This is a genomic window from Actinomyces gaoshouyii (genome assembly GCF_002072175.1).
Classification (GTDB): domain Bacteria; phylum Actinomycetota; class Actinomycetes; order Actinomycetales; family Actinomycetaceae; genus Actinomyces; species Actinomyces gaoshouyii.
Map to the genome: position 1 here is coordinate 170,584 of NZ_MVIV01000001.1, position 57,385 is coordinate 227,968.

Below are 57,385 nucleotides of genomic sequence, written 5' to 3' on the forward strand. Positions count from 1 at the left end.
GGTAGAAGTAGAGGGGGAAGTTGTCCGGCGGGAAGATCTCGCAGAAGGTGACCGGCGTGTTCATGCCCGGCTTGGGCACGACGTAGTCGTCGTAGACGCCCAGGGCGCGCATCTCCTGGCAGACGAAGCGGCCGAAGGGGTCGTCACCCACGCCGGTGATGACGGCGGAGCGATGACGGTAGCGGGCGGCGGCGACGGCGACATTCGTGGGACTGCCGCCGAGGAACTTGCCGAAGGACTCAACGTCCTCCAGGCCGACACCGATCTGGAGGGGGTAGATGTCGACGCCGCAGCGGCCGATGGTCAGGACATCCAGGGGCGGGGTGGTCGAAACGGTCATGGGCTTCCCTTCCACTTCGTCGGGGCGGGGCGGGCGCCCGCTCGGCACCCTCGGCCCAAGCCTGCCCCCGCTCCCCACCGCTGTCAACATTTGTCCGAACAAATGCGGAACATGACATAGGAGCGCATGGTCGGATAGTCTCCCGCCACACCCTGCGCCATCAGCACGGGACTCGCCGCCAGTCACCGCGCGGGCGGAACCCCGCCGAGCGCACGAGCCGAAGACCCAGAGAACGTCGATCATGCCCGATCCGAGCCCCACGCCGTCGCGCACCCCCTCCACCCAGGACAGGGCGCCGCGCGTCGTCGACATCCAACTGGACCGCAAGAGCCCCGTTCCGCTCTACTTCCAGATCTCCGAACCGATCGCGGAGGCGATCCTGAACGGCGAGCTGCCCGTGGGCACGCGCCTGGAGGACGAGCTGTCGATGGCCAAAAGGCTCGCGGTCTCCCGCCCGACGGCCCGTCAGGCGCTCCAGCGGCTCGTGGACCGGGGACTGCTCACCCGCAGGCGGGGCGTGGGAACCCTGGTCTCCCCCACGCGGGTCCGCCGCCCGATGGAGCTCACGAGCCTCCACTCCGACCTCGAGTCCGCGGGCCACAAGGTATCCACCGAAGTCCTGGACCACGACGAGCACCCTGCGGACGCCGCCGAGGCGACGAGCCTGGAGGTGGCCGAGGGGACCCCGATCGTGCGCCTGTCGCGCCTGCGCACGGCCGACGGCGAGCCGATCGCGGTGCTCACCAATCTCATCCCGGCCGATATCTGCCCCTCCCGGGAGGCCCTGTCCGCCGGAGGCCTGTACGACCTCCTGCGCGCCGAGCAGATCATCCCGACGACGGCGCACCAGACCATCGGCGCCCGCCCCGCCACGGCCCCCGAGGCGAGGATGCTCGGGGAGAAGCGCGGCGCCGCCCTGCTCACCGCCACGCGCACCACCTATGACACCTCGGGCCGGGTCATCGAGTACGGCACCCACGTCTACCGCGCCTCCCGCTACTCCTTCACCACCACCCTCTTCTCCACCTGATCCCACCTCCCCATCACCCCTCCCACATGCGAGACCGGTCGAAAATAGGAGTGAGACCGGTCCGCGGACCGGTCTCACTCCTATTTTCGACCGGTCTCGATGAAGAGATTTGTCTGGACAATCGGTTGACAGGGGCGACGGCGTCGGCTTGAATAGGACCCGCAGCCAGGCAACGCCGCCAGGCGACTGCGGTTGAACACTGCGGGAACCCGACCAGGAGAGCAGCAGATGACCATCGAACACACACCCGGCCCACTTCTCGAGGCCGCTCAGAACTTCCCCACGGCGCTGTGGAACGACTCAGCGGATCCCGACGAGCTCCGCCAGTCCATCTCCTTCGGAGGCGTGGGCGCCACCTGCAACCCGACCATCGCCTTCACGTGCATCAACCAGCGCAGGGACGTGTGGCTCCCCCGGATCGCCGAGCTCGCCGAGATGATGCCCGAGGCCTCCGAGTCGGAGATCGGCTGGCAAGTCGTGCGCGAGCTGAGCCTCGAGGCCGCCAAGCTCCTCGAGCCCGCCTTCGAGGAGCACAAGGGCCGCAACGGCCGCCTCTCCATGCAGACCGACCCCCGTCTGGCCCGCTCCGCCAAGGCCCTGGCCGACCAGGCCGAGGAGTTCTCCAAGCTGACCAAGAACATCATCGTCAAGATCCCCGCCACCTCGGTGGGCATCGAGGCGATCGAGGACGCTACCTACCGCGGCGTGTCGGTCAATGTCACCGTCTCCTTCTCGGTCCCCCAGGCCGTGGCCACCGGCGAGGCCATCGAGCGCGGTCTCAAGCGCCGAGAGGCCGAGGGCCTGGACACCTCCACCATGGGCCCGGTCGTCACCCTCATGGTCGGGCGCCTCGACGACTGGATCAAGACGGTCGCCAAGAAGGAAGGCCTCTTCCTCGACCCCGGCCACCTGGAGTGGGCCGGCATCGCCGCCTTCAAGCGCGCCTACGCCGAGTTCCAGGCCCGTGGCCTGCGCGCCCGGATGCTCGCCGCGGCCTTCCGCAACGTCATGCACTGGTCCGAGCTCGTCGGCGGCGACGTCGTCATCTCCCCGCCCTTCAAGTGGCAGGAGATCATCAACAAGTCGGACTACAAGCCCGCCAACCGCCTGGATGTCCCCGTCGACGAAGCGATCATGAAGACGCTGCTCGGCATCCCCGAGTTCGTGCGGGCCTACGAGCCCGACGGCATGACCCCGGCGGAGTTCGACACCTTCGGCGCCACGGTCAACACGCTGCGCGGGTTCCTCCAGGCCGATGCCGACCTGGACGCCCTGGTCCGCGACGTCATCATGCCCAAGCCGTGAGCGCGAGTCGGCCGGGGAGGCGGTGAGAGCCCTTCTCCGGCCGACCCCGCCCCACCCCTGACACACAGCAGAAAGAACAACAATGCTCAGAATCGCCGTCATCGGCGCCGGCCGCATCGGCCACGTCCACGCCAAGACCATCGCCGCCCACCCGCAGGCCGAGCTCGCCCTCGTCTGCGATCCCATGGGCGCAGCCGCCGAGGACCTCGCCGCCCTCTACGGGGCCCGCTCGTGCAAGGAGGCCGATGAGGTCTTCGCCGACCCGGACGTCGACGCCGTCGTCGTCGGCTCCCCCACCCCCCTGCACATCCCCCACCTCCTCGCAGCCGCCAAGGCCGGCAAGGCGGTCCTGTGCGAGAAGCCGATCGCCCTGGACATGAAGGACGTCGAGGCCGCCCGCGCCGAGCTCGACGCCGTGACGACCCCCGTCATGTTCGGCTTCAACCGCCGTTTCGACCCCTCCTTCGCGGCGGCGCGCGCCACCGTGGCCGACGGCCGCATCGGCGCGCTGGAGCAGCTGACCATCATCAGCCGCGACCCCGCCGCCCCGCCGGTGGAGTACATCAAGGTCTCCGGCGGCATCTTCCGCGACATGACGATCCACGACTTCGACATGGCCCGCTTCTTCCTGGGCGACATCGTCGAGGTCCACGCCGTCGGCCAGAACCTCGACGAGGACATCAAGGCCACCGGTGACTTCGACGCCGCCGTCGTCACCCTCAAGGCCGCCTCGGGGGCCGTTGCGACCATCATCAACAACCGCCACTGCGCCTCCGGCTACGACCAGCGCCTGGAGGCCTCGGGCCGCGACGGCGCCCTGTTCGCCGAGAACATCCGCGCCACCACCGTGCGCCTGTCCAACGCGGAGGTGACCGACGCCCAGGAGCCGTACCTCGACTTCTTCCTGGAGCGCTACGCCGACGCCTACCGCCTGGAGCTCTCCGCCTTCATCGAGGCCGTCGAGGCGGGCACCGCCCCGCCCACGAGCATCGACGACGCCATCAAGGCCCTGCGACTGGCCGAGGCCGCCACGACCTCCGCCCAGTCCGGCCAGCCCGTGCGCCTGGACTGAGCCACCGCGGCCCCGCTCATGCGGGGCGTCCCGGCGGGCGCCGTCGCCTCCCATGTCCTCAGGGGGTGGCGGCGCCCGCCGCTCGTCGTCACCAGGACGCGCCCGCCGGGGCCGGGCTCAGCGCGGGGCCGGGCTCAGCGCGGGGCCCGGGCGGCATGCGCGGCCGGAGCGGCCTGACTGGTCCCCCGCATGACGAGCCGGGGCATCACTGAGTACAGCAGCCCGCCCTCGGGGCGCTCCTGGACGACGACGTCGGGCATCGTCGGGGGCGCCACCGCGGGGGCTCCCGCGCCGCGAACCCCCGTTCCCCCGCCGGACTCGCGCGCCTCCATGCGCGCGACCAGGGCCCGCACGGCGACCTCGGCCAGGAGCAGCGCGTCCTGCTCGATGGTGGTCACGGAGAAGGCCGTCAGCCCGGTGGCGGGAATGCCGTCATAGCCGGTGACCGCGATATCCTCCGGCACGCGCACCCCGCACCGGCGCAGCTCCATGAGGGCGCCGATCGCCTGGTGGTCGTTGAAGCACAGGATCGCGTCGGGCAGGGCGCGGGCGTCGAGGATGACGCGCACGGCGCGCGTGCCGGACTCCTCGTCGGAGCCGCCGTCGAGCACGCGCGCCCGGTCGCCCAGGCCGTGCTCGGTCATGGCCGCGAGGAATGCGGCGCGGCGCATGGGGGCCGAGCTCGCCCCTCCGCCATCGATATGGGTGATCCGACGGCGCCCGGTGAGCACGAGATGATCGACGAGCGCGGTGATGCCCACATCGTCGCGCGAGCGCACGAGGTCGGCGTTCGGCAGTCCCGACTCCCGGCACACCATGACCACCGGCACGCGCGCGGCGGCGTCGGCGACGATGTCGTGCCCCACCCAGGGGTCGACGAGGATGAGCCCCTCGCAGCGCTCGGTGAGCAGGGAGCGCAGCCCCTCGGCCTCATCGCGGTGCGGGGTCGAGGCCGCCAGCACGAGGGAGCGCCCGTGCTGGGAGCAACTGCGGTAGAGGCCATCGATGATGCCGCCCTGGAAGGCCTGGTTGATGTCGAAGCTGGCGCCGATGAGACCGGTGCGCCGCTGCCGCAGGAGGCGTGCCCGGGGGTCGGCGTTGTAGCCGAGCTCAGCGGCCACGGCCAGGATCTCCTCGCGGGTCGCGGGCGCGACGCCGGCCGCGCCGTTGAGCGCCGCGGAGACGGTGGAGATCGAGCGCCCGCAGCGCGCCGCCACCGTGGAGATCGTGACGCGTCCGTCACGGCCTGTGGTCATTGGGGCTCCGTCCTGCTCGAGGATCGCCGGTCGGCTCGCCCCTGTCGGGGCCGCCCGATCGTATCCTGGCCTCGTGAGGACGCCCGGGCCCCGTCCCGGGCCGATCGATCGTCCGCCCAGGTGCGGCCCCGGGCCGGGGCGGCGCGGACCGCGGGGAGGAGGATATGGCGATGCCCGACGGCGCGCCGCGGGAGCACGCGACCCAGTCCGACGTAGCGCGGGCGGCCGGCGTGTCCCGGGGGCTCGTCTCCCTGGCTCTCAAGGGCGGCGGGCGGATGTCCGAGCGCACCCGTGAGCGGATCCTCCAGGCGGCCCGGGACCTCGACTACCAGCCCAACGGCGCGGCGGCACAACTGGCCGCGCGCCGCTCCAGCCGCCTCGTCATCGTGCTCCCCTACCTGGACAACCCCTTCTTCGACATCCTGGTGCGCCATGTCCGCGGGGAGGCCTCCGGGGTGGGCCACAGCCTGGTGGTGCTCGTCTCCGATCTCGAAGCGCGCCTGGAGGAGAGCACGATCGCCGACGCCCTGCGGATGCGTCCCGCCGGTCTCATCCTTCCGGGCACGCGCATGGGGCCCGAGGCCCTGGAGCGCCTGGGGAGTCGTTTGCCGGTGTGCCTGTTGGACCGCGCCCTACCCGGGCACGTCGTGGCGACGGCCCATATGGACGAGACGAGCGCGGCCAACCAGGTCATGGAGCACCTCTCGGGGCTCGGCACCCGGCATATCGCCTACCTGATTCCGGCACGGATCCTGCATGAGCGGCTCGTCGACGATCGCGGTCTCGCCTGCCGCGCGGCCGCTCAGGAGCACGGGATGTCCTTCGCCTCGGCCGCCTGCGAGGACGGCGCGCTGCCAGCCCTGGACTCGGCTCTCGCCGGCGCGCCGGGCCCCGCAGCGATCGTGGCCTACAACGACCTGCTGGCCATCGACGTCGCCGCGGCCCTGTACCAGCGGGGCGCGCGCCTTCCACTGGTCAGCTACGACAACACGCCCTTGGCCTCGCGCCCGGAGTTCTCCCTGACGAGCGTCGACCAGGACCCCGCAGCACTGGCGAGGGCGGCCGTGGGGATGCTCACCGGCATGGGCCCGCCCCCCGGCGTCGCCACGATCGCCCCGAGTCTCGTCATCCGGGCGTCGACGGCGCCGGCAGTACCGGCCTGACCAGCCCTCTCTCTCGCCCGTGCGCCCCGGCCCTCCTCTCGCACGGGCCCGCGACAGGGCCGCGTTCGTCGCCGCTGGCGCGAGTCCCCGTCATGCCTGTCCGCGACTGGGCTGGGAACGGCTCCGAACCGGTCTCGCTCCTATTTTCGACCGGTCTCGGTGGGAGGGGCGGGGACTCCTTGCGGAGCCGCCACACTTCCTGCTATTGTCCGGACAACGCTGCGATGACGCGCGTTACCAGCATCGCTCCGCCATTTCGTGACAGAGACGTCGGAAAGAAGAAGGAAGTCAGATGAGTTCGAAGAAACCCCTGGGGATCGGTGTGATATCCCTGGGCTGGATGGGGCGCCTCCACGCCCGCTCCTACCGGTCCCTGCCCGAGCGCTTCCCCGAGCTCGGCATCGCCCCCCGGCTCGTGGCCGCCGCCGACCCGATCGAGGAGGCCCGCGCGAACGCCGTCGAGGACCTCGGATTCGAGCGCGCCTACGCCGACTACCGCGAGCTGCTGGCCGATCCGGAGGTCGAGGCCGTATCCATCTGCTCCCCCAACTTCCTGCACCACGAGATGGCCATGGCCGCCATCGAGGCGGGCAAGCCCTTCTGGATCGAGAAGCCCATGGGGGTCAGCGCCCGGCAGTCCAAGGAGATCGCCCAGGCGGCCGAGGCCGCGGGACTCGTGAGCGCCGTCGGCTTCAACTACCGCCACACTCCGGCCATCGAGTACATGCGCCACCTGGTGCGGTCGGGCGAGCTGGGCCGCATCACCAATGTGCGCGTGTGGTTCATCGCCGACTACAACGCCTCGCCGCTGGGCCCGCTCACCTGGCGCGCCTCGCGCGAGAAGGCGGGCGCCGGCGTCGTCCCCGATCTCATGAGCCACGGGGCGGACCTCGCCCAGTACGTCGTCGGTCGGATCGCCTCGGTCTCGGCGGCCACCGGTATCTTCATCACTGAGCGCCCCATCCCCACGAAGATGGGCATCGGCCACTCCGGCTTCGAGATCGGCGACGAGGTCGGCCCTGTGGAGAACGAGGACTACGTCGCCATGCTCGTGCGCTTCGACGACGGCACGATCGGCACGATGGAGTCCTCCCGCGTGTCCGTGGGACCTCGCGCCGAGTACGTCGTCGAGGTCTACGGCACGCAGGGATCGGCCCGATGGAACTTCGAGCGCCTCAACGAGCTCGAGGTCTGCGTGGGCATCGACGGCGGCCCCGCCCACGGCTACACCCGGGCCATGGCGAACCCCGCGTGGGGCCAGTGGCACCGCTACCAGCCGGCCATCGGCACCTCCATGGGCTTCGACGACATGAAGTCCATCGAGGCCGCCCAGTTCATCGAATCCATCGCCACGGGAGCCCAGATCGCCCCCTCGGCGGCGGACGCCTGGTGCGCGGCGGAGGTGGACGAGGCCATCGTGGCTTCCGCCGCCGACGGCCAGTGGCACGAGGTGGCGCGCATCGACGGCGCAACGACCTTCGACCGCTGAGCCTCGGCCCCCAGTCCCCCGGCGGTCCTCCGCCGACGGCTCCCCGGCATCGTCGCCGGGCCGGGGACCACCCGGGCGATCCCGCCCATCTCGCAATTCCCTGGCACCCTCGCCAACCACCCAAGGAAACCACCCATGAGTCAAACCAGTACCGGCCTCTCCCTGAGGGGCATCACCAAGGACCAGATGCGCCAGGCCGTGGCCGAGACCCCGCCGTCGGGCAAGCACCGCGGCATCGGCGCCGTCGCCGCCGTCGCCACGCTGGGCTCGCTCCTCTTCGGCTACGACACCGGCGTCATCTCCGGGGCGCTGCCCTACATGTACATGCCCCATGACGCCGCCGGACTCCAGCTCACCAGCGGCCAGGAGGGCGCGATCGGCGGCACGCTGCTCATCGGCGCGGCCCTCGGCGCGCTCTTCGGCGGGCGCCTGTCCGACCGCTATGGGCGCCGCCACAACATCACGATCCTGGCCATCGTCTTCCTCCTGGGCGCGATCGGCACTGCCACCGCGCCCAACATCTGGCTGATGTACGTCGCCCGCTTCGTGCTGGGCCTGGCCGTGGGAGGCGCCTCCGCCACCGTCCCGGTCTACCTGGCCGAGACCGCGCCCAAGCGCATCCGCGGCTCCATCGTCGCCATCGACCAGCTCATGATCGTCACCGGCCAGCTGCTCGCCTTCGCCATGAACGCCGCCATCAGCGCGGCCAGGGGCGGCCCGAGGATCACCATCGAGGCGGACCCCTCGGGCTCGGGGCTGGTCAGCCTCGGCGAGCAGTCCTTCGACAACCTCGCCCGCCTCCAAGCCTCCCAAGGCGGGACGCTGTCATCGGCCGAGTACCACGAGTTCCTCAACCAGCTCGTCATCTCCCACGGCAACGGCGAGACCTGGCGCTACATGCTCGTCCTGTGCTCCCTCCCGGCCGTCGCGCTGTGGATCGGCATCCGCCTCATGCCCGAGTCCTCCCGCTGGTACGTAGCCAAGGAGCGCCTCTACGACGCCATCGGCGCCCTCAAGCGGGTGCGCGACGAGGCCAAGGACGGCCCCCTGGAGGACGAGCTCATGGAGATCGCCGAGGCCCGCCAGAGCGAGCTGGAGCTTCAGTCCAAGCGCCTGGGGCTGGGCCACGTGTGGAGCACCCCCTGGCTGCGCAAGCTCATGCTCGTCGGCATCTTCCTGGCGATCGTCAACCAGACCACGGGCGTCAACACGGTCATGTACTACGCGCCCAAGGTCCTGGAGTACGCCGGCATGTCCTCCTCCTCGGCGATCATCGCCCAGGTGGCCAACGGCGTCATGAGCGTCATCGGCTCGGCGATCGGCATCTGGCTCATCATGCGCTTCCGCCGCCGCCAGATCCTCATCGCCGATGTCACCGGCGTCGGCATCTGCCTGCTGGGCATCGCCGCCACCTTCGCCCTGTTCATCGCCCCGCACATGGACAACGGCACGCGCCCGCCGTCCTGGGCGGCCTTCCTCATCCTGGGCCTGATGTCCGTGTTCATGCTCATCGTCCAGTCCTCCAACGGGACCGTCGTGTGGACGATGCTCGGCGAGATCTTCCCCGCGAACGTCCGCGGCATCATGAACGGTACCGCCGTGTTCTGCATGTGGATCGCCAACGCGATCATCACCTGGACCTTCCCGCACATGATGGAGACCCTGGGCGGAGGGATCACCTACACGATCTACGGCGTGCTCAACCTCGTCATCGCCCTCATCCTGCTCAAGATGATGCCGGAGACCTCCGGCAAGTCCCTGGAGCAGATCGAGCACGAGATGGAGAAGCGCTACTCCTGACGGCCCCGCGGCCGCTAGAAGACCCCACAATTGTCCTGACATTGCGGCACACCTGCCGCAGCGGGCTCGCGAGGCCCTCCTCGCGAGCCCGCCCGGCCGCCACCGACGGCGCCCGGAAGCACCCCCGCGAAAAGGAGCAACGATGTCCTTCACCCTCGACCCCACCACCGCCATCACCGACCCCCATGGCATCACCTGGGGCATGCACCCCATCACCTGGCGCAATGACGACATCCCCGAGGTCGGCGCCTTCAACACCCTGGAGGACATGCTCCTCGACCTGGCCGACACCGGCTACCGGGGCACCGAGTGCGCTGGCTTCTTCCCGCCCAAGGAGGAGGTCAAGGCCGCCTCCGAGGCCCGGGGGATCAAGATCGTCGCCCAGTGGTTCTCCTCCTTCATCGTGCGCGACGGCATCGAGACCGTCATCCCGGACTTCGAGGCCACCTGCTCCCACCTGGAGTACCTGGGCGCCACCCGCGTGGTGGTCTCCGAGCAGACCGGCTCGGTGCAGGGCAAGCGCGATGTCTGCATCTTCACCAATAAGCCCACCTTGACCGACGAGGAGTGGGACCTCCTGGCCGATGGCCTCAACCGCTTGGGCGACATCGCGCACGCCCACGGCCTGGAACTCGTCTACCACCACCACCTGGGCACCGTCGTCCAGACCAAGGCCGAGACGATCCGCCTCATGGAGGCGACCGACCCGGCCAAGGTCTCGCTCCTGTTCGACACCGGGCACGCCTATGTGGGCGACGGCGATGTCATGGGTCTCCTCCAGGCCTGCATCGACCGCATCAAGCACGTCCACTTCAAGGACGTGCGCCCGGAGAGGATGGCGGAGTCGAGGGCCGCCAACCGCTCCTTCCTCGACTCCTTCCTGGCCGGGATGTTCACGGTACCCGGGGACGGCACGATCGACTTCACCGAGCCCTACCGCTTCCTCGTGGACCACGGCTACGACGGTTGGATCCTCGTGGAGGCCGAGCAGGACCCGGCCATCGCCAACCCGTTGGAGTACGCCCGCAAAGCGCGCGCCTACATCGAGAGCGCACTGTTGAAGGCGTGATCCCGCCCCGAGGCGCCCGCCCCCTGACGGCCGCATCCGCGCCACTCGCGCCGGCCGCGGCCGAGGATGGCGCCCCCATCCGGTGTCCGGACGGGGGCGCCATCCTCCTCATCGGCTGCGCGGGCGGCGCCTCCGCCACCGTGCCGGTCTACCTGGCCGAGACCGCGCCGAGATCCATCCGCGGCACCCTCGTGGGCATCGACCAGCTCATGATCGTCACCGGCCAGTTCCTCGCCTTCGCCATCAACGCCGCCATCGCCAGGATCACCGGGGGCCCCGAGGCCACCATCACCTCCGTGGAGCCCGGCACCACCGTCAGGATCGACGGTGTCGAGCAGGCCGTCGAGGTCGGCAAGTCCTACAGCTGGGACGTCCTCAAGGGCGTCCAGGACGCCATCGCCGTCGACGGCGGCACCGGCAGCACCTGGCGCTACATGCTCGTCATCTGCTCCATCCCCGCCGTCGCACTGTGGCTGGGCATGCGCATGATGCCCGAGTCCTCCCGCTGGCACGCCTCCCAAGCCCGTTACATCCAGGCCATCGCGGAGCTCAAGCGCGTGCGCAAGCCCGATGACGACATCGCCGGGGAGATCGACGAGATGATCATGCTCAACCGCCGCGAGGCCGGCACCGAGCACTGGAGCCTGTCGCGCTGCTTCCAGATCCGATGGACGCGCAAGCCCCTCGTCATCGGCGTGCTCGTGGGCGTGTTCAACCAGACCACGGGCGTGAACACGATGATGTACTACGCCCCGAAGATCCTGCAGAGCGCCGGCTTCGGCACGGAGTCCGCCATTACGCTCACGGTGCTCACCGGCATCGCCTCGGTGCTCGGCTCCTCGCTCGGCCTGTGGCTCCTGCTGCGCTTCTCGCGGCGCGGTGTCCTCCTGGGCGGCACCATCGGCCTGACCGTCATGCTGTGGGTCATGACCGCCGTCTTCCTGTTCGGCATCAACCCCCACCGCGACGACGCCGGCAACATCGTGGACACCATGCCCACGATGATCCCCTACCTCGTGGTGACGGTCATCATCTTCTACATGCTCTTCATGCAGGGCGGCAATGCCCCCGGCACCTGGGTCATCATGTCCGAGCTCTTCCCGGCGCGCATGCGCGGGGCGGCGATGGGCTTCGCGGTGCTGTGCCTGTGGGTGGTCAACGCGATCATCACCTTCCTCTTCCCCATCATGATGGACAAACTCGGGCCGGTCATCACCTACCTGGCCTTCTCACTCATCAACGTCATCGCGGTCATCTACATGTACCGCAACGTCCCGGAGACGAAGCACTCCTCCCTGGAGGAGTTGGAGGAGGAGTTCCAGCGGCGCTACGCGTGAGCCGGGCCGCCCCACCGCGGGCGAGCGCCCCACGGCCCCGGCTAGACTGCGCTCGCACGCAGCCGCCAGTCAGGAGCCGTATGAGCCAGCGCCCCGCCACGCAGAGCGATATCGCGCTCGCCGCGGGCGTCTCCCGCTCGCTGGTCTCCCTGGCTCTCGCCGGATCACCGAGGGTGGCCCGCCAGACGCGCGAGCGCATCGAGGAGGTCGCCCGGGACCTGGGCTACCGCGTCAACGTGGCGGCCTCCTCGCTGGCGCGGCAGAGCTCGTCGATCATCGGGCTGGTGCTGCCCAACCTGCGCAACGCCTTCTTCGAGCGCATGGCCAAGTGCCTCAACGAGGCCGCCTCCCAGCGCGGCATGACGCTGTTCGTCACCGTGGGCTCGGAGGACCCGGTGGCGCTCCACCGGGCGATCGACTCCCTCCTGGGCGTGCGAGTGGCGGGGATCGCGATGGTCTCGCCATGGCTGACCGGCCAGGACGTGGTTGCCGTGGGCGAGGAGGTCGCCACCTGCGTCATCGGGCGCAGGAGCCCCGGCGGCAGGATCGACGCCGTGCACATCGATGAGCGGGCGGCGGCCGGCCTCGTCGCGGACCACCTGCGCGAGCGGGGGGCGTCGTCGCTCGTCTACGTGCGCCCCCGGACGGGCGACGAGACCTCCCGCCATGAGCGGGAGATCGCCCTGACCGACGCCGCGAGGGATGCGGGCCTGCCGCTGACCGCCTACGGCTGCGCCGACGGGGCGGGACCCGCCGTACGGGCCGCCGTGAGCACGCATCCCGAACCACTGGGCCTGGTCATGCACAACGACGTCCTGGCGATCGACGCCGTCGCCGCCCTGCGCACCGCGCGGCGCAGTCAGGGCGCCCCCGTGCTCATCGCCTCCTACGACAACACCTACCTGGCCCAGCGAGAGGAGTTCTCGCTGACGAGCGTCAACCAGCCCGAGCCCGTCATGGCGGCACGGGCCATCGAGCTCATCTGCCAGCGGGCGGGACTGGGGACCCAGGACCCCCTGGCCGCCGACGAGCCGGCGCGCAGCGTGGTCCTGGCCCCCACTCTCGCCATCCGCTCCTCATCGGCGCGATAGCGGCGCGACGGGCGAGCCGACCGGCGGAGCCGCGCTCATGTCCGGTCGGGAAGCGCGGGTCTCCAGCCACGCCCTTGACAGGGGAACGCTCCGATGACAACATTGCCAGCACCGATTCACGCGCGTGAATTACGGGGTCTGCCCCCATCGAGCATCCACCACAGCATCCGTCAAAGAGGACAGGAAGGCACACTCATGAGCGCATCATCCGCCCCGCTCTCCGTCGCCGTCATCGGCGCGGGCATGGCCGGCACCACCCACGCCAACGCATGGCGTCAGGTCGGCACCGTCTACGACCTCGGCCTGCCCAAGGTCCGCCTGGCCGCCATCGCCGACGCCTACGAGCCCTTCGCCGTCGACGCCGCCGAGCGCTACGGCTACGAGAGGGCCGTCACCGACTGGCGGGCCATCGCCGACGACCCCAATATCGACATCGTATCCATCGTGGTGGGCAATGCCCTGCACCGGGAGATCGCCGAGGCCCTCATCAGGGCCGGCAAGCACGTCCTGTGCGAGAAGCCGCTCGCGGACACCCTCGACAACGCCAGGGCGATGGCCGAGGCCGAGAGGAGCGCCGGCGTCGTCACCGCGACAGGCTTCACCTACCGGCGCAACGCCGCCGTCGCCGAGCTCGCCAAGCTCGTGGACAGCGGGCACCTCGGCGAGATCAACCACTTCGACGCCCGTTACTGGTGCGACTACGGCGCCGACCCCGCCACCCCCATGGCCTGGCGCTACAAGGGCCCCATGGGCTCGGGCGCCCTGGGCGACGTCGGGAGCCACCTCATCGACACCGCCGAGACCATCTGCGGACCGCTGGTCAGCGTCTCCGGCGCGGCCATGATGACCTCGATCAAGCAGCGCCCCGTCGCCAGCGGCCACGTCACCCGCGGCACAGCCCTGGACACCGCCGACGCAGCCCACGAGGACGTGGAGAACGACGACGTCGCCACCTTCACGGCGCGCTTCGCGAGCGGCGCGGTGGGCACTTTCTCCTGCTCGCGCGTGGCATGGGGACTGCCCAACTCCCTCATGGTGGACGTCCTGGGCTCCAAGGGCCGTGCCTCCTGGGACCTCGCCCGCTGCGGTGAGATCAAGATCGACGACGTCAACTCCCCCACCGGCCTGGGCGGGGCGCGACGGGTGCTGGTCAACCCGGACTTCCCCTACTTCGCCCGCGGGTCCTCGATGGCCTTCGGCGGGGTGGGCCTGACCCAGATCGAGCAGTTCACCTACCAGGCCTATGCCTTCCTCCAGCAGGTCGCCGGCGCCACCGGCGAGGGCGCCCTGCCGCCCTGCGCGACCTTCGCAGACGGCTACCGCGAGATGCGCATCGCCGACGCCGTCGCCCGCTCCGCCGCCAACGGCGGCTCCGAGGTGGACGTCTCAGCCTTCTGAGCCCCGCCCGGCCCCCGCCCACTCACCTCTTGATCGAAGGAGACCACCCACCATGGCACTCACCTACGGCGCCTACACCGCCTGCCTGTCCGACCGCCCCCTGACCGCCGCCCTCGACGTCCTCAAGGAGGCGGGGCTCACCGGTGCGGAGGTCAACGTCGGGGGCTTCATCCCCTCGCCCCACTGCCCCGTGGACGCCCTGCTCGCCTCGAAGACCGCCCGGGAGGACTACCTCGGGCTCTTCTCCGAGCGCGGCATGAGGCTCTCGGGCCTCAACACCTCCGGCAACCCCACCTCACCGCTGCCCAATGAGGGTCTCAAGCACGCCGAGGACATCCGCAACGCCATCCGCCTGGCCGGGGCTCTGGGCGTGGGGGAGATCGTCACGATGTCCGGCACGCCGGGCACCGACCCCACCGCCAAGTACCCCACCTGGGTGGTCAACCCCTGGAACGGCATCGACATGGAGATCCTGGACTACCAGTGGAGCGTCGTCGTGCCCTTCTTCAAGGAGATCGACGCCCTCGCCCGGGACAACGACGTGCAGGTCTGCCTGGAGCTCCACCCGCGCAACCTCGTGTTCAACGTGCCCTCCTTCGAGAGGCTGATCGAGGAGACCGGGGCCACCAACATCAAGGTGAACATGGACCCCTCGCACCTCTTCTGGCAGCAGATGGATCCCATCGCGGCCACCAAGCGCCTGGGTGGGCTCATCGGGCACGTCCACGCCAAGGACACCAAGATCTTCCCCGGAGCCGCCTATCGCGGCGTGCTCGACACCGACTTCGGCCACGTCGCCGCCGATGCCGAGGGCAAGGTCCCGGTGGCCTACGGCTACTGGTGCAACGCCTGGCCCGAGGACCCGGCCTGGCGCTTCGTCGCCCTCGGCCTGGGGCACGACACCGACTACTGGGCCGACTTCCTGCACGCCATCGAGCAGGTCGCCCCGGAGATGAACGTCAACATCGAGCACGAGGACGCCGAGTACGGCAACGTGGAGGGCCTCAAGCTCTCCGCCTCGAACCTCCTGGCGGCCGCCGCCAAGCTCTGACGGCACTGCGACCAGGGCGTAGTGTCCTACTCGTTCCCCTGATCAACCCCTTCTCACCCGACGGCGGGCCGGCTATGCACGACGCACTTCTCATCCCCCAAGCACTCGTAGCCGCGCCCGCCGTCGGCCCCCTCCCCGACGCCGTCACCATGGGGCCGACATCGGCGTGGGCCCTGCTCATCGTCAGCGCCCTGCTCGTGGGCCTGTCCAAGACCGCCCTGCCCGGCGTCACCGCGATCGCCGTGGCCATATTCGCCCAGGTGCTCCCCGCCAAGGAGTCCACCGGCGTCATGCTCCTGCTGCTCCTGACCGGGGACCTGCCCGCCATCTGGGCCTACCGCCGCGACACCGACGCCACCATGCTCAAGCGGCTCGTGCCGGCCGTCGCCTGCGGCGTGCTGATCGGCGCGCTCTTCCTGCGCGTGGCCTCCGACGATCTCATGCGCCGCGTCATCGGCTGGCTGATGATCGTCCTCATCGTCATCACCCTCGCGCAGCGCGCTCGCGGTCGGTACCGAACCGGCGCCAGGTCCCGGGCCACGAGCGCGGGAGCATCATCGAGGGGCGGCACGGGCTCGGCCTCCAGGGCCGGCTCCTCGCCCACCGCCCGCATGGTCTACGGGGCGCTCGCGGGCTTCTCCACGATGGTCGCCAACGCGGGCGGGCCCGTGACGAGTCTGTACTTCCTGGCCTGCCGCTACCCGGTCAAAGCCTTCCTGGGCACGACCGCCTGGTTCTTCTTCCTGGTCAACCTCACCAAGCTCCCCTTCAGCATCGCCCTGGGGATCATCCATGTGGACGCCCTGGCGCTCGTAGCGGTCCTCATCCCGGCGGTGCTGGTGGGAGCCCTGGCCGGCAGGCTCCTGGCCGACCGCATGCCGCAGCGCGTCTTCGACCCCGTCGTCATGGTCCTCACCGTCGTGGCGGCCCTGCCCCTCGTCGCCTGATCCCCCACCCCAGCCCCATGAGCGGCCTGTGGGTGTTCCCACAGCCCGGAGGCGCGCGTTTAAGGGACTTTGGTCGTCCTCGGGCGCGGAGAGGGGCACAATCGGTCATGAGCGCCGGCCGCCGCCCGGCGCCGCCGCTCGACGTCGAGATGAGAGAAGGACCAGCACCGTGGCGCGCAGCATCTACATCGCATCCCCCAACGCAGGAACCGGCAAGTCGACCGTGGCCCTCGGCCTGGTCAACGTACTCGCCAAGGTCGTCGCCAAAGTCGGCGTCTTCCGCCCCTTCGTGGATTCTCGCGCCGAGCACACCTTCCTCGACCTCCTCCTGACCCACTCCGGCTCCTCGCTGCCCGCCGAGCAGTGCATCGGCGTCACCTGGGACGAGTTCCACGCCGACCCCGAGGAGGCGCTGCCCCGGATCGTCGACGCCTACCGCGCCGTTGCCCGCGAGCACGACGTCGTCATCATCGACGGCTCCGATTTCACCGACGTCGCGGGCAACCCGGAGCTGTCCTTCAACGCGCGCGTCGCCGCCAATATCGGCGCCCCCATGCTCCTGGTCGTCTCCGGCGCCGGGGCTCCCGAGGAGGTACGGGCCAGCGTCGAGGTCTCCATGGCGGAGATCTCCGACAACCTCGGGCGCACCGCCGCCGTCCTGGCCAACCGCTGCCCCGAGGCCTCCCGCCGGGCGATCGCCGAGACTCTGGGCGGCATCGAGGGCGTCACCGCCTCCACCCTCCCCGAGGTGCCGCTCCTGTCCGCCCCGTCGGTCGGGGAGATCCTGAGCGCGGTGGACGGCACCCTCATCTCCGGGGATCCCGCCCTGCTGGAGCGCGAGGCGGAGTCCGTCCTCATCGGCGCTATGGACGTCTCCCACCTCCTGGACCATCTCAAGGAAGGCCAGCTCGTCATCGTACCGGCCGACCGCTCGGCCGTGCTCATCTCCCTGGCGGCCGCCCAGGCCTCCTCCACCTTCCCCACCCTGTCGGGCCTCGTGCTCAACGGCGGTTTCAACGTCGCCCCGCACGCCCTGAGCATCGTCAAGGGCCTCGGGCTGACCCTGCCGATCATCACCTCGCCCTTGGACACCTACGCCGCCGCCTCAGCAGCCGGCTCGGTCAAGGGCTACCTGGCCACCGCCTCGAAGCACAAGCTGGACGTCGCCATCACCGCCTTCGAGCAGGAGGCGGACATCGCCTCCCTCATGGCGGCCCTCGAGGTCGAGCCCTCCGATGTCGTCACCCCCATCATGTTCCAGGCCGAGCTGGTGGAGCACGCCAAGGCCCGCACCACGACGATCGTCCTGCCCGAACCCGACGACGACCGCGTCCTGGAGGCCGCCGACGCCATCCTGCGCCGGGGCATCGCCGCCATCGTCCTGCTCGGTGATGAGACCGCGGTCCGCTCGCGCGCCGCCGAGCTCGGCCTGGACATCTCCGCGGCGCGCGTCGTCTCGCCCTCGGACCCCGAGCTGCTGGAGAAGTACGCCGCCGAGTTCGCCCGCCTGCGCGCCAAGAAGGGCGTCACCCTGGAGGAGGCCCGGGAGAAGGTGCAGGACGTCTCCTACTTCGGCACCATGATGGTCCACATGGGGGACGCCGACGGCATGGTCTCCGGCGCCGCCCACACCACCGCCCACACGATCGTCCCCTCCTTCCAGATCATCAAGACCAAGCCGGGAACCTCCATCGTCTCCTCGGTCTTCCTCATGCTCCTGGAGGACCGCGTCCTCGTCTACGGCGACTGCGCCGTCAACCCCGAGCCCACCGCCGAGCAGCTCGCCGATATCGCCATCTCCAGCGCGCAGACCGCCCGCCAGTTCGGCGTCGAGCCGCGCGTGGCGATGCTGTCCTTCTCCACCGGGACCTCCGGCCAGGGCGCGGACGTGGACAAGGTCCGCGAGGCCACCGAGCTGGTGCGCGCCAAGGCGCCCGAACTCGCCGTCGAGGGCCCCATCCAGTACGACGCCGCCATCGACCCGACAGTCGCGGCGAAGAAGGCCCCTGACTCGGCGGTGGCAGGCAAGGCCACGGTCTTCATCTTCCCGGACCTGTCCAGCGGAAACATCGGCTACAAGGCTGTGCAGCGCTCATCGGGCGCCGTCGCCGTCGGCCCGATCCTCCAGGGCCTCAACAAGCCCGTCAACGACCTGTCCCGCGGGGCGCTGGTCGAGGACATCGTCAACACCGTGGCCATCACCGCGGTCCAGGCCCAGGGCTGACCGGTCCGTCGCGGCTTCCCCTCCTCCCCTCCCCCACGAAAGGCAGATATGACCACCCGAACCGTCCTCGTCATCAACTCCGGTTCCTCCTCCATCAAGTACCAGCTCGTCGACCCGGACTCCGGGGCCTCCCTGGCCTCCGGCCTCGTCGAGCGCATCGGCGAGCCCGAGGGCGCCATCAAGCACAAGCACGGCGAGGACGTCACCGAACTGACCGGGCCCGTGGCCGATCACGGCGCCGGCCTGACCGAGGTGCTGCGCCTCTTCGATGAGAAGGGTCCCACGCTCACCGAGGCGAACATCGTGGCCGTGGGCCACCGCGTCGTCCAGGGCGGCAAGCACTTCTCCGGTCCGGCGCTCATCGACGACGACGTCGTGGCCACCATCGAGAGGCTCGTGCCGCTCGGCCCCCTGCACAACCCCGCCCACCTCAAGGGCATCGAGGTGGGCCGCAAGCTCCTCTCCGATGTTCCGCACGTCGCCGTCTTCGACACCGCGTTCTTCCAGGACCTGCCCGAGGAGGCCGCCCGCTACGCCCTCAACCGGGAGGTGGCCGACGCCTACGAGATCCGCCGCTACGGCGCCCACGGCACCTCCCACCAGTACGTCTCCGGCGTCGTCGCCGACATGCTGGGCCGCAACGACCTCAAGCAGGTGGTCCTCCACCTGGGCAACGGCGCCTCCGCCTCCGCCGTCGTCGGCGCTCACGCGGTCGAGACCTCCATGGGTCTGACGCCGCTGGAGGGCCTCGTCATGGGCGGGCGCACCGGCGACATCGACCCCGCCGCCGTCTTCCACCTGACCCGTGTGGCCGGCAAGAGCGTGGACGAAATCGACCACCTCTTCAACCGCGAGTCCGGCATGAAGGGCCTGGCCGGGGACAATGACATGCGCGCCGTCTGGGCCCGCATCAACGCCGGGGAGTCCCAGGCACGCGAGGCCATGGACATCTACCTGCACCGCCTGGTCAAGTACGTCGGCGCCTACACTGCCGTCATGGGCGGCCTCGAGGCCCTCACCTTCACCGCGGGCATCGGCGAGAATGACGCCAACCTCCGCGCCGAGCTCTGCGAGCGCCTCGCCTACATGGGAATGCGGATCGACGGCGAGGCGAATGCTCTCCACTCGGCTGAGGCGCGTATCATCTCGACTCCGGAATCCACTGTCACCGTACTTGTGGTTCCCACCAACGAGGAGCTCGCCATCGCGCGCCAAGCGATGACTCTGGTTCAAGGCTGATCTGAGGCCTCCCTGGCGCCGGCAACAGCGCTCCTCGAACGGGCCCGGCCGCAGCACCCCGCTGCGGCCGGGCCTGCTGGTACCTACCCGGGCGCCCGGTCCACATGAGACCGCGCAGGCTCCCCCGCGCGAGCGCCCTCGGGCGCCGGGGGCCGCTGCTCCGGGCGGAGCGGTCGGGGCCTCAGAAGAGGGTGCCTCGCTCGGCGCGCAAGCGGGCGCGTCGGGCGGCAGTGGCACCGGGCACCGCAGCGGGTTTTTCGGCGGACGTCCCGGTGGGAGCCGCAGAGGCGCCGGGCGCTCCGACCGGCCGCGCGGGCGAGCCGGCGCCGGGCCAGCCCGGCCCGCTGGGAACCGCACCGCCCCGCTGGTAGGCGGTGGCGGCGGCGCGGGCACGGGCATCGGCGGCCTCATTCATGGGATGGCCCACGTGCCCCCTCACCCATTCGAAGCGCACCTGCCGACCTGCCAGGGCCTCGTCCAGGGCGCGCATGAGGTCCTCGTTGAGGACCGGCTTGCCGTCGGCCTTGCGCCAACCGCGCCTCTTCCAGCCGTGGCGCCACTTGGTCAGGGAGTTGATCACGTACTGGGAGTCCGCCTGGATGAGGATGTCCTCGCCCTCCAATCCGGCGGCGGCGGTCGCCCGCAAGAGCTCGAGGACGGCGGTGAGCTCGCCTCGGTTGTTCGTGGACTCGGGCCAGCCGCCGGCCGCCCAGCAGTCGTCGCTCACGTACCATGCCCAGCCGGCGGGTCCGGGATTGCCGAGGGCCGATCCGTCCGCGGCGGCGATGATCGTCATGGCGCACACCCTACCGGGCGATGGCGGTTCCCCGGCGGCGCCCCCGAACCTGCGGGGCGCCCCTCCGCTTCGGGAGGGGCGCCCCGCAGGCGCAAGATGCGAGAGCGCCTCAGGCGTCGAGGTCGGTCTCGAGGAGGGCCTTGAGCTCGGCCAGGGCGGCGTCAGCGCCGTCGGCATCCGAGGCCAGGGTGACGACATCGCCGAAACCGGCGCCAAGGGTCATGACGCCGAGGATGGAGGAGGCGTCGACCGGCGCACCGCCCTCCTTGGCGATGGTGACGGGGACGCCCTTCTCGGCGACGGCCTTGACGAAGGTGGCGGCGGGACGGGCGTGAAGACCGACCTTGGAGGCGATGGTGGCGGTGACCTGAGCCATAGTGGTGCTCCTTAGGATGAGGGACAGGCGCGCGGGCGCAGCGTCCTGATGGTGTGCAGCGATCCCGCTGAACGTGTCACAGCCTATCCGTTTTGCTCCTCCGCGGCATGTCTCTCGTGGGATCAGTCACGGATGGCATGTAGGGGGCGACGACGATCTGGGCGCGCTGAAGCTCCTTGACGTCGCCATAGCCGGTGGTGGCCAGGGTGCGCCGCAGGGCGCCCATGATGTTGAGCGTGCCATCGGCGCGGTCCGAGGGGCCGTTGAGGATCTCCTCGAGGGTTCCCACGGTGCCCACATGCGTGCGGTAGCCGCGCGGGAGCCGGTCGTGGTAGGCCTCCGGGCCCCAGTGGTAGCCTCCGCCCGGCGCCTCGGCCGCCCGGGCGAGCGCCGCGCCGAGCATGACGGCATCGGCCCCGCAGGCGATGGCCTTGACGACGTCGCCGGAGTTGCCGACCCCGCCGTCGGCGATGACGTGGACGTAGCGGCCCCCGGACTCGTCCATGTAGTCGCGTCTGGCGGCGGCGACGTCGGCGACTGCGGTGGCCATGGGCATGTGGAGGCCGAGGACCTGGCGGATGGAGGAGGATGCCCCACCTCCCTGGCCCACGAGGACCCCGGCGGCCCCGGTGCGCATGAGGTGGAGGGCCGCCGTGTAGGTGGTCACCCCGCCGACGACGACGGGCACGTCGAGCTCGTAGATGAAGCGCTTGAGGTTGAGCGGCTCCTTGGCGCCGGAGACGTGCTCGGCCGAGACGGTGGAGCCGCGGATGATGAGCAGGTCCACGCCGGCCTCGATGACGGCGCGCCAGTGCTCGAGGGTGCGGTTGGGGCTGAGCCTGCCCGCGACGACGGCGCCGGAGGCTCGCAGCTCCGAGACGCGCTCGGCGATGAGGGCGTGGTCCACGCGCCGCGAGTACACGTCCTGAAGGACGCGCGTGGCCTCCTCGGGAGCGGCGGAGCAGATGCGCGCATAGGCATCGGCCGGGTCCTCGTAACGGGTCCACAGGCCCTCCAGGTCAAGGGTGCCGATGCCTCCCAGGCCGCCGACGGCGATCGCCGTCCGCGGCGCCATCGCGGAGTCCATGGGGGCGGCCATGACGGGCAGGTCGACGTGGTAGGCGTCCAGTTGCCAGCCGACGCGCACATCACGGACGTCCCGGGTGCGCCGGGAGGGGACGAGGGCGATGTCCTCGAAGGAGTAGGCCTGGTGCGCGCGCTTGGAACGCCCGATCTCGATCTCACCGCTCATGGGGTGATGGTAGCGGTGAGCGGTGAGACGGCAGCGGCGGGCGCTGCGAACGAGGTTCGGGCGACCTTTCCTGGCGCGCGCCCTCCCGCAGGTCGAACCACCTATCCGGCACGCATCCCTCCCCCAGTGTGGACCGCCTCGTCACTCCAATGAGGTGGTCCACACGTCAGAAGGTGGTCCGTATTGCGGGAAAGCGGTCCATACCGCGGGAAGCTGATCCGTACCCGGCGCCAGCGGCGCCACCAGCACGGCCGCACGCGCCGCTGGTTACTCCCGCCGCCTCGTGTGCGCCCCGCACCCGATCTACCGCAGGTGCATTAGGAGCCGCCCCCGCACATACCGGATGGCCGGCCTGCCGCCCGACGAGGCCTCCGTGCGCCGCCCCAGCCGCCCCCCCCTACGCATGCCGGGCAGCCGTTCGTGTCCGAAGGCGGTGGCACACTCGGGGCATGAGCCACAGCACTCCTCACCCTCACTCCGCCAGCTCCCCCACCGGGACCGGCAGCCCCTCCCGCACCTGGGCCGACGGACCGCTGCTCGGCTTCGACACGGAGACGACCGGGGTGAGCCCCACCCAGGACCGTCTCGTGACGGCGGCACTCGTCTGGCGCGGCCCGCGGCTGCCGGACGACACCCGCGCTCAGAAGGTGCGCACCTGGCTGGCGGACCCCGGCGTCGAGATCCCCGCCACGGCGGCGGCCGTGCACGGGATCACCACGCAGCGCGCCCGCGCGCAGGGGCGGCCTGCGGCCGAGGTGCTGGAAGAGGTCGCCGGAGCCCTCGCCACGGCGATGGCCCAGGGAACGCCGGTGGTCGCTTTCAATGCCCCCTTCGACCTCACGCTCATGGAGGCCGAGCTGGCCCGTCACGGCCTGTCCACCCTGCGCCAGCGCCTCGGCGGCCAGATCGCCCCGGTGCTGGACCTGCTCGTCCTCGACCGTGCCGTCGACCGCTACCGCAAGGGCAAGCGCCGCCTGGGGGACGTGTGCGCGGTCTACGGCGTGCAGGTGGACGAGGCGCTGCACACGGCGGAGGTGGACGTTGCTGCCACGCTCGACGTCCTCGAGGCGATGGCCCGCGTGCACCCGCGGGTGGCCGGCACGGACCTGGCGGCCCTGCAGGGCCTGCAGGCCGAGGCCCACCGCGCCTGGGCCGAGTCCCTCAACCAGTGGCTCACCCGCCGGGGCCGCACCCCCGACGCCGACCCCTCCTGGCCCCTGGCCAGCACGAGCTGACGGGTCGACCAGGCCCAGCGGCCCGGCCGACCCGTCGCTCCCGACGCCCAGGCAGCTCAGGACGCCTTGGCCAGGGCCTCTTTCCAGGCCATTGCCTTGCCGGTGTGGAGCAGGCCGCGGTCGTAGACGCGCGCGCCCAGGATGATGGCGGCGACCGTGGTGGTGATGAGGAGCACCACGGACACCATCGGCTCCCACCAGGCCACGGAGTCGTCCAGGTACATCCGCACGGGCAGCGCGATGGGCGAGCTGAGAGGGATGTAGCTGAGCACCGTCATGAAGGTCGCGTTCGAGGCGCCGAGGAGAACCCCGAAGTAGGGCAGCATGACCAGCCACATCATTGGCTGCAGGACACTCTGAAGGTCCTCGTTGCGCGACACCAGGGCCGCGCCCGCGGCGAACAGGGAGGCGATCATGACGAAACCGACAATGAACAGCGGGATGAACCACAGCACCGGCCCCACGAGGTCGCCCGCGGGCAGGACCTCGTCATTGATGGCCAAGCCCAGCAGCAGGGCCCCCGCAATGAGGAGGATCTGCACCAGCGCCGCCAAAGAATTGCCCAGGATCTTGCCGGTGAGCAGGGCCCTGGAACTGATGGAGGCCAGCAGGATCTCGACGATGCGCGTCTCCTTCTCCTCCACCACCGACTGCGCGATGGTCATACCGAAGCCCAGGGCGGCGCTCATCCACACCAGGGCGAGGCCCAGCGGCAGCAGGTAGCGGATCGCCGGGTTCGGGGCGTCGGGATCGAGCAGCTCCACCGCCGGGGAGGCCGACAGCCCCTGGATCAGCTTGTTCGGCGGCTCGCTGAGCGCGAGGATCCTCAAGCCCACGGGGTTGTCCGCCTCGGACACGACGGCGGCGTCGGCGCCCTTGTCCAGGACTGCCTGGCGGGCCGCCTCAGCATCGTCCACCGCCAGGACCTCCACATCCGGCAGGCCCTGCAGAACGGCCGTCTCGCTGGGTGGCGCCGCCACGGTGGTCGGCCCGCCGGCGATGAGGTCGCCGATCCGCGGGCCCAGGACCACCATCAGGAGCATGAGCAGCACGGTGATGACGGTGGAGATGATGAAAGCCTTGGACAGGAACCTGGCCGTGATCTCGCGACGCGCGACGACGGCGACGGTGGTCCGGAAACTGGGTCGGGTGCTCACTTGGTCATCTCCTTGTACGTCTCGTGCAGAGAGCGGGTCACGCGGCGGAAGACCGTGACGGTGCCGCGCTGGAGCGCGTCTGCCAGGACCCGGTTGGCGGCGGCGACGTCGGCGGAGCGGAAGCGGACGTAACCGCCGTCGTACTCGACCACCTCAGTGCCGGTGTCTGCCACCCACCCGGTGTCCGAACCGCTCTCCATCTCCCACTCGTTCGTGGTGGCGGCCTCCAGCAGCTCGGTGCGGGTGCCCGCGGCCCGGATCTCGCCGTCGCTGATGATGACGAGCCGGTCGCACAGGCGCTCGACGACGTCGAGCTGATGGGAGGAGAAGAGCACGGGGGCGCCGGCGGCGGCGTACTCGCGCAGCACCTGGACGCAGGCCTCCATGGACTCGGGGTCGAGCCCGGAGAAGGGCTCATCGAGGATGAGGGCCGAGGGCCGGTGTACGAGGGCAGCCGCGATCTGCACGCGCTGCTGGTTGCCCAGGGACAGGGACTCCAGGGTGTCGGTCGGCTCGCCCTTGAGCTGGAGGCGCTCGAGCAGCTCCAGGGCGTGGCTGCGGGCATCCGCGGCCTCCAGCCCGTGCAGGCGCGCGAGGTAGACGAGCTGGTCGATGACCTTCATCTTGGGGTACAGGCCCCGCTCCTCGGGCATGTAGCCGATGGCGGCGCGCTGATCCGCGGTGATGGGCGCCCCGTCGACGAGCACCTGCCCGCTCTGGGCCGCCAGCACACCCAGGATGATGCGCATGGAGGTGGTCTTGCCCGCGCCATTGCCGCCGACGAAGCCGGTCATCACCCGGGGGTGGACATCGAAGGACACGTCTTTGAGGACATGCTTCTCACCGTAATACCGGTGAATGTGACGTACGCTGATCATGGCATCAGGCTAGGTGGGGGCCTGCTCCGCCACCTCCCGCAGCAAGGTGAAAGATCTCCTCCCCCGTGCGGGGGATCAGGCCGCGATGCCGTGCTTGAAGGCCCAGATGACGGCGGCCACCCGGTCGCGCAGGCCGAGCTTGGCCAGGATGTTGGACACGTGCGTCTTGACGGTCTCGGTGCTCACGTACAGCTCGGCCGCGATCTCCGCGTTGGTCATCCCTCGGGCCAGGCACCGCAGCGTGTCAACCTCCCGCTGCGTCAGCTCCGACGGCGTCTGCGCGCCCCGGCCCGCACCCGCGCCCTGGGTGCCGGCGTAGCGGGTGAGAACCCGGCGGGTGACCTCGGGCATGAGCAGGGCGTCACCGCGCCCCAGCACCTGCACGGCCTCGATGAGCTTCTCCGCCTCGGCCGTCTTGAGCAGGAAGCCGCTGGCCCCGGCGTCCAGGGTCTCGAAGAGGAAGTCGTCACGGTCGAAGGTGGTGAGGATGAGCACGGCGGCCCGGCAGCCGCGTGCGACGAGCTCGCGGGTGGCGGCAATGCCGTCCATCACCGGCATTTGCACGTCCATGCAGATGACGTCAGGCTCCAGCCGCATCGCCCGCTCCAGAGCCTCGGCCCCGTTGGCCGCCTCCCCCACGACCTCCAGGCCCGGCTCGCTGTCCAGGATGGTGCGGAAGCCGGCCCGGATGAGCATCTGGTCGTCCACGAGCAGCACCCGGGTCACAGGGCCGCTCCCACCGGGCTCTGGGTTTCTCCCACCGGGATCCGGGCGCGCACGCGGAATCCGCCGCGGGGCTTGGCGCCCGCCTCCAGGGTGCCGCCGACGGCGATGACCCGCTCACGCATGCCCACCAGGCCTGTGCCGGTGCCGGGCACGGGGGTGGGACCGCCGCAACCGTCGTCGGACACCTCCAGCTCCACGAGGTCGGGATGCACCCGCAGGCGCACCGCCACACTGGCCCCGGGGCCCGCGTGCTTGGCCGCGTTGGTCAGACCCTCCTGCGCCACCCGGTACAGGACCAGCCCGATGACGGGGTTGACCTGCACCTCGCCGCCGATCTGCTCGAAGGTGGTGCGGGTGCCGGCCTGGCGGGACTGCTCCACCAGGTCCGGGATGTCGTCCACGGTGGGTGCTGCGTCCTCATGGTCGTCGCTGCGCAGGGTGAGCACCAGGGTGCGCAGCTCGGCCACGGCCTGGCGGGCGGCGGACTCGATCTGCTTGAGAGAGCCGACCGCCTGGTGGGGCGCGTGCGCCTGGGGGCTGCGTTCCAGCAGGCGTCTGGCCGCTGCGGCCTGGACGGACATGGTGGTGACATGGTGGGCGACGACGTCGTGCAGCTCGCGAGCGATGCGCAGCCGCTCCTGCCCGACGGCGGCGTCCACGAGCTCGGCGCGCAGCTCGCGGATGTCCGCATAGGCGTTCTCGAGCTCGGCGAGCGCCACGGCCCGCGCCCACTCACGGTTGCCGAAGTACCAGGCACCGGTGAAGAAGGCGACGTTGATGAATAGCTGGTACACCACGACCGCCAGGAGCGAGCGGACGGTGAAGGCCTCCGTCGAGCCCACGGCCTCGAAGTACAGCCAGACGCCAGCGGCTGCCAACCACACCCCCATGCCCACGCAGATGATCACGCGCACGCGCGTGGCCCACTGACGCTGCGCGGACCAGGCGCCGATGGAGAAGAAGGACATGAACAGCAGCACCTGAGAGGTGTTGTGTTCGAATCCTGTGAGGTAGCTGAGCACCCCGTAGGTCAGTGCGTGGATCAGCCCGACGCACAGCGGCCACCGCCGACGCCAGATGAGCGGCACCGCCAGCAGCACGCTGCCCATCACCTGCAGGTGCATCTCCTGCTTGAAGAAGCCGGTCCCGCCCGTGAGGGACAGCCAGGACATCAGGGCCCCGAGCAGCGCCAGCCCGGCGGCGGAGATCGCGTCGGTGCGCAGGTAGCTGGCGGGCAGTGGCCGGACGAGGGCAGCAGGGCACTGCCGCCCGTCCAGGGCGTCGGCATCACCCGGGGCCCCGGCATCGCCCGTCGGCAGCGTGGTCATCCGCGGCCCGAGTAGTTCGGGGCCTCGGCGGTCATCATGACGTCGTGCGGGTGGGACTCCTTGAGGCCCGCCGCCGTGATCCTCACGAACTGGCCGTTGGCCTTGAGCTCACCGATCGTGCGGGCGCCCACGTAGAACATCGACTGGTGGAGGCCCCCCACCAGCTGGTAGACGACGTCCGCCAGCGAGCCGGAGTAGGGCACCTGGCCCTCGATGCCCTCGGGGACGATCTTGGAGTCCGAGGAGACGTCGGCCTGGAAGTAGCGGTCCTTGGAGTAGGAGCGGCGCCCGCGCGAGCTCATGGCGCCGAGCGAACCCATGCCCCGGTAGCGCTTCCACTGCTTGCCGTTGACGAAGACGAGGTCCCCCGGGGACTCGGTGCATCCGGCGAGCAGCGAGCCGAGCATGACCGTGTCCGCACCGGCCACGAGCGCCTTGGCGATGTCGCCCGAGTACTGCAGGCCGCCGTCGGCGATGAGCGGGATGCCCGCGGGGCCGCAGGCGCGCGCGGCCTCGTAGACGGCGGTCACCTGCGGGACGCCGACGCCCGCCACCACGCGGGTGGTGCAGATCGAGCCCGGGCCCACGCCGACCTTGACAGCGTCGACCCCGGCATCGATGAGTGCCTGGGCGCCCTCGCGTGTGGCCACATTGCCGCCGATGACCTCAACGTGGGAGAAGGCCGGGTCGGACTTGAGGCGCGAGATCATCTCCAGGGCCAGGCGCGCCCCGCCGTTGGCGGTGTCGACGACGAGCACATCCACGCCGGCCTCGGCCAGAGCGGTGGCCCGCTCCCACGTGTCGCCCCAGTAGCCGACGGCGGCTCCGACGACGAGGCGGCCCTCGGTGTCCTTCGTGGCGTTGGGGTACTGCTCGGTCTTGACGAAGTCCTTGACGGTGATGAGGCCGGTGAGGCGCCCGGCGTCGTCGATCAGGGGGAGCTTCTCGATGCGGTGCTCGGCGAGCAGGGCCTTGGCGTCCTCGCGGCAGATCCCCGTGCGTCCAGTGACGAGGCGCTCGCGCGGGGTCATGCAGTCGCGCACGCGCAGCTCGGCCCATGCCTCGGTGGGCACGAAGCGCAGGTCGCGGTTGGTGATGATGCCCAGGAGGTTGCCGGCGTCGTCGACGACGGGCAGGCCCGAGACCTTGTAGTGGCCGCACAGCTCGTCGAGCTGTGCGATGGTGGCGTCGGGGGCGATCGTCACGGGGTCGGAGACCATGCCGGACTCCGAGCGCTTGACCCGGCGCACCTGGTCGGCCTGCTCCTCGATGGACAGGTTGCGGTGGAGGATGCCCATGCCGCCCTGCCGGGCCATGGCGATGGCCATCTCCGACTCGGTGACGGTGTCCATGGCGGCGCTGAGCAGCGGCGTTGACAGGGTGATCCCGCGGGTCAGGCGGGAGGTCGTATCGACCTCCGAGGGGATGACGTCGGTCAGCCTGGGCAGGAGGAGGACGTCGTCGTAGGTCAGTCCGGTGGGGGCGTAGATATCGGGGCTGGTGATCGAGTCGCTCACGGTCGCATCGTAGGTCGGCGGCGGGGCCGGGCGCATCCCAGGTCCGCCTGCCGCGATGAGGGCCGCTCACCGGGCGGCCGGGGCCGGTCCCAGGCGCCGCAAGTCGGGCCCGGTGCCCGAGGCGCGCGGATCCCCCGGCGGCCGAGACGGCCCCTCCGGGGGATCCGAGGTGCGGGCCGAGCCCGCGGGAGTCACTTCGTGACGATCGCGAGGACGTCGCGGGCGGAGAGAATGAGGTACTCCTCGCCGTCGTACTTGACCTCGGTGCCGCCGTACTTGGAGTAGATGACGATGTCGCCCTCGGCGACATCGACCGGGACGCGGTTGCCCTTGTCGTCGACGCGGCCGGGGCCCACGGCCATGACCTTGCCCTCCTGCGGCTTCTCCTGGGCGGTGCCCGGCAGGACGATGCCGGAGGCGGTGACCTGCTCGGCCTCGACCGTCTGGACGACGATCCGGTCCTCGAGCGGCTTGATGGAGATCGACATTGCGGACCTCCCCTTCTCGCTAGTGGGTGGATGACATTGTCTGCCGCGCTCGATGCGCGCTGTACCGCCGTCGCGGGGGCCGGCAAGCGCTCCCGAGTGCGAGCCGCGGGGCCGGTGGGCCCCGTGCCGAGAACGAATCTACGTCCGCGATTAGCACTCAGTCAACGCGAGTGCCAAGCGTTCGCGGGGCTTTCGCCGATGGCGTGGCCGGGCCCGCCGGCCCCGGCGCTCCTGACAGGCCTGGCGGGCCCATCGGGGCCGGCCGATCGGGATGGCGACGGGGAGCACGGGGCGCATGCCATGATCGGGGGGATGACTGACTCCCAGCGCGACGTCGCCACGACTGAGCCCACCCAGCCCGATCCCGCCTCCCCCTCCGACCCCGCGGCGCTGGCCCTCATGCCCCTGCTCACCCCGGAGGGCTGGGCACTGCTCGGCTCGCTGCCCCCATACGACGAGGCCGAAGCGCTCCGTCTCGCCGAGTCCCTGCGCGAGGAGGGCCACTCCCCCGGACTCGTGGCGGCGGCGCTGTCCCAGCAGCGCCTCCGGGCTCGGGCGGAGGCCAAGTTCGGCCCCTTCGCCGCCACCATGCTCTTCACCCCCGACGGGCTGGAGCAGGCCACGCGCCTGGCCGTCGCCGCCAGACACGCCGCCCGCTACGCGGCGGCCGGGGCGGGCAGAGTCGCGGACCTCGGATGCGGCATCGGCGGGGACGCCATGGCCCTGGCGGGACTGGGACTCGATGTGCTCGCCGTCGAGCGCGACGAGGCGACGGCGGCGCTCGCCACGGTCAACCTCATGCCCTTCGACCGGGCGCGGGTGCGCTGCGCCGACGCCCTGGGGATCGACCTCGGGGCCGAGGGCGTCGACGCCGTCTTCGCCGATCCCGCCCGGCGCGCCGGCGGGCGCCGCATCAAGGACCCCGAGCAGTGGTCTCCCGCGCTGTCCGAATTGCTGGCCATGCGCCGGGCGGTGCCCGCCCTCGGGCTCAAGGTGGCGCCGGGCCTCGACCACTGCGCGATCCCCGAGGACGCCCACGCGCAGTGGGTGAGTGTGGATGGCGCCGTCGTCGAGGCCGGCCTGTGGTTCGGGCCGCTCGCGCCGGAGGGCCCGGGGCGCTCGGCCCTGTGCCTGCGCACCGAAGGGCCTGGAGGGACCGATGAGGAGGCCGGGGCGGCCGGCGCGGTGAGCGCGGCGGTGCTGGCCGACGAGAGCGGCGCGGCGCCGTCGTCGGAGCCGGAGCAGGCCGAGCCCATCGGGGGCATCGACGACCTGGGAGAGCTCATCATCGAGCCCGATGGCGCCGTCATCCGGGCGGGGCTGGTGGCGCGGGTGGCGCGCGACTCGGGAGCCCGGCCCGTGGGCTCGCGCATCGCCTACCTGACGGCCAACGAGGCGCCGGGCGCGGAGTTGAGGCCCTTCGTGCGCGCATGGCGAATCGTCGAGATCCTGCCGCTGCATGTGAAGTCCCTCAGGGCGCGGGTGCGCGAGCGGGGGATCACCCGTCTGGAGATCCACAAGCGCGGCGTGGATGTGTCTCCCGATCAGCTCAGGGCGGCGCTGCACCTGCGCGGGGGCAAGGCGGGGGACGGCGAGACCTGGCTGCTCACTCGCATCGGGCCCCGGATCGGCAAGGGCCCCAAAGGCGCAGTCCTTGTCGTCACCCCACTCCAATAACCGCCAATTATCGCCGAGACCGGTCGAAAATAGGAGCGAGACCGGTCGGCCGACCGGTCTCGCTCCTATTTTCGACCGGTCTCGCTCATAGGGGGAGGTGATTGGTGGGGAGGGTCAGCGGCTGCGAGCGACGATAGTGTCGAGGGGCATGCCGGAGTCGGGCGCGAAGTCCAGGGGCGAGGGCTCGACTCCGGCGCGCATCGCGGCCGCCCCCAGGGCGGCGATCTGGGCGCCGTTGTCCGTGCAGTAGCGCAGCGGCGGGATACGCAGGGCGATGCCCGCCGCCTCGCAGCGCTCGGCCGCGAGTTCCCGCAGCCGCGAGTTCGCGGAGAAGCCTCCGCCGATGACGAGGGTCCGGCAACCGGTGTCGAGGCAGGCGGCCACGGCCTTGGCGGTCAGTGAGTCGTTGATGGCCTCGGAGAAGGCGGCGCAGATGTCATCCACCGGCACCTCCCGCCCGCCACCCTCCAGGGACTCCACGTAGCGGGCCACGGCCGTCTTGAGGCCGGAGAAGGAGAAGTCGTAGCGGTGGCGCTCGCGGTCCTTCGCGGCGGCCAGCCCCCTGGGGAAGCGGATCGCCTCGCGGTCGCCGGCCCGGGAGCGGCGATCCACATGCGGCCCGCCGGGGTAGGGCAGCCCGAGGAGGCGGCCGACCTTGTCGAAGGCCTCTCCCGCGGCGTCGTCGAGGGTGCCGCCGAGCTCGACGACATCGGTGGCGATATCGCGGATGCTCAGGATGCTCGAGTGCCCGCCGGAGACGATGAGCCCGATGAAGCGGTCGGGCAGGGGCCCGTCGACGAGCTCGTCGACGGCGAGGTGGCCGATGACGTGGTTGACGCCGTAGACGGGCTTGCCCAGGGACGCTGCCAGGGCCTTGGCCGCGGAGATGCCCACGGTGAGCGAGCCGATGAGGCCGGGGCCCGCGCACACGGCGATGGCGTCGATCTCCTCCAGGCCCACTCCGGCCCGCTCCAGGGCGGCGTCGAGGGTGGGGACGAAGGCCTCCAGGTGGGCGCGGGAGGCGATCTCTGGGATGATCCCGCCGAAGCGGGCGTACTCATCCATGGATGTGGCGGTGACATCGCCGAGCAGCTCGCGGCCGCGGACGAGGGCCACGCCGGTCTCATCGCAGGTGGACTCGATGCCGAGGATCAAGGGGGCGCTCACGGCGCTCAGCCTAGCCCCTGCCCGGCGGGCGCCCGCACCGCGCCATCGCCCCGCGCGGGCACTGCCGGGCCGTCGTCATGGCGATGCGGGGCGCGGTTCTCGAAAGCGCCGCCGAGTCTCCTCGAACGGGCGCTGCGAGAACCGCGCCCCGCTGGTCAGCGCGGGCTCCAGTGCGCCTCCGGGCGTCAGCGAGCCCGCGGGCCTCAGCGCTGCCTAGTGAGCCTTCTGCCCCTTCCACAGCGCGTGGCCGAGGTCGCGGTTGAGCCGTGAGATGACCTCGATCGGCACGGACTTGGGGCACACGGCGGCGCACTCGCCGATGTTCGTGCAGCCGCCGAAGCCCTCGGCGTCGTGCTGGTTGAGCATGGAGACCACGCGGGCGAGGCGCTCGGGCTGACCCTGCGGGAGCAGGCCCAAGTGGGAGATCTTCGCGCCGGTGAACAGCATGGCGGAGGCATTCGGGCAGGCGGCGACGCAGGCGCCGCAGCCGATGCAGGCCGCGGCCTCGAAGGCGGCGTCGGCCTTCTCCTTCTGGACCGGCACGGAGTGGGCCTCGGGGGCGCCTCCGGTGTTGACCGAGATGTAGCCGCCGGCCTGGACGATGCGGTCGAGGGCGGAGCGATCCACCATGAGGTCCTTGAGGATCGGGAAGCCCGTCGAGCGCCAGGGCTCGATGGTGATCGTGGAGCCGTCCTTGAAGGAGGGGTCCTCGGCGAGGTGGCGCATGTGCAGCTGGCAGGTGGTGGAGCGGATGGGCCCGTGGGCCTGCCCGTTGATGACGACGCCGCACTGGCCGCAGATGCCCTCACGGCAGTCGGAGTCGAAGGCGACGGGGTCCTTGCCCTCGGCGAAAAGCTGCTCGTTGAGCAGGTCGAGGACCTCGAGGAAGCTCATGTGCTCCTCGACGCCGGTCATCGAGTACTCCTCGAAGTGGCCCTTGGCGCTCGCGTTCTTCTGGCGCCAGATCTTCAGCTTGATGTTCACTTGTAACTCCGCTGCTTGAGCTCGATGTCCTTGTAGATGAGGTCCTCCTTGTGGAGGATCGGGGGCTGGTTCTCGCCGCCCCACTCCCATGCGGCGACGTAGAGGAACTCGTCGTCATGGCGCAGCGCCTCGCCCTCGGGGGTCTGGGACTCGGCCCGGAAGTGCCCGCCGCAGGACTCCCGGCGGTGGAGGGCATCGATGCACATGAGCTCGGCGAGCTCGAAGAAGTCGAGCAGGCGCCCTGCCTTCTCCAGGGCCTGGTTGACCTCCATGGCCTCGCCGGTGACGCGGCCGTCCCTCCAGAACTCCTCCTTGAGGGCGCGGATCTGCTTGATGGCCTCGCGCAGTCCGGCGTCGCGGCGCTCCATGCCGCAGTACTCCCACATGATGCGGCCCAGGGCCATGTGGAAGTCGTCCACGCTGCGGGTGCCGCGCAGGGCCATGAGGCGGTTGATGCGGTCCTCGACGGCGGCCTTGGCCTCGGCGATCTCGGGGGCGCTCGGGTCGACCTTGCCCAGGCGAAGCATGTCGGCCAGGTAGTCGTTCATGGTGTCGGGCAGGACGAAGTAGCCATCGGCCAGGCCCTGCATGAGGGCCGAGGCGCCCAGGCGGTTGGCCCCGTGGTCGGAGAAGTTGGCCTCCCCGCCGACGTAGAGGCCCGGGATGTTGGACTCCAGGTCGTAGTCGACCCACAGCCCGCCCATCGTGTAGTGGACGGCGGGGTAGATGCGCATCGGGACCTCATAGGGGTCGTCGCCGGTGATGCGCTGGTACATCTCGAACAGGTTGCCGTAGCGGGCGGAGACGGCGTCCTTACCCAGGCGGCCGATGGCCTCGGAGAAGTCGAGGTAGACGCCCCGGCGCATCATGCGCTCGGTGCCGTCAGCGGCCTTCTCCTTGATGGCGGGGCCGACGCCGCGGCCCTCGTCGCACATGTTCTTGGCCTGGCGCGAGGCGATGTCGCGGGGCACGAGGTTGCCGAAGGCCGGGTAGATGCGCTCGAGGTAGTAGTCGCGGTCCTCCTCGGGGATCTGGCGCGGGTCCTTGTCGCAGTCCTCGGCGCGCTTGGGCACCCAGATGCGCCCGTCGTTGCGCAGTGATTCGCTCATGAGGGTGAGCTTGGACTGGAAGTCGCCGGACTGCGGGATGCAGGTCGGGTGGATCTGCGTGTAGCAGGGGTTGGCGAAGTAGGCGCCCTTGCGGTGCGCGCGCCAGATGGCGGTGGCGTTGCAGCCCATGGCGTTGGTGGACAGGAAGAAGACGTTCCCGTACCCGCCGGTGGCCAGTACGACGGCGTCGGCCAGGTGAGTGGAGATCTCGCCGGTGACCATGTCGCGGGCGACGATGCCGCGGGCCCGGCCGTCCACGATGATGAGCTCGACCATCTCGTGGCGGCGGAACTCCTTGACCGTCCCGGCGTGCACCTGGCGCTCCAGGGCCTGGTAGGCGCCGATGAGGAGCTGCTGGCCGGTCTGGCCGCGGGCGTAGAAGGTGCGGGAGACCTGGACGCCGCCGAAGGAGCGGTTGTCGAGCAGGCCGCCGTACTCGCGGGCGAAGGGGACGCCCTGGGCGACACACTGGTCGATGATGTTGGCGCTGACCTCGGCGAGCCGGTAGACGTTGTCCTCGCGGGCGCGGTAGTCGCCGCCCTTGACGGTGTCGTAGAAGAGCCGGTAGACGGAGTCACCGTCGTTGCGGTAGTTCTTCGCGGCGTTGATGCCGCCCTGGGCCGCGATGGAGTGCGCACGGCGGGCGGAGTCCTGGTAGAAGAAGACCTGGACGTTGTAGCCCTGCTCGCCGAGCGAGGCCGCCGCCGCGCCACCGGCCAGGCCGGAGCCGACGACGATGATGTCGAGCTTGCGGCGGTTGGCGGGGTTGACGAGCTTGGCGTTGAACTTGCGCTGCTCCCAGCGCTGCGCGATCGGGACGTCGTGCGGGGCCTTGGTGTCGGCGATCTTGTCGCCCTCGTAGTAGAGGCCGTCGACGAGCGGCGCCGTCGGGGTAGGGGTCGATGCGGTGGTGTTGGTCATGTTCTTTCACTTACCCATCCAGTTGATGCCCGCGTTCGCGGCCTCGACGGCGTACGTCGCGGCGTCCATGGGCTCAGGGGTGAGGCCCAGGAGGATCGCCGTGGGCACGCACATGAAGGCGAAGAAGAGTCCGAAGGCGACGATGAACGCGATGAGGCGGACGAAGGGGATGACGCTGCCGCGGATCGCCCCGAGGGTCTGCAGGGCGGACCACACGCCGTGCCACACGTGCAGGCACAGGGCGACCAGCGCCACCGCGTAGATCAGCCAGACCCACCACAGCTGGAAGCCGTAGTACATGTTCATGTAGGCGCGGCCGTGCTCGTAGCGTCCACCGGGCGTCAGGTGAAGGGTGGTGAACTGCAGGATGTGCCAGATGATGAACAGCAGGAGGATGACGCCGCCCCAGCGCATGGTGCGCATGGCGTAGCGGGAGGCGAAGTACTCCGCGTTGGACTTCTTCACCGCGTAGGGGTCGTTGCCTCGGGCCTTGACGTTGCGGTGCCACAGGTGGAAGGCGCTTCCAACGTGAGCCAGGAGGCAGAGGGCCAGAACAGCACGGAAGATCCACAGGAACCCGCCGAAGGGGAGGATCGGGACGAGCAGCTCGCGCAGGAAGTACGCGTAGTGATCGTAGGCGATCTCACCCTCGAAGTAGTGGGTGTTGCCGTAGGCGTGGAACAGGACGAAGAGCAGGAACACGATGCCCGAGATCGCCATCATGCGCTTCATGAAGACGGTCGTCGTCAACGCGCTCCGCTTCTTGGAGGGAACAGTCGCTTTGGTCACGTGATGAGCCTACGGATCCACCGGGGCGGATGTTCGGGACCCTTGGACCCAGAACGTCAGATCATCCGCCCGACCGCGTGTTTCCAGGCGAAACTCAGGACGATTCGTCGCCATGGGGCCCCGATCGCCCCGGCGGAGGGGACCCGATCAACGCCGGAGGCGCTCAGCATTTCGTCACGCCCGCATAAAGGAAATAGTGATGGAAATCCTATCTGACGGCGGCCCTGGGCGACGCAGGAGGACGATTCGAGCCGGTCAGACCGCTTCCGAGCCCACGGGGCCGATGCCCGCGGTGCGGTCAGCGCCGCCGGTGGTCTGATGACCGGGCCCGCTGAGCGCCAGGCGCATGACGACGGCGTCCTCGGTGGGGGCGGAGTAGTAGCGGCGGCGCCGACCGACCGGCGTGAAGCCCCGCGAGAGGTAGAGCGCCTGGGCGGCGTCGTTGGAGGCGCGGACCTCGAGCAGGACGGCGCCGCAACCGGCGCCCCGCGCCCGGTCGATCAGGTGGGCGAGCATGGCCCGGGCCAGGCCGAGGCGCCGGGCGCGCGCCGCCGTGGCGATGGTGAGCAGGTCGGCGTCACCCCGGCCGTCCCCGATCCAGAGCCCCGCGTAACCCAGGATCGCGCCCGAGCCGTCGGCGCCGTCGGCGCTTTCCGCGCTATCAGCCCGATCAGCGGCGTCCTCGACGACGATGTAGTGGCGGTCGGCCCCCTGGCCCTGACTGGCGGCGAGCTCGGCGCTCAGCAGCGCCGGGCTCCAGGCCTCGCCCCCGAAGAGCTCGGCCTCGAGGGCGGCGACGGCGTCGAGGTCGCCGGCGCGCATCTCGCGCAGGCGCGCGCCGGTGGGCGTGAGGCGCTCCACGGATCCGGAGAGCATCTGGGCGCGCGGGCTCAGCCCGCGAGGGCGCGCTTGCGGCCGGTCGGCACCTGGGCGTCCGCCAGGCGCAGGTAGAGGGGCTCCGTGGCGAGCTCCTCCCCCCGGGCGAGGCGGGCCAGCGCGATGCGGGCCTGCGCCCGGGCGCTGCCGGAGGCCGGGGCGAGCACGGGGCGGCCGTCGGCGATCTCGGGGTAGAGGACGCAACCCGAGCCGGCGGGAACGGCGGCGGGGCCGAGCTCGGCCAGGCGCTCGGCGGCGGCCAGCGGGGTGGTGACCGCGGGAGCCGTGAGGGGCTCGACGTCGTCGGCGCCCCGGGCGCGGTAGGCCGCGCAATAGACCTCCTTGCGGCGCGCGTCCGTGGCCACGAGGACGGTCGCGGCATCGGCCGCCTCGCACCCGTTCTCGGCGGCGATCTCGTCGAGGGCCTGGCGGGCGACGGCGTCGAGGCTCGGGACTCCGCGCGCGGGGATGGAGCGGGCGCGGGCAAGGGCGCGGGCGGTGACGAGGCCGGCGCGCAGGCCGGTGAAGGGCGCGGGGCCGGTGGCGACGACGACGGCGTCGAGCGGGGCGCCGTCATCGGGGGCCGCGAGGGCGGCGGCGAGCATCGGCCCGAGCGACTCGGCGTGACGCCGGGAGTCCTCCTGCGCCTGGGCCGACAGGATCCTCAGGGCGCGCGGGGCGCCGTCGGCGGGGGCGCCGGGATCGGCGTCGCACAGGAGGAGCTGGGTTCCGAGGGATGAGTCGATGGAGAGGATGCGCACAGGGCGAGCCTATCCCCGCGCCCGTCAGGGCTGCTCGGGCGTCCTGGCCATCTCGGGCGTCTTGGTGGTCTCCGGGGCGCCGTCGTGCTGCTTGGCGGGGGCCCGGTCCGGGCGGACGGGTTCGGCCGCCCTCCACGGCCTGCTCCTGGCAGGGGGCCTCGCGGGGGAGAGGATCCGTCGCTCCCGGCGCACGGTGATGATGATGAGGAGCAGGCCGATGACCACGGCGGCGGCCACCTGCGCCTGCTGGTCCGGACTGAGCGAGGAGTCCTCGGCCTTGCCGATGACCGGGGCGGGGGACGTCGTATGGGAGCGCTGGAGGATGGCCGCGGAGTAGTCGCGCAGGGAGATGGGGCCGGCGAGCACCGCCTGGGCGCCGTGGGAGGCCGCCCGGACCCGACCGCCCGAGACCAGGTACCAGTCGGTGGAGTGCCCGAGGACGATGATCGCGCCCTGGGCGTCCGAGGGGAGCGCCTGGGAGGCGGCGTCGGCGATGGTCCGGGCAGAGGCGGCCTCCACGAGCGCGGCGGCGAGAAGACCGTCCTCGATGGCGGTCCCCTGGGCCGTGGAGGCGGTGACGATGACGGCGATGGCGCCGACGGGGTCGCCGTCGACCAGGACGGGCGCGGCCCAGAGGGCGGCGGCCGGCAGCGGGGCCTCCGGCGCGCTGCCGTCGAGGAAGCCGGTGGACCAGCGGTGGGCCTGGACGGGCTCGCCCAGTGCCGCCCGGCCGTCGGCCGCAGCGAAGCTGGAGGCCAGGGATGGCCCTTGAGCCCGGAGCCAGGCGCGCGCAATGCCATCGTCCCCGGGGGCGGGGTCTGCGGCGGCGTGCGGGTCCAGGACCGTTGAGAGGGACGAGGAGGAGGTGGGGGCCACGGGTGCCGTCGGGCGCACGGGCGGTGCGGGTGATGCGGCGGCCCTGGGGACGATGAGGAGGCGCGAGGCGGCGAGCGGCGCGAGGGCGATGAGCACCGGGAGCGCTGAGAGCGCCAGGAGGCGGAGGACCCCGCGCATCAGCCGACCAGCGCGCCGAGGTCCACGTCGGCCCAGCGCCGCCCGCGAGCCTGAATCGTGATGGCGCGGCACCCGTCGTCGACGCCGTCGAGGTCGAGGACCGGATGGGCTGCGGGATCGACGGGACTGGCGGCGGGATGAGCGGGCGCGCCATGGCCATCATCGGCCGCGCCCCCCGGAGCGGGGAGGCCTCCATGGGGGCGGTCGACGGAGATCTCGAGGCGGTCCTCGGCGAGGCCCTCGACCTTGTCCCGCCCCCACTCGACGAGGGTGACCGAGCGCTCCATGGAGGAGTCGAGGTCGAGGGCATCGACCTCCTCGAGACTGGACAGCCGGTAGGCGTCGACGTGGATGAGGTCCGGGCCGTCCCCGAGGGCGGGGTGGGCGCGGGCGATGATGAAGGTGGGCGAGGAGAGGCGGCCGCGCACATCCATGGCGGCGCCGATCCCCTGGGCGAGGGTGGTCTTGCCCGCGCCGAGCCCGCCGGTGAGGAGCACGAGGTCACCGGCTCGGAGCAGGGCCGCGAGGCGCGCACCGAGGGCGCGGGTGGCCTCCGCATCGGCCGTGCTCACCACGATCTGGCGCGGGCTGTCTGACATCGCGGGTCCTCTCAGCTGGAAATGGCGGATCAGACTCTATCCTCCCAGTCAACTCCCAGATAGATTCGGGGCACGCGCGCGCCGAGACGGGTGACGATCTCATAGTTGATGGTGCCGCATACGGCGGCCCACTCGTCCACCGTCGGGATGCACGCCGGATCAGCGCCATCGCCCCACAGGACGGCGGTGTCACCGGCCCGGGCCGGGGGTTCGCCCCCGGCGGGGCCATCGGCCCGGGCCGCGGGCCCGAGGTCGATGACCACCTGGTCCATGCACACGCGGCCCACGATCCTGGTGCGGATCGGGGGCGGGACGGCGGCGTCGGCACTGACTGATGAGCCGACCGGGGAGGGGATCACCGTGACGGGGGCGCCGGAGGCCGCGCGCGGGATGCCGTCGGCGTAGCCGAGGGGGACCAGGCCGACCCAGCGGCTGGTGGGAGCGGTCCAAGTACCACCGTAGGAGACCGCTTGACCTGCGGGGATGCGCTTGACGAGCGCCAGGGGGGCTTCCAGGCGCATGGTGGGGCGCAGCCCGAGCTCGGCGCTGGTGGCGACGGCCGGGTCGGGTGAGAGCCCGTAGAGCCCGATGCCCGCGCGCACGAGGTCGAGGCGCGCGTCGGGGTGCCAGAGCAGCCCGCCAGTGGCCGCGAGATGGCGGACGACCGGCGCGAGCCCAACCGCGGTGACGCCGGCGTCGGCGGCTCGGAAGCGGGCCAGGTGGTCCTCGGTGGAACCGGAGTCGGGCTCATCGGCGCGCGAGAGGTGGGACCACAGGCCGACGACGGCGAGGCTCCCGGCGCGCTCGGCCCCGACGAGGGCGGAGGCCAGCGCGGGGAGCTCGCCGTCGGTCGTGCCGGCGCGGGACATGCCGGTATCGACCTTGAGGTGGACGCGGGCGGCGCGCCCCTCGGCGTCGGCGGCGGCCGCGATGGCGCGGGCCTGGTCGGGGGTGGACACGGAGAGGTCGAGGTCTGCGGCGATCGCTGCGCGCAGGGGGGAGCCCGGGGCTGCGGCGTCCTCGGGGGTGAGGACGGGGGCGAGCCAGGTGAGGATGCGCGGCGCATCCGGCGTCGGCAGTAAGCGGAGAGCAGGGGCGGGGCGCGCGATGCCCGTGGCGTCGAGGAGGGAGCGCAGGTGGAGGGCCTCGGCGAGCTGGGCGACGCCGAGCCAGGCGGCGCCGGCGCCGAGGCAGGCGCGCGCGACGGGCTCCAGGCCGTGCCCATAGGCATCGGCTTTGACGACAGCCATCCAGGCAGTGCCGGCGGCCCGGGCGAGGACGGCGGCGTTGTGGGCGATGGCGCCGAGGTCGATAACGGCCCGGGAGGTGGTGGCCGGGATCGGCGGTGCAGTGGAAGGTGTTGTCGCGCTCACGCCGCGATTCTCCCACTGACCCGCCCCCGCCCCCTCCTTCTCCCTTTCATCGAGACCGGTCGAAATTAGGAGCGAGACCGGTCTGCGGACCGGTCTCGCTCCTAATTTCGACCGGTCTCGGCGAGAGAGGCGGGCTGGTCGTGCGGGAGCGCCTGGGCGCGGAGGCGCTGGCGGGCGCAAGAGAGGTGATCGGCGACGTCGAGTGCCGCAATGGGGCGGCCCTCGTGCCCCCGCCCCAGCGCCTGCCCGCTGGCCAGGCGGCCGGCGTCGGCATGGAGGCGCACGGACGCGGCGGCCGCGAGCGCGACCGCGTCCTCCAGGAGCAGGCCCGCCGCACCGATGCTGAGCTCACCGCGCTGGTGGCCCTCAGCGCGCTCGCGATCGGCGCGCACGGCCGCGAGCACCGCCCCGAGGGCGCCCGCGAGGACGTCCCCGCTGCCCGCAGTCGCCAACCAGCCCGGCCCGGCGTCGAGCGAGAGCACAGGCCCGCCACCGGGGCGCGCGATGAGCGCGGGCACGGCTTTGAGGATCACCGTTGCCCCGGTCGCCCCGGCGAGCCCGCGCGCGGCCGAAGCGGGGGCGGCCTCGACCTCCTCGCGCGTCGCCGGCAGCCCGAGGCCGCTGAGGAGAGCGGCGGCCTCGCCCGCATGAGGCGTGAGGACATGCTCTGGGCCGCAGATGAGCCCCTCGCCGAGAAGGTCGGGCAGGAGTGGGAGCGCCCCGGCGTCGATCACCGCCCACTGGCCCTCGCCGCTCCCCCGGCGCAGCGCGGCGCGCAAGGCGCCGCGCAGTTCCTCGGCCCGGGGCTGATCGGCGCGATGAGTGCCGGGACCGACGACGATCGCCTGGCACCGCCCAATCGCCGGGACCGCCTCGGGGCGGGAGGCGAGGACGAGGTCGACGGCACGCCGGGGCGCCTGGATCCGGGCCATGCCGACCCCTGCTCGGATGGCGCCGCTGACGGCGAGGACCGCGGCCCCGGGATAGGCCTCACTGCCCGCATGGAGGCCGACGACGCCGCGCGTGTACTTGTGGTCGGTGGCGCCGGGGGCGCGCAGGAGCGCGGCGAGCAGCGCCGGATCGGGAACCGAGGCGAGAGGCTCGCTCCCAGTCGGCACCGGCAATCCGAGATCGACGACGTCCACGCGCCCGCTCAGGGGTGCCGCGGGCGGCAGGAGGTGGGCGCCGCGCGGGCAGGTGAAGGTGACGGTGCGATCGGCGGCGAGCACGGGCCCCGGCAGGGAGCCGTCGTCCACGCCGACGCCGGACGGGACGTCGACGGCGAGGACGCGGAACGCCCGTTCCCCGGGCGCGCCCGCGGCGATGAGGGGCGCGATGAGCGCGGCGGCGCGCGGGCGCAGGGGCCCGCTGGCGCCGATGCCGGTCAGTCCGTCGATGATGAGATCGGCCGCGGCGCCGCCGAGGACGGGTGAGGGGGCGGGAGCGTCCGCGACCGCGACCCCGGCGGCGCGGGCCTCGCTCAGCGCCGCCCCATGCGGGTGGTCGGTGGCCGGCCGGGCCTCCACGCGGGCGCCACGGCGGGCGAGGAGGGCCCCGGCGAGGAGGGCGTCGCCTCCGTTGCGCCCACCGCCGACCAGGACGAGGACTCGGCTGCCGGCGACCGAGCCGCGCAACTCGCGCAGCTCGGCGAGGCAGGCGCCGGCGACAGCGCGGGCGGCCCGCCGCATGTACTGGTCGGTGCCTGCGGTCAGCGGCGCCTCGGCCCGGGCGATGGCCCGGGCCGGGTAGGCGGCGCGGCGGGCGAGCGTGGGGGTCGCTGCACACTCGGCGGCTTCGAGGACGCGGGCGTCGCTCATGGCGGTGGGCATCCGCCCCCTCACTCCACGGTGACGGACTTGGCCAGGTTCCTGGGCTGGTCGATGTCCAGTCCCTTGGCGCCCGCGAGCGCGGCGGCGAAGATCTGCAGCGGGACGACGGTGAGCAGCGGCGCCATGAGGGTGGGAGCGGCGGGGATGCGGATGATGTGCTCGGCGAAGGCGTCAACGGCGTCGTCCCCCTCCTCGGCCACCACGATGGTGCGCGCGCCGCGAGCGCGGATCTCCTGGACGTTGGACAGGACCTTGTCGTGCAGGATGGGGCGGCGGGGGGTGGGCACGATGACGAAGACCGGCAGCCCCTCCTCCACGAGCGCGATGGGCCCGTGCTTGAGCTCTCCCGCCGCGAAGCCCTCGGCATGGACGTAGGCGAGCTCCTTGAGCTTGAGCGCGCCCTCGAGCGCCACCGGGAATCCCACATGGCGGCCCAGGAACAGGAAGGAGGAGCGATCCGCGAGCTCGGCGCCCAGCGCCCGCACGACGCTCTGCTGCTCATCGAGGATCCACTGGACCTTATCGGGCATCTCGCCGAGCTTGGCGAGGTAGTCGGCAACCTCCTCGGGCCACTTGTTGCCGCGCAGCTGGGCGAGGTAGAGGCCCAGCAGGTAGCAGGCGGTGATCTGGGCGAGGAAGGCCTTGGTCGAGGCGACGGCGACCTCCGGGCCGGCGTGCGTGTAGAGCACGGCGTCAGCCTCGCGGGCAATGGTCGAGCCGTAGGCGTTGACGATGGCCAGGACCTTGCTGCCCTGCTCGCGGGCGTGGCGGACGGCCTGGATGGTGTCCATGGTCTCCCCGGACTGGGAGATCGCCACGGTGAGGGTCTTCTCGCTCACGACGGCGTCGCGGTAGCGGAACTCGTGGGCGAGCTCGATCTCCACCGGCACGCGGCACCAGTGCTCGATGGCGTACTTCGCGACGTGCCCGGCGTAGGCGGCGGTGCCGCAGGCGACGACGATGATCTTGTCGACGCTGCGCAGGACGGCGGGGTCGATGCGCATCTCGTCGAGCTGGATCTCGCCGCGCTCGTCGACGCGCCCCAGCAGGGTGTCTGCGACGGCGGCGGGCTGATCGTGGATCTCCTTGTCCATGAAGGTCTCGTAGCCGCCCTTGACGGCCGCTGAGGCATCCCAGGAGACCTCCCAACCCTTGGGCTCCACGATGCAGCCGTCCTTGTCCCACACGGTGACCGAGTCGGGGCGCAGGAGGAGGATCTGGTCATCGCCGACCTCGGCGGCGCGGGAGGTGAAGGCCACGAAGGCGGCGACGTCGGAGCCCAGGAAGTTCTCGCCGTCGCCCAGGCCGATGACCAGCGGGCTGGAGCGGCGGGCGGCGACGATCGCCTCGGGCGCCAGGGAGGTGACGGCCAGGAGCGCGAAGGCGCCCTCGAGGCGCTCGGTGACAGCGCGCATGGACTCCACGAGGACCTGCGCGGGATCGGCCGAGGGATCGGCGGCGGTCGCCTCGGCCAGGCGGGCGGTGAAGTCCATGTCGAGGATGTGGGCGGCGATCTCGGTGTCCGTGTCGGACAGGAGCGCGCGGCCCGCCTCCTCGACCTCGGCGCGCAGGGCGCGGAAGTTCTCGATGATGCCGTTGTGGACGACGGCGATACTGCCGGCGCGGTGCGGGTGGGCGTTCTCCGTCGTCGGCCCGCCATGGGTGGCCCAGCGGGTGTGGCCGATGCCGGCGGTGGCCGGAGCCGGCGGCTCGGCCGCGATGGCGGCGCGGAGGTTCTCGAGCTTGCCCGCCGCCTTGGCGACCTGCAGCCCTGACGGGCCGACGAGGGCGACGCCGGCGGAGTCGTAGCCGCGGTACTCCAGGCGGCCCAGGCCGTCGAGGAGGACGCAGAGGGTGCGCCCCTCAACCTCGGGGGTCGCGGCGGAGGAGATGACGGGGGCGAGGGGGCGGACATGCCCGACGATTCCACACATGGGGCGATCGAATCATGAGTGGAGGGCTCAGGAAAGCGCCATCCGCCGGGTCTTCTGTGATTCGCGGCAATCGACTGCGCGGACCTGCGCGTGATCTTGACGCATGCGTCAGACTTGGGCAGTGACCTCCTCGCACTCCCCCTACATCGAGTTGTCGCGCGAGCAGTGGCGGGCCCTGGCCTCCTCCACTCCCCTGCCCCTGGCGCAGGATGACGTCGTCAAGCTCCGCGGCCTGGGAGATCCCACGGACCTCACGGAGGTCGACGCCGTCTACCGCCCCCTGACCGCGATCCTCCAGGACTACATCCTCACCTCCCGGGAGCGAGCGCGCCGCACCGCCGGGTTCCTGGGCGTTGATACCCGCCCCACGCCCTTCGTCATCGCAGTGGCCGGATCGGTCGCGGTCGGCAAGTCGACGACGGCCCGCCTCATCGCCCACCTCCTGGCCCGCTTCCCGGGCACCCCTCGCGTGGACCTGGTGACCACCGATGGGTTCCTCCTGAGCAACGCCGAGCTGGAGGCGCGCGGGCTCATGTCGCGCAAGGGCTTCCCCGAGTCCTACGACCGGCGCGCGCTCGTGGAGTTCGTGGCCGCGGTGAAATCCGGGGCGCCCCGCGTCCAGGCCCCCGTCTACTCCCACAAGGTCTACGACATCGTCCCCGGTCGCAGCGTCGTCGTCGAGAGGCCCGACGTCCTGGTCCTGGAGGGGCTCAACGTGCTCCAGCCCGCCCCGAGGGGGCGCGCGGCCGCGGAGCACCCCGATGAGCCGGGAGGCCACCCGATGGCCTCCGTTCTGGCGGTGTCGGACTTCATCGACTTCTCGATCTACGTCGACGCCGATCCTGCCGATATCCGCCGCTGGTACCTGGAGCGCTTCCTCACTCTCAAGCGCACCGCCTTCAATGACCCGGACTCCTACTTCCAGCGCTTCGCGTCGATCCCCGACGACATCGCCCTGACGGCGGCCAGTGGGATCTGGGAGTCGGTCAACCTGGTGAATCTGCGTGAGAACATCGCCCCCACCCGCGCTCGGGCGACCCTCGTGCTGGTCAAGGGATCCGATCACCACATGCGCCGCGTGCTGCTGCGCAAGGCCTGAGTCCCCAGGACCGATGGTGCGGCGCCGCGGCCGCGCGCGCCACGGCCCGGCCCCGTCGGCAGTCCCGCCATGCCGACGGTCCTAGATGACCCCCATGATCTCCCCATTACTGTTGCGCCCACCACCGTCATGCCTGGGAGCCGCTCTCTTGGCGCCGCCGGGGCATGCCTGCTGAGAGGAGCCTCCATGCGCGTGGGAATCCCCTGCCAGGCGCCGGGCCATGCCCTGGCCGCCGCGACGCCGCGGACCGTCGCCCGAATCATCCGCCTGGGATACGACGTCGCCGTCGAGCGCGGCGTCGGGGAGGCGGCCCGCTTCCCCGATTCCGATTACGAGGAGGCGGGCGCTCTGCTCATCGACCGGGCGGGCGCGTGGGGGGCCGATGTCGTCGTCTCCACCGGGGCGCCCGGCACGGCCGAGCTCGACCTCATGCGCCCGGGCGCCACGCTCATCAGCCGCCTGGGCCCCGCGCGCAGCCCCGAGCTCCTCGATGAGCTGCGCCGACGCGGTCTGACGGCCCTGGCGATCGACACCGTGCCGCGCATCTCCCGCGCCCAGGCCATGGATGTGCTCTCGTCCCAGGCGAACCTCGCCGGCTACCGGGCGGTCATCGAGGCGGCCTCACGCTTCGGCCGTCTGCTGGGCGGGCAGGTGACGGCCGCCGGCAAGTTCCCGCCGGCCACCGTCTACGTCATCGGGGCGGGCGTGGCGGGACTCGCGGCGATCGGCACGGCTCACTCGCTGGGCGCCGTCGTGCGCGGCACCGACGTGCGCCCCGAGGTGGCCGACCAGGTGCGCTCCGTGGGGGCAGAGTTCGTGCCCGTGCCCACCGCGCAGGAGGTCTCCTCCGACGGCTACGCCAAGGAGATGAGCTCCGATCAGGCCGCCCTGGCCCGTTCCCTCTACGCCCGGGAATCGGCGGGCGCGGATATCGTCATCACGACGGCGAATATCCCCGGCCGCCGCTCCCCCATCCTCCTGGACCGCGCGGCCGTCGAGGCCATGCGACCCGGCTCGGTCATCGTGGACATGGCTGCCGCCAACGGCGGCAACACCGAACTGACCGTGCCGGGCGAGACCATCACCACCCCCGGTGGCGTCGCCATCATCGGAGCCACGGATCTGGCCGAGCGCCTCCCGGCCCAGGCCTCCCAGCTCTATGGGCAGAACATCGTCAACCTGCTCGCCCTCATGACTCCCGCCAAGGACGGGTTCCTCTCGCTCGACCTGGACGACGAGGTGGTCCGCGGCATCACCGTGTGCGCCGATGGCGAGCTCATGTGGCCGCCGCCGCCCATCTCGGTCTCGGCGCCGGCCGCGCCGGGTGCCGCGCCGTTGCGCTCCCCGGAGGAGGAGGCGGCCGAGCTCGCCGCCGCGGCCCGGGCCAAGGCGCGCTCCCGGCGGCGCCGCCTGGCCGGGATCATGGTCTCCGCCGCCCTGGCAGCGGCTCTCGTCCTGGTCACGCCGGCCGCTGTGACCAGCCACTACATCGTGCTGGCCCTGTCCATCATCCTCGGGTTCCACATCATCTCCAATGTCACCCCGGCCCTGCACACTCCGCTGATGTCGGTGACCAACGCGATCTCCGGCATCATCCTGCTCGGGGCCATCTCGCAGGTCGGCAATGCGAACCCGCTCATCAGTGCCATCGCCTTCGTCGCGGTCGCGCTGGCCACGATCAACGTTTTCGGCGGCTTCGCGGTCACCCACCGCATGCTCGCCATGTTCAGGAAGGACTGAGCCGATGCACGCAGCACTCGCCCTGCCCTCCCCGGTGGCGCTGGCGTATATCGTCGCCGCGCTCCTGTTCATCGCCGCGGCGGCGGGCCTGTCCCGCCATGAGACCGCCGTCATCGGCAACATCGCCGGGGCCGTCGGCATGGGGGTCGCCGTGGCGGCCGCCGTCGGCCTGGCGCTCACCTCCCACCCGGGCCGCGGCGTCGTGGCCACCGCGATCCTCATCGCTCTGGCCCTGGGGATCGGCGCGGTCATCGGCATGGTCCTGGCCGGGCGGGTCGCCATGACCGGCATGCCGCAGCTCATCGCCGTCCTCAACGGGCTCGTCGGCCTGGCCGCCGTCCTCGTGGGATACAACTCCTACGCCGCACCGGACGCCATGTCCCGCGCCCTCGGGGCATTCCACCTGGGCGAGGTGTTCCTGGGCGTTCTCGTGGGCGCCGTGACCTTCACCGGCTCGGTGCTGGCCGCCCTGAAGCTGTCCGGCAAGGTGCCGGGACGCCCCCTGGCCCTGCCGGGCCGCAACCTGCTCAATCTCGGGATACTGCTCGTCTCCGGCGCCCTCATGATCGCCTTCATGCTCCTGCCCGAGCATTCGCCCGCCGCCTGGGCGTGCCTCGGAGTGATGACGCTCCTGGCGCTCATCCTGGGGGCGCACCTCGTGCTGGCGATCGGCGGAGGGGATATGCCCGTGGTGGTGTCCATCATGAACGCCTACTCGGGCTGGGCCTCCGCCTTCACCGGCTTCATGATCAACAACGACCTGCTCATCATCACGGGCACGCTCGTGGGATCCTCGGGCGCCTACCTGTCCTACCTCATGTGCCAGGCGATGAACCGCTCCTTCATGTCCGTGCTCCTGGGGGGCTTCGGCACCGAGGGGGCGACGGCGTCCGGCGCGTCGGCACCCGAGGGCGCGATCGTCGAGATCGACGCCGCCTCCTTGGCGCGCGAGCTGCAGTCCGCCCGGCGGGTCGTCATCACCCCGGGCTATGGGATGGCGGTGGCCCAGGCCCAGTATCCGGTGGCCGTGCTCACCGAGATGCTGCGCTCCCAGGGCGTCGAGGTGAGCTTCGGCATCCACCCCGTGGCCGGCCGCCTGCCCGGGCACATGAATGTCCTGCTGGCCGAGGCGAAGGTCCCCTACGACCTCGTTCTGGAAATGGACGAGGTGAACGACGACTTCTCGGATGTGGACGTCGTGCTGGTCATCGGCGCTAATGACACGGTCAACCCGGCCGCAGAGGAACCGGGTTCCCCCATCGCGGGCATGCCCGTGCTTCGCGTGTGGGAGGCGGGGCGCGTCGTCGTCTTCAAGCGCTCGATGGCCACCGGATACGCGGGCGTGGCCAATCCCCTGTTCTTCAAGGAGAACACCGCCATGCTCTTCGGCGATGCCAAGAGCACGGTGGAGGACATCATCCGCGCCCTCGACTGAGGCCGCGCCGCCCTTCGCGCGAATGGGGCGGGGCCCGGCATCACGCCGGGGCCCCGCCCCGCATCCATGACTCCCCTCAGAGCGCGAGGCGCTCCTTGACGACGCCGGCGAGGCGGCCGGCGACGGCGTCGGCCTGCTCCTGGGTGGCGGCCTCCACCATGACCCGCACGAGGGGCTCGGTGCCCGAGGGGCGCAGGAGGACCCGCCCAGTCTCGCCGAGCTCGGTCTCCGCAGCGGCGACGGCGTCCTGGACGCCCTGGTCCGTGCCCGCAGCGCCCTTGTCCACGCCCTTGACATTGATGAGGGTTTGGGGCAAGCGGGTGACGATGCCGGCGAGCTCGGCGAGGCTCTTGCCGCTGCGCTTGACGCGGGCGGCGATGTGCAGGGACGTGAGCACGCCGTCACCGGTGGTGGCGTGGACGGTGTCGATGACATGGCCGGACTGCTCGCCGCCGAGCGTGTAGCCGCCGGCGAGCATCTTCTCCAGGACATAGCGGTCGCCCACGCCGGTCTGGACGGTGCGGATGCCGTGGTCGCGCATGGCCAGGATGAGACCCAGGTTACTCATGACGGTGACCACGAGGGTGTCGGAGCCGAGCGTGCCGTCGGCCTTCATGCCCAGCGCCAGCAGGCCCATGATCTGGTCGCCGTCGACGAGGTTGCCGTCGGCGTCCACGGCGAGGCAGCGGTCGGCGTCGCCGTCGTAGGCCACGCCCATATCCGCGCCCACGGAGGGCACGTAGCGCTGGAGCTGCTCGGGGTGGGTGGATCCGCAGTCGGCGTTGATGTTGAGGCCATCCGGGGAGGCGTTGATGACGATCACCTCGGCGCCCGCGGCGCGCAGGGCGGCGGGGCCCACGGTGCTGGCGGCTCCGTTGGAGGCGTCGACGACGACCCGCAGGCCCGACAGATCCGTGGCCACGGAGTCGACGAGGTGGTTGATGTAGTTCTGGTCGGCGACCGTCTCGCCTTTGATGACCCGGCCGACGTCGGCGCCGGTGGGGCGGTCCTCGATGCCCCCGAGCAGGGCCTCGATCTCATCCTCGACGGCGTCCTCGAGCTTGTAGCCGCCGCGGGCGAAGAACTTGATGCCGTTGTCGGGGAAGGGGTTGTGGGAGGCGGAGATCATGACGCCCAGGTCGATGTCCTGGGTGGCGGTCAGGTGGGCGATCGCCGGGGTGGGCAGGACGCCGACGCGGGTGACGTCCACGCCGGAGGAGGCCAGGCCCGAGCTGATGGCGTGGTCGAGGAACTCGCCGGAGGCCCGGGTGTCGCGCCCGACGATCGCTCGGGGCCGGGCGCCGCGGGAGCGCGCGCGGGCCTCCTTGGTCAGCACGCGGGCGGCGGCTTCGCCGAGCTGGACGGCGAGGGCGGGGGTGAGCAGGTCGTTGGCCAGGCCCCGAACTCCGTCGGTGCCGAAGAGTCGTGCCATGGATGGGCTCCTCTCGTGTCTGGATTCCGAGGAGCATCCTCCCACTGTCCGCCGCCTCGCGCACCGGCAACGACGCCGTGAGTGCTCCGAGTGCCATGACGGACGCCGCCCCGTCGGCCCCGCATGAGAGCGGGCGGACGGGGCGGCGTCGTCGATGAGGGGCGGCGGCGCGGGGGCAGCCGACCCGGAGCGGATCAGCGCTTGGAGTACTGCGGGGCGCGGCGGGCCTTGTGCAGACCGGCCTTCTTGCGCTCGACGATGCGGGCGTCGCGGGTGAGGAAGCCGGCCTTCTTGAGGGCCGGGCGGTTGGCCTCGCGGTCGATCTCGTTGAGGGCGCGGGCGATGCCCAGGCGCAGGGCGCCGGCCTGGCCGGAGATGCCACCGCCGTGGATGCGGGCCACGACGTCGAAGCGGCCTTCGAGATCGAGGATGGTGAAGGGGGCGCGCACGAGCTGCTGGTGCAGCTTGTTGGGGAAGTAGTCCTCCAAAGTGCGGCCATTGAGCGTCCACTTGCCGGTGCCGGGGATGAGCCGGACGCGGGCGACGGCCTCCTTGCGGCGGCCAAGGCCCGCCCCGGGAGCGGTGATGGACTGCCCGCGGCCCTCCACAGAGGTGCCGCCGGTCTCGGTGGTGTAGCTGGAGGGGGCGTTCTCCTCATCCAGCGCGTCGATGTCGACAGTGGTCTCAGCCACGATGTGTCCTTTGCTTGTCGCGGGGTGCCGAGCGCTGGAGCGCTTACTGGGCGACCTGGGTGATCTCGAAAGCCTGCGGGTTCTGCGAGGCGTGCGGGTGCTCGGGGCCGGCGTACACCTTGAGCTTCTTGAGCTGGGCGCGGCCGAGCTTGGTGTGAGGCACCATGCCCTTGATGGCCTTCTCGACGGCGCGCTCGGGGCGCGTCGCCAGCAGGTCGCGGTAGGAGACGGCCGTCAGACCACCCGGGTAGCCGGAGTGGCGGTAGGCGAACTTGCGGTCGGCCTTGCCATTGGTGAGGGCCACCTTGTCGGCGTTGATGATGACGACGTAGTCACCGCAGTCGGCGTTGGGCGTGAACTGCGGCTTGTGCTTCCCACGGAGCAGGTTCGCGGCCTGAGCCGCGAGGCGGCCGAGAACGACGTCGGTGGCGTCAATGACGTACCAGTTCTTCTCGACGTCGCCGGGCTTCGGTGTGTACGTGCGCACGGGCGTTGCCTTCGTTTCTCTTGGCGAGCGGTCACGTCGACGAGCGTTGAAGCGTCGCTGTTCGACGGGACCGCCATGGTCAGGTGAGGTGGTCGGAGCACTCGCGCCCCGGGGCGAGTGGGATGGCACCGCGGTTGCGCGTTCAGCGTGCTGCACGACGGTTACCCACATTACCGGCCCCTTGTCAGGGGGGTCAAAAGAAGGGACCGCGCTCCCGCCGTGAATCCCGCCACGCCCATGCCCGCCCTTCTCACCGAGACCGGTCTCGATCGTGATATCGACCGGTCTCGGCACAGGGGGCAGGGAGGGTTCGCAGGGCCCTGGCGCGCTCGGCCCGGTCGGCCAGCTCGTCATCCGCGGGGTAGCTCACCCGCTCCAGAGTGAGGCCATGGGCGGGGGCGACCGGCGCCGCGGCGTCCCGGCTCGCGCTCAGGAGGATCCGCGCGGGCCAGTCCTCATCCCTGCGCCCCTGGCCCACCGCGAGGCAGGCGCCCACGAGAGAGCGCACCATCGAGTGGCAGAAGGCGTCGGCGACGACGTCGAGCACCACGAGGCCCTCATCCGCCCCCTCGCGGCCGGTGGCGCCACCGGGGACGCGCGACCATTCCAGGCGCTTGAGCGTACGGATCGTCGTGGCACCCTCGCGGGGCTTGCAGTAGCCGAGGAAGTCGTGCTCGCCGAGCAATGGCGCGGCGGCGCGGCGCATGGCCCCGACGTCGAGGGCCTCGGGGATCCACAGCACGCTCCCCCGCCGCCCCGGATCCCGCGACCCGGCAGCGGGCCCGCCGTCGGCGATCCGGTAGCGGTAGGCGCGCTCGGTGGCGGAGAAGCGCGCATCGAAGCCCTCGGGAGCCTCGCGAGCCCCGTTCACGACGACATCGCTCGTCCCCCGCGGCGCGGTCCCCGCGCCCCCGCTGGCAGCGCTCTCGCGCGCTTCGCGGGCCAGGACACCGGCCAGCCGGGTCAGCAGCGCCTGCCCGGGAGCCCGGTCCGAGCGACCGGGGAGCGACCGCCAGGCCTCCTGCGCGACATCGAAGTGCGCGACCTGGGCCGCGGCGTGAACGCCCGCGTCCGTCCGCCCCGCGACGGTGAGCCGCACGGGAACGCGCAGCACCGTGCCGAGCGCCTCGGTGATCACCCCCTCCACGGTGCGCAGGCCCGGCTGCGCGGCCCAGCCCGCGAATCCCGCTCCGTCATAGGCCAGATCCAGCCGCACGCGCACCAGCGGATCGTCTCCGTTCGGCTCCTTGGAGTCCTCCATGCCCCTATTCGACCACGGGGCGAGCACCTCCCGAGTGGGCCGCGCCCCGGCCCTCGACCAACTCGGGGGCGTCGTCCCGAGCTTGGCGGTAGCGTCGCCCCCGTGAGCACGAATCCCGGAGTCCCGAGCCAGGCGAGCCGAGCAAGTCATCCCAGCCATTCCGCAGCGACCACGTTGTCCGTCGACTGCGGGGGCGGCGGCATCAAGGCCTCCGTCCTCGACGCCGAGGGAACCATCTGCTCTCGCGCCGTGCGCACGCCCACCCCCTACCCGCTTCCGCCGATGAAGCTGGTGGAGACGATCGCCGGCCTCGCTGAGCAGTTGCCCCGGGCCGAGCGGGTCACGGTGGGGATGCCGGGGATGATCCGCCACGGCGTCGTGGTCGCCACCCCGCACTACATCACGAAGGACGGCCCGCGCTCCAAGGTGCTCCCCGAGCTCGCCGAGGCGTGGCACCGCTTCGACATGGGCGCGGCCATCGCGCAGCGCCTCGGCCTGCCCTCGCTCATCCTCAATGACGCGGAGGTCGCCGGCGCCGGAGTCGTCACCGGCCACGGCCTTGAGATGATCATCACCCTGGGAACGGGCCTGGGCAACGCGGTCTTCGACAACGGCGTCCTGGCCCCGCACGTCGAGGTCTCCCAGGGCCCCGTCCGCTGGGGGCTCACCTACGACGACTACATCGGTGAGCACGAGCGACTCCGCCTGGGCGACGCCCACTGGTCGCGCAGAGTGCGCCGCGTCGTCGACGGGCTGCGCCCCATGTACCTGTGGGACCGCCTCTACCTCGGGGGCGGCAACTCCCGGAGGATCACGGCACTCCAGCTCACCCGCATGGGCGACGACGTCGTCGTGGTGCCCAATGAGGCGGGGATGACCGGCGGGGCGCGCTGCTGGACCATGGCTCGCCCCTGAGCCCGGCCGCGCCCGACGTCTCCCGCAACCAGGCGGGCCGGTCGCCCGCCTGGCCCGCCTGGCCCGCCCGCCTGCCGCCGGAGACGCGAGGGGCCCACCCGGATGATCCGGGTGGGCCCCTCGTCCTCAGTCCGGGTCAGTTCTCACTGGCCGGGACCGTGTGGGGATCAGGCGCGGCGTCCGCGGCGGACCAGGAAGAGACCGCCACCGACGACGGCGCCCGCGATGAGCACCGGAACCACGATACTGGCACCGGTCTTGGCCAGCGAGGGCTTGGAGGTGGGCTGGCTGGTGAACCGGGCCGGGGCAGCGGGGGCCGGAGCCGTGGGGCTCTTGGGAGCCTGGGCGCCGGGCTGCTGCAGAGCCGGAGCGGTCGGCATCGGGGCTTGAGCGGCGGCCTCGGTGGTGGCCGGGTCAGTCGGCATCGGGGCCTGGGCGGGGGCCTCGGTGGTGGCCGGGTCAGTCGGCATCGGGGCCGGGGCGGGGGCCGCGGTGGTGGCCGGGTCAGTCGGCATCGGGGCCTGGGCGGGGGCCTCGGTGGTGGCCGGGTCAGTCGGCATCGGGGCCTGGGCGGGGGCCTCGGTGGTGGCCGGGTCAGTCGGCATCGGGGCCGTGGTCTCGGGCGCCGACGCGGTGGTCTCCGGAGCGGGGGCCGTCGTCTCGGGCGCCGACGGCGTCGGAGCGGGGGTGGTCTCCCCGGGAGCGGACGGCGTGGCCGACGGCGTCGTGGTCTCCGGGGCGGAAGGAGGCGCGGTCGGCGGGGTGTTGCTGTCGTTCGGCGTGGTGGCCGTGGGGGTCGGCGCCGGGGTGGCGTTCTTGCCGCCCTGGGCGTTGCCGGAGCCGGCCTCGGTGGCGGTGATGCCGCTGCGCGAGAAGGTCTGGCCGTTCACCGTGGCGGTGTTGGCCTGAGCGGCCTTCGTGGGCTCAGTCGTGGTGTAGAAGCGGACGCGGCACACGGAGTCGGCGGACGGAGCGTCGAACTCGATCTGCTCCTGGGGCCAGCCGGGAGCGACCTTGACATCGGCGACGCCCTGGCCCTCCTGCCAGGAACCGGTGGTGCACAGGACGGAGTTGGCGATGTAGTTGGCACCCGGGTCCTTGACGACCCAGTGGGTGTTCTTGGCGCCGCCGGTGTTCTGGGCGCGCACCTCCCACATGAAGACGTACTTGCCCTGTTCGTTGATGCCGTTGAACCAGCCGGACTTGAAGGGGTTGGCCTCAGGGTAGTTGGGCTTGACACCGTCGCAGCCGGTGTCACAGGTGCCATCGCCGTCGGAGTCGCCGAAGACGATGGGCACGGTGGTCGGACCGACCTTGACGGTGCTCCGCTTGAGGTCGATGCCCTTGTTGTTGATCTGGGCCTGGGCGGTGAGCGTGCCGTCGGTGAGCCTGTCCCACTTCTCCGCGCCGGCGGTCAGGGTGCAGGTCATGTCCTGAGAGCCGACGGTGAACGTGCAGTTGCCGACGTCGGAGCCGTCCTGGTCGAGGAGGTCGAAGGCGAGCGAGCCGTGCCACTCCATGCCCTCGCCGAGCTTGACGGTGAAGGAGTCTCCGGTCTTGGGGGCGTCGGCCTCCCACTTGGCCTGGAGGCTCACCTTGTTCCAGGCCTCAACGGCGACGCCGTTGACCGGGCGCTGGCGGGCCTCGGAGGTGACCTTGACGTCGGTCACCTTGATGTTGTTGGAATCGGCGGCCTGAGCCTGTGTGCTCACGGCGGCGGGAACGAAGGCGCCTGCGGCAACGAGCGCGCCGGCGGCCAGAGCGGAAGACCGTCTCATGACTCTCCTCATGCGAATAAGGGACTGGTATGGCTGATCTGGGCATACCGCGCCCAAGGCGCGGCCACGCATCCAAACTAACGGAATCAGAGACAGATGTCTCGCCTACGTCACGGATTAACTGGCAGATCACATTTGCGTCACAGGATCCCGTGCTAGCGCAGGTCAGCAAGATTCCGCGAAATATACGGAGGGCTGGAGGCCTTGCGGCCCCCAGCCCTCCGTCAGGATGCGATGTGAATCACAGAAATGTGTTCAGGCGTCGACCTTCTGCGCGGCCGCGCCACCCGCGGGGGCGAAGCCGGCGGCCTCGGCCTCCTCCACGGTGGCGAACCAGACCTCTGCGACTGTGGCGTCGTACCAGCGCGAGCCGGGGACGTGATACTTCATCGAGTCCTCGTTGCCCTTGATGCGGTGCTCGTCGTCGGGAGCATCGGCGGAGCCCTCGTCGAGGTGGACGGCGCCGGCGAACGCGACCTTCTCGGCCTTCGCGCCGGTCTCCTGCGCGGCGAGCGCGGCCTCGCCCTTACCGCCCTTGGCCTCGGCCACGGCCTCCTGCGCGGCCTTCTTGGCGGCGGACTTGGCGGTCTTGACCGCGTCCTCGACAACGGCCTTCTTGGCCACCGGCTCGAGCACGAGGGAGATGACGGCCATGGGGGCGTTGTCACCCTTGCGGGGGGCGGTCTTGATGATGCGGGTGTAGCCGCCGTCGCGCCCCTCCATCTTCGGGGCGATCTCCTCGAAGAGGCGGTACACGGCGTACTTGTCCGTGATCTTCTTCATCACAGTGCGACGGGCGTGGAGGTCCCCGCGCTTGCCCTTGGTGATGAGCTTCTCGGCGTAGGGGCGCAGGCGGCGGGCGCGGGCCTCCGTCGTCGTGATGGACTCGTGGATGAAGAGCTGCCGGGCGAGGTTGGCCAGCAAGTGGCGCTCGTGCTGGGCGGACCCGCCCAGGCGGGGTCCCTTGGTGGGGCGAGGCATTGTTGTCTCCTAGATTGTGACGAGCCGGGGCTCAGGCCTGCTCGTCGCTGAAGGTGGGGTTGGTGTAGTCGTCCTCGGCGAGGTAGTCGAGGGGGGAGCCCTTGAGGGACAGGCCCAGCTCGGCGAGCTTGTCCTTGATCTCGGAGATGGACTTGGCACCGAAGTTGCGGATGTCGAGCAGGTCCGCCTCGCTGCGCGAGACGAGCTCGCCGACCGTGTGGATGCCCTCGCGCTTGAGGGCGTTGGAGGAGCGCGCCTGGAGGTCCAGCTCATCGATCATGAGGGCGAGGTCCTGCTGGAGGGCCTGGTCCATGGGCGACGGGCCCACCTCGATGCCCTCGGCCTCGACGTTGAGCTCGCGGGCCAGGCCGAAGAGCTCGACGAGGGTCTTGCCCGCTGAGGCGAGCGCGTCACGAGGCGTGATAGAGGCCTTCGTCTCGACGTCGACGATGAGTCGGTCGAAGTCGGTGCGCTGCTCGACACGGGTGGCCTCGACGGCGTAGGAGACCTTCTTGACCGGCGAGTAGATCGAGTCGACCGGGATCCGGGAGATCTCTGCGTTCGGGTCCTTGTTCTGGTTGGCCGAGACGTAGCCGCGGCCGCGCTCGACGGTCAGCTCGATCTCCAGCTTGCCCTTCTCGTTGAGGGTCGCGATGACCAGCTCGGGGTTGTGGACCTCGACGCCGGCGGGCGGGGTGATGTCGCCGGCGGTGACGGCTCCCGGGCCGGACTTGCGCAGGTACATGACGACCGGCTCGTCGTTCTCACTGGAGAGGACGATCTCCTTGATGTTGAGGATGATCTGGGCGACATCCTCCTTGACCCCGGGGATCGTGCGGAACTCGTGGGGGACCCCGTCAATGCGCACGGAGGTGACCGCGGCGCCCGGGATGGACGACAGCAGTGTGCGGCGCAGGGAGTTGCCCAGTGTGTAGCCGAATCCGGGCTCGAGGGGCTCGATGATGAAC

Annotated in this window: 49 protein-coding genes (2 of these 49 running past the window's edge); 20 read left to right on the plus strand and 29 right to left on the minus strand. The window is 71.2% G+C overall.

Going from position 1 to position 57,385, the window contains the following annotated elements:
* Window positions 1-340 carry the 5' portion of a 5-dehydro-2-deoxygluconokinase gene (gene iolC, locus B1H50_RS00725; protein WP_095532444.1) on the minus strand. The gene continues 650 nt to the left of window position 1, outside the view, so the window shows 340 of its 990 coding nt (coding positions 1-340); its start codon is at window positions 338-340; its stop codon lies beyond the left edge, outside the window.
* A 241-nt stretch (window positions 341-581) separates the two neighbouring features.
* Here iolC and B1H50_RS00730 point away from each other — a divergent pair, with 241 nt between their 5' ends.
* From B1H50_RS00730 to iolG, 3 genes are all read left to right on the plus strand, one after another.
* Entirely contained in the window at window positions 582-1,370 is a 789-nt protein-coding gene (locus B1H50_RS00730) for a GntR family transcriptional regulator (protein WP_080461884.1), read from the plus strand.
* 228 nt (window positions 1,371-1,598) lie between these two features.
* Complete coding sequence (locus tag B1H50_RS00735) at window positions 1,599-2,675, plus strand: transaldolase family protein (RefSeq protein ID WP_080461885.1); 1,077 nt, start codon at window positions 1,599-1,601, stop codon at window positions 2,673-2,675.
* Between the two features lie 82 nt (window positions 2,676-2,757).
* Window positions 2,758-3,747, plus strand: a complete 990-nt coding sequence (gene iolG / locus B1H50_RS00740) for an inositol 2-dehydrogenase (protein ID WP_080461886.1) — start codon at window positions 2,758-2,760, stop codon at window positions 3,745-3,747.
* A 134-nt stretch (window positions 3,748-3,881) separates the two neighbouring features.
* Here the strand turns inward: iolG and B1H50_RS00745 are convergent, their stop codons facing one another.
* Window positions 3,882-5,003 carry a LacI family DNA-binding transcriptional regulator gene (locus B1H50_RS00745; RefSeq protein WP_080461887.1) on the minus strand — a complete coding sequence of 374 codons (1,122 nt, stop codon included), beginning with the start codon at window positions 5,001-5,003 and terminating at the stop codon, window positions 3,882-3,884.
* A gap of 170 nt (window positions 5,004-5,173) precedes the next feature.
* Between B1H50_RS00745 and B1H50_RS00750 the strand changes: the two genes are divergently transcribed.
* The 11 genes from B1H50_RS00750 (at window position 5,174) to B1H50_RS00800 (ending at window position 19,811) form a co-directional block, all read left to right on the plus strand.
* On the plus strand, window positions 5,174-6,166 hold the full coding sequence (locus tag B1H50_RS00750) for a LacI family DNA-binding transcriptional regulator (RefSeq protein WP_080461888.1): 993 nt from the start codon (window positions 5,174-5,176) through the stop codon (window positions 6,164-6,166).
* Between the two features lie 292 nt (window positions 6,167-6,458).
* On the plus strand, window positions 6,459-7,655 hold the full coding sequence (locus tag B1H50_RS00755; protein ID WP_080461889.1) for a Gfo/Idh/MocA family protein: 1,197 nt from the start codon (window positions 6,459-6,461) through the stop codon (window positions 7,653-7,655).
* A 135-nt stretch (window positions 7,656-7,790) separates the two neighbouring features.
* Window positions 7,791-9,455 carry an MFS transporter gene (locus B1H50_RS00760; RefSeq protein WP_080461890.1) on the plus strand — a complete coding sequence of 555 codons (1,665 nt, stop codon included), beginning with the start codon at window positions 7,791-7,793 and terminating at the stop codon, window positions 9,453-9,455.
* A 142-nt stretch (window positions 9,456-9,597) separates the two neighbouring features.
* On the plus strand, window positions 9,598-10,524 hold the full coding sequence (gene iolE / locus B1H50_RS00765; RefSeq protein ID WP_080462070.1) for a myo-inosose-2 dehydratase: 927 nt from the start codon (window positions 9,598-9,600) through the stop codon (window positions 10,522-10,524).
* Window positions 10,521-11,861 (plus strand): MFS transporter, encoded by a 1,341-nt coding sequence (locus B1H50_RS00770; RefSeq protein ID WP_158082811.1) that lies wholly within the window; start codon window positions 10,521-10,523, stop codon window positions 11,859-11,861. The genes iolE and B1H50_RS00770 overlap by 4 nt, the downstream gene beginning before the upstream one ends.
* Before the next feature lie 80 nt (window positions 11,862-11,941).
* A complete protein-coding gene (locus B1H50_RS00775; RefSeq protein ID WP_080461892.1) occupies window positions 11,942-12,952 on the plus strand; it encodes a LacI family DNA-binding transcriptional regulator in 1,011 nt (336 codons plus the stop codon).
* A 195-nt stretch (window positions 12,953-13,147) separates the two neighbouring features.
* Window positions 13,148-14,350 carry a Gfo/Idh/MocA family protein gene (locus tag B1H50_RS00780; protein ID WP_080461893.1) on the plus strand — a complete coding sequence of 401 codons (1,203 nt, stop codon included), beginning with the start codon at window positions 13,148-13,150 and terminating at the stop codon, window positions 14,348-14,350.
* A 52-nt stretch (window positions 14,351-14,402) separates the two neighbouring features.
* On the plus strand, window positions 14,403-15,401 hold the full coding sequence (locus B1H50_RS00785; protein WP_080461894.1) for a sugar phosphate isomerase/epimerase family protein: 999 nt from the start codon (window positions 14,403-14,405) through the stop codon (window positions 15,399-15,401).
* A 149-nt stretch (window positions 15,402-15,550) separates the two neighbouring features.
* Window positions 15,551-16,348, plus strand: coding sequence for a sulfite exporter TauE/SafE family protein (locus B1H50_RS00790; RefSeq protein WP_080462071.1), 798 nt, complete (start codon window positions 15,551-15,553; stop codon window positions 16,346-16,348).
* Window positions 16,349-16,517: 169 nt separating this feature from the next.
* The gene (gene pta / locus B1H50_RS00795) at window positions 16,518-18,572 is read left to right on the plus strand and encodes a phosphate acetyltransferase (RefSeq protein WP_080461895.1); all 2,055 of its coding nucleotides are present in this window, start codon (window positions 16,518-16,520) and stop codon (window positions 18,570-18,572) included.
* A gap of 48 nt (window positions 18,573-18,620) precedes the next feature.
* A complete protein-coding gene (locus tag B1H50_RS00800) occupies window positions 18,621-19,811 on the plus strand; it encodes an acetate/propionate family kinase (RefSeq protein ID WP_080461896.1) in 1,191 nt (396 codons plus the stop codon).
* Between the two features lie 181 nt (window positions 19,812-19,992).
* Here B1H50_RS00800 and B1H50_RS00805 read toward each other — a convergent pair whose 3' ends face one another.
* The 3 genes from B1H50_RS00805 to B1H50_RS00815 form a co-directional block, all read right to left on the minus strand.
* Window positions 19,993-20,607 (minus strand): ribonuclease H family protein, encoded by a 615-nt coding sequence (locus B1H50_RS00805; protein WP_080461897.1) that lies wholly within the window; start codon window positions 20,605-20,607, stop codon window positions 19,993-19,995.
* A gap of 109 nt (window positions 20,608-20,716) precedes the next feature.
* Window positions 20,717-20,983: an HPr family phosphocarrier protein gene (locus tag B1H50_RS00810; RefSeq protein WP_080461898.1), complete on the minus strand. Its 267-nt coding sequence runs from the start codon at window positions 20,981-20,983 to the stop codon at window positions 20,717-20,719.
* A gap of 76 nt (window positions 20,984-21,059) precedes the next feature.
* A complete protein-coding gene (locus B1H50_RS00815; RefSeq protein ID WP_080461899.1) occupies window positions 21,060-22,235 on the minus strand; it encodes a GuaB3 family IMP dehydrogenase-related protein in 1,176 nt (391 codons plus the stop codon).
* A 449-nt stretch (window positions 22,236-22,684) separates the two neighbouring features.
* On the opposite strand from B1H50_RS00815, the gene B1H50_RS00820 reads away from it, so the two are divergent.
* Window positions 22,685-23,470 carry an exonuclease domain-containing protein gene (locus tag B1H50_RS00820; RefSeq protein WP_080461900.1) on the plus strand — a complete coding sequence of 262 codons (786 nt, stop codon included), beginning with the start codon at window positions 22,685-22,687 and terminating at the stop codon, window positions 23,468-23,470.
* Between the two features lie 56 nt (window positions 23,471-23,526).
* Here B1H50_RS00820 and B1H50_RS00825 read toward each other — a convergent pair whose 3' ends face one another.
* From B1H50_RS00825 to groES, 6 genes are all read right to left on the minus strand, one after another.
* A complete protein-coding gene (locus tag B1H50_RS00825; protein WP_080461901.1) occupies window positions 23,527-24,627 on the minus strand; it encodes an ABC transporter permease in 1,101 nt (366 codons plus the stop codon).
* Window positions 24,624-25,505, minus strand: coding sequence for an ABC transporter ATP-binding protein (locus tag B1H50_RS00830; protein WP_080461902.1), 882 nt, complete (start codon window positions 25,503-25,505; stop codon window positions 24,624-24,626). The genes B1H50_RS00825 and B1H50_RS00830 overlap by 4 nt, the downstream gene beginning before the upstream one ends.
* Window positions 25,506-25,580: 75 nt before the next feature.
* The gene (locus B1H50_RS00835; RefSeq protein WP_080461903.1) at window positions 25,581-26,231 is read right to left on the minus strand and encodes a response regulator; all 651 of its coding nucleotides are present in this window, start codon (window positions 26,229-26,231) and stop codon (window positions 25,581-25,583) included.
* Window positions 26,228-27,559 (minus strand): sensor histidine kinase, encoded by a 1,332-nt coding sequence (locus B1H50_RS00840; RefSeq protein WP_080461904.1) that lies wholly within the window; start codon window positions 27,557-27,559, stop codon window positions 26,228-26,230. Before B1H50_RS00840 ends, B1H50_RS00835 begins: the two co-directional genes overlap by 4 nt.
* The gene (guaB, locus tag B1H50_RS00845; protein ID WP_188640683.1) at window positions 27,556-29,112 is read right to left on the minus strand and encodes an IMP dehydrogenase; all 1,557 of its coding nucleotides are present in this window, start codon (window positions 29,110-29,112) and stop codon (window positions 27,556-27,558) included. Before guaB ends, B1H50_RS00840 begins: the two co-directional genes overlap by 4 nt.
* A 155-nt stretch (window positions 29,113-29,267) precedes the next feature.
* Entirely contained in the window at window positions 29,268-29,564 is a 297-nt protein-coding gene (gene groES / locus B1H50_RS00850) for a co-chaperone GroES (RefSeq protein WP_080461905.1), read from the minus strand.
* A 312-nt stretch (window positions 29,565-29,876) separates the two neighbouring features.
* Between groES and B1H50_RS00855 the strand changes: the two genes are divergently transcribed.
* A complete protein-coding gene (locus B1H50_RS00855; protein ID WP_080461906.1) occupies window positions 29,877-31,241 on the plus strand; it encodes a class I SAM-dependent methyltransferase in 1,365 nt (454 codons plus the stop codon).
* Between the two features lie 114 nt (window positions 31,242-31,355).
* Here B1H50_RS00855 and tsaD read toward each other — a convergent pair whose 3' ends face one another.
* From tsaD to glmS, 11 genes are all read right to left on the minus strand, one after another.
* Window positions 31,356-32,408 (minus strand): tRNA (adenosine(37)-N6)-threonylcarbamoyltransferase complex transferase subunit TsaD, encoded by a 1,053-nt coding sequence (gene tsaD, locus B1H50_RS00860; protein ID WP_080461907.1) that lies wholly within the window; start codon window positions 32,406-32,408, stop codon window positions 31,356-31,358.
* 213 nt (window positions 32,409-32,621) lie between these two features.
* Window positions 32,622-33,392, minus strand: a complete 771-nt coding sequence (locus B1H50_RS00865) for a succinate dehydrogenase/fumarate reductase iron-sulfur subunit (RefSeq protein WP_073451411.1) — start codon at window positions 33,390-33,392, stop codon at window positions 32,622-32,624.
* Window positions 33,389-35,422 (minus strand): fumarate reductase/succinate dehydrogenase flavoprotein subunit, encoded by a 2,034-nt coding sequence (locus tag B1H50_RS00870; protein ID WP_080461908.1) that lies wholly within the window; start codon window positions 35,420-35,422, stop codon window positions 33,389-33,391. The genes B1H50_RS00865 and B1H50_RS00870 overlap by 4 nt, the downstream gene beginning before the upstream one ends.
* A gap of 6 nt (window positions 35,423-35,428) precedes the next feature.
* A complete protein-coding gene (locus B1H50_RS00875) occupies window positions 35,429-36,154 on the minus strand; it encodes a succinate dehydrogenase cytochrome b subunit (RefSeq protein WP_188640699.1) in 726 nt (241 codons plus the stop codon).
* A 312-nt stretch (window positions 36,155-36,466) separates the two neighbouring features.
* A complete protein-coding gene (locus B1H50_RS00880) occupies window positions 36,467-37,087 on the minus strand; it encodes a GNAT family N-acetyltransferase (RefSeq protein ID WP_080461910.1) in 621 nt (206 codons plus the stop codon).
* A gap of 14 nt (window positions 37,088-37,101) precedes the next feature.
* Complete coding sequence (gene tsaB, locus B1H50_RS00885) at window positions 37,102-37,848, minus strand: tRNA (adenosine(37)-N6)-threonylcarbamoyltransferase complex dimerization subunit type 1 TsaB (RefSeq protein ID WP_080461911.1); 747 nt, start codon at window positions 37,846-37,848, stop codon at window positions 37,102-37,104.
* Between the two features lie 24 nt (window positions 37,849-37,872).
* Window positions 37,873-38,862, minus strand: coding sequence for a hypothetical protein (locus B1H50_RS00890; RefSeq protein WP_080461912.1), 990 nt, complete (start codon window positions 38,860-38,862; stop codon window positions 37,873-37,875).
* Window positions 38,862-39,461, minus strand: coding sequence for a tRNA (adenosine(37)-N6)-threonylcarbamoyltransferase complex ATPase subunit type 1 TsaE (gene tsaE / locus B1H50_RS00895; protein ID WP_080461913.1), 600 nt, complete (start codon window positions 39,459-39,461; stop codon window positions 38,862-38,864). Before tsaE ends, B1H50_RS00890 begins: the two co-directional genes overlap by 1 nt.
* Before the next feature lie 29 nt (window positions 39,462-39,490).
* Window positions 39,491-40,834 carry an alanine racemase gene (alr, locus tag B1H50_RS00900; RefSeq protein ID WP_080461914.1) on the minus strand — a complete coding sequence of 448 codons (1,344 nt, stop codon included), beginning with the start codon at window positions 40,832-40,834 and terminating at the stop codon, window positions 39,491-39,493.
* 101 nt (window positions 40,835-40,935) lie between these two features.
* Window positions 40,936-42,651: a bifunctional ADP-dependent NAD(P)H-hydrate dehydratase/NAD(P)H-hydrate epimerase gene (locus B1H50_RS00905; RefSeq protein ID WP_095532447.1), complete on the minus strand. Its 1,716-nt coding sequence runs from the start codon at window positions 42,649-42,651 to the stop codon at window positions 40,936-40,938.
* 20 nt (window positions 42,652-42,671) lie between these two features.
* Window positions 42,672-44,597 carry a glutamine--fructose-6-phosphate transaminase (isomerizing) gene (glmS, locus tag B1H50_RS00910; RefSeq protein ID WP_080461916.1) on the minus strand — a complete coding sequence of 642 codons (1,926 nt, stop codon included), beginning with the start codon at window positions 44,595-44,597 and terminating at the stop codon, window positions 42,672-42,674.
* A gap of 103 nt (window positions 44,598-44,700) precedes the next feature.
* On the opposite strand from glmS, the gene coaA reads away from it, so the two are divergent.
* The 3 genes from coaA (at window position 44,701) to B1H50_RS00925 (ending at window position 48,871) form a co-directional block, all read left to right on the plus strand.
* Window positions 44,701-45,696, plus strand: coding sequence for a type I pantothenate kinase (coaA, locus tag B1H50_RS00915; RefSeq protein ID WP_188640682.1), 996 nt, complete (start codon window positions 44,701-44,703; stop codon window positions 45,694-45,696).
* Between the two features lie 186 nt (window positions 45,697-45,882).
* Window positions 45,883-47,436, plus strand: coding sequence for a Re/Si-specific NAD(P)(+) transhydrogenase subunit alpha (locus tag B1H50_RS00920; RefSeq protein ID WP_080461918.1), 1,554 nt, complete (start codon window positions 45,883-45,885; stop codon window positions 47,434-47,436).
* Window positions 47,437-47,440: 4 nt separating this feature from the next.
* Window positions 47,441-48,871 (plus strand): NAD(P)(+) transhydrogenase (Re/Si-specific) subunit beta, encoded by a 1,431-nt coding sequence (locus tag B1H50_RS00925; protein ID WP_080461919.1) that lies wholly within the window; start codon window positions 47,441-47,443, stop codon window positions 48,869-48,871.
* 76 nt (window positions 48,872-48,947) lie between these two features.
* Here the strand turns inward: B1H50_RS00925 and glmM are convergent, their stop codons facing one another.
* The 4 genes from glmM to B1H50_RS00945 form a co-directional block, all read right to left on the minus strand.
* A complete protein-coding gene (glmM, locus tag B1H50_RS00930) occupies window positions 48,948-50,303 on the minus strand; it encodes a phosphoglucosamine mutase (protein ID WP_080461920.1) in 1,356 nt (451 codons plus the stop codon).
* A 194-nt stretch (window positions 50,304-50,497) separates the two neighbouring features.
* Entirely contained in the window at window positions 50,498-50,995 is a 498-nt protein-coding gene (rpsI, locus tag B1H50_RS00935; protein WP_080461921.1) for a 30S ribosomal protein S9, read from the minus strand.
* Window positions 50,996-51,038: 43 nt separating this feature from the next.
* A complete protein-coding gene (rplM, locus tag B1H50_RS00940; protein ID WP_017177291.1) occupies window positions 51,039-51,482 on the minus strand; it encodes a 50S ribosomal protein L13 in 444 nt (147 codons plus the stop codon).
* A gap of 250 nt (window positions 51,483-51,732) precedes the next feature.
* Entirely contained in the window at window positions 51,733-52,743 is a 1,011-nt protein-coding gene (locus B1H50_RS00945) for a tRNA pseudouridine synthase A (protein ID WP_080461922.1), read from the minus strand.
* 174 nt (window positions 52,744-52,917) lie between these two features.
* Between B1H50_RS00945 and B1H50_RS00950 the strand changes: the two genes are divergently transcribed.
* Window positions 52,918-53,658, plus strand: coding sequence for an ROK family protein (locus tag B1H50_RS00950; protein WP_080461923.1), 741 nt, complete (start codon window positions 52,918-52,920; stop codon window positions 53,656-53,658).
* Between the two features lie 167 nt (window positions 53,659-53,825).
* Here the strand turns inward: B1H50_RS00950 and B1H50_RS00955 are convergent, their stop codons facing one another.
* The 3 genes from B1H50_RS00955 to B1H50_RS00965 all read right to left on the minus strand — a co-directional run.
* Window positions 53,826-55,436, minus strand: coding sequence for an Ig-like domain-containing protein (locus B1H50_RS00955; RefSeq protein ID WP_080461924.1), 1,611 nt, complete (start codon window positions 55,434-55,436; stop codon window positions 53,826-53,828).
* 255 nt (window positions 55,437-55,691) lie between these two features.
* Window positions 55,692-56,417, minus strand: coding sequence for a 50S ribosomal protein L17, sunset domain variant (rplQ, locus tag B1H50_RS00960; RefSeq protein WP_080461925.1), 726 nt, complete (start codon window positions 56,415-56,417; stop codon window positions 55,692-55,694).
* 31 nt (window positions 56,418-56,448) lie between these two features.
* Window positions 56,449-57,385, minus strand: the 3' portion of a protein-coding gene (locus B1H50_RS00965; RefSeq protein WP_080461926.1) for a DNA-directed RNA polymerase subunit alpha. It continues 62 nt past the right edge of the window; the window shows 937 of its 999 coding nt (coding positions 63-999); the start codon falls outside the window, past its right edge; the stop codon is at window positions 56,449-56,451.

Excerpts from the sequence above, each read along its gene's own strand:
- B1H50_RS00730 (WP_080461884.1), top strand. The coding sequence starts at position 582 with ATGCCCGATCCGAGCCCCACGCCGTCGCGCACCCCCTCCACCCAGGAC.
- B1H50_RS00735 (WP_080461885.1), top strand. The coding sequence starts at position 1,599 with ATGACCATCGAACACACACCCGGCCCACTTCTCGAGGCCGCTCAGAAC.
- iolG (WP_080461886.1), top strand. The coding sequence starts at position 2,758 with ATGCTCAGAATCGCCGTCATCGGCGCCGGCCGCATCGGCCACGTCCAC.
- B1H50_RS00745 (WP_080461887.1), bottom strand. The coding sequence starts at position 5,003 with ATGACCACAGGCCGTGACGGACGCGTCACGATCTCCACGGTGGCGGCG.
- B1H50_RS00750 (WP_080461888.1), top strand. The coding sequence starts at position 5,174 with ATGCCCGACGGCGCGCCGCGGGAGCACGCGACCCAGTCCGACGTAGCG.
- B1H50_RS00755 (WP_080461889.1), top strand. The coding sequence starts at position 6,459 with ATGAGTTCGAAGAAACCCCTGGGGATCGGTGTGATATCCCTGGGCTGG.
- B1H50_RS00760 (WP_080461890.1), top strand. The coding sequence starts at position 7,791 with ATGAGTCAAACCAGTACCGGCCTCTCCCTGAGGGGCATCACCAAGGAC.
- iolE (WP_080462070.1), top strand. The coding sequence starts at position 9,598 with ATGTCCTTCACCCTCGACCCCACCACCGCCATCACCGACCCCCATGGC.
- B1H50_RS00775 (WP_080461892.1), top strand. The coding sequence starts at position 11,942 with ATGAGCCAGCGCCCCGCCACGCAGAGCGATATCGCGCTCGCCGCGGGC.
- B1H50_RS00780 (WP_080461893.1), top strand. The coding sequence starts at position 13,148 with ATGAGCGCATCATCCGCCCCGCTCTCCGTCGCCGTCATCGGCGCGGGC.
- B1H50_RS00785 (WP_080461894.1), top strand. The coding sequence starts at position 14,403 with ATGGCACTCACCTACGGCGCCTACACCGCCTGCCTGTCCGACCGCCCC.
- B1H50_RS00790 (WP_080462071.1), top strand. The coding sequence starts at position 15,551 with ATGGGGCCGACATCGGCGTGGGCCCTGCTCATCGTCAGCGCCCTGCTC.
- B1H50_RS00800 (WP_080461896.1), top strand. The coding sequence starts at position 18,621 with ATGACCACCCGAACCGTCCTCGTCATCAACTCCGGTTCCTCCTCCATC.
- B1H50_RS00805 (WP_080461897.1), bottom strand. The coding sequence starts at position 20,607 with ATGACGATCATCGCCGCCGCGGACGGATCGGCCCTCGGCAATCCCGGA.
- B1H50_RS00810 (WP_080461898.1), bottom strand. The coding sequence starts at position 20,983 with ATGGCTCAGGTCACCGCCACCATCGCCTCCAAGGTCGGTCTTCACGCC.
- B1H50_RS00815 (WP_080461899.1), bottom strand. The coding sequence starts at position 22,235 with ATGAGCGGTGAGATCGAGATCGGGCGTTCCAAGCGCGCGCACCAGGCC.
- B1H50_RS00820 (WP_080461900.1), top strand. The coding sequence starts at position 22,685 with ATGAGCCACAGCACTCCTCACCCTCACTCCGCCAGCTCCCCCACCGGG.
- B1H50_RS00830 (WP_080461902.1), bottom strand. The coding sequence starts at position 25,505 with ATGATCAGCGTACGTCACATTCACCGGTATTACGGTGAGAAGCATGTC.
- B1H50_RS00840 (WP_080461904.1), bottom strand. The coding sequence starts at position 27,559 with ATGACCACGCTGCCGACGGGCGATGCCGGGGCCCCGGGTGATGCCGAC.
- guaB (WP_188640683.1), bottom strand. The coding sequence starts at position 29,112 with ATGCGCCCGGCCCCGCCGCCGACCTACGATGCGACCGTGAGCGACTCG.
- groES (WP_080461905.1), bottom strand. The coding sequence starts at position 29,564 with ATGTCGATCTCCATCAAGCCGCTCGAGGACCGGATCGTCGTCCAGACG.
- B1H50_RS00855 (WP_080461906.1), top strand. The coding sequence starts at position 29,877 with ATGACTGACTCCCAGCGCGACGTCGCCACGACTGAGCCCACCCAGCCC.
- B1H50_RS00870 (WP_080461908.1), bottom strand. The coding sequence starts at position 35,422 with ATGACCAACACCACCGCATCGACCCCTACCCCGACGGCGCCGCTCGTC.
- B1H50_RS00875 (WP_188640699.1), bottom strand. The coding sequence starts at position 36,154 with ATGAAGCGCATGATGGCGATCTCGGGCATCGTGTTCCTGCTCTTCGTC.
- B1H50_RS00880 (WP_080461910.1), bottom strand. The coding sequence starts at position 37,087 with ATGCTCTCCGGATCCGTGGAGCGCCTCACGCCCACCGGCGCGCGCCTG.
- B1H50_RS00890 (WP_080461912.1), bottom strand. The coding sequence starts at position 38,862 with ATGCGCGGGGTCCTCCGCCTCCTGGCGCTCTCAGCGCTCCCGGTGCTC.
- tsaE (WP_080461913.1), bottom strand. The coding sequence starts at position 39,461 with ATGTCAGACAGCCCGCGCCAGATCGTGGTGAGCACGGCCGATGCGGAG.
- B1H50_RS00905 (WP_095532447.1), bottom strand. The coding sequence starts at position 42,651 with ATGAGCGACGCCCGCGTCCTCGAAGCCGCCGAGTGTGCAGCGACCCCC.
- glmS (WP_080461916.1), bottom strand. The coding sequence starts at position 44,597 with ATGTGTGGAATCGTCGGGCATGTCCGCCCCCTCGCCCCCGTCATCTCC.
- coaA (WP_188640682.1), top strand. The coding sequence starts at position 44,701 with ATGCGTCAGACTTGGGCAGTGACCTCCTCGCACTCCCCCTACATCGAG.
- B1H50_RS00920 (WP_080461918.1), top strand. The coding sequence starts at position 45,883 with ATGCGCGTGGGAATCCCCTGCCAGGCGCCGGGCCATGCCCTGGCCGCC.
- B1H50_RS00925 (WP_080461919.1), top strand. The coding sequence starts at position 47,441 with ATGCACGCAGCACTCGCCCTGCCCTCCCCGGTGGCGCTGGCGTATATC.
- glmM (WP_080461920.1), bottom strand. The coding sequence starts at position 50,303 with ATGGCACGACTCTTCGGCACCGACGGAGTTCGGGGCCTGGCCAACGAC.
- B1H50_RS00945 (WP_080461922.1), bottom strand. The coding sequence starts at position 52,743 with ATGGAGGACTCCAAGGAGCCGAACGGAGACGATCCGCTGGTGCGCGTG.
- B1H50_RS00955 (WP_080461924.1), bottom strand. The coding sequence starts at position 55,436 with ATGAGACGGTCTTCCGCTCTGGCCGCCGGCGCGCTCGTTGCCGCAGGC.
- rplQ (WP_080461925.1), bottom strand. The coding sequence starts at position 56,417 with ATGCCTCGCCCCACCAAGGGACCCCGCCTGGGCGGGTCCGCCCAGCAC.